Origin of the sequence: Pseudomonas sp. RL_105y_Pfl2_101 (assembly GCF_963970585.1) — a bacterium.
Lineage (GTDB): Bacteria > Pseudomonadota > Gammaproteobacteria > Pseudomonadales > Pseudomonadaceae > Aquipseudomonas.
On the sequence record NZ_CAXAPG010000038.1, the window covers coordinates 1 to 46,354 of the forward strand.

At 56.5% G+C, this 46,354-nt stretch carries 37 protein-coding genes, 1 tRNA gene, 1 rRNA gene and 3 pseudogenes; 20 read left to right on the forward strand and 22 right to left on the reverse strand.

Annotation, left to right across the window (positions count from 1 at the left end; genetic code table 11):
* Window positions 1–576: 576 nt before the first annotated feature.
* The 6 genes and pseudogenes from AACY31_RS25520 to AACY31_RS25540 all read right to left on the reverse strand — a co-directional run bounded on the left by AACY31_RS25520 (window position 577) and on the right by AACY31_RS25540 (window position 6,477).
* Window positions 577–954: a cytochrome c gene (locus tag AACY31_RS25520; RefSeq protein WP_339477730.1), complete on the reverse strand. Its 378-nt coding sequence runs from the start codon at window positions 952–954 to the stop codon at window positions 577–579.
* Window positions 955–1,060: 106 nt separating this feature from the next.
* Window positions 1,061–1,648, reverse strand: a complete 588-nt coding sequence (locus AACY31_RS25525) for a hypothetical protein (protein ID WP_339477727.1) — start codon at window positions 1,646–1,648, stop codon at window positions 1,061–1,063.
* 4 nt (window positions 1,649–1,652) lie between these two features.
* On the reverse strand, window positions 1,653–2,096 hold the full coding sequence (locus tag AACY31_RS25530; RefSeq protein ID WP_339505279.1) for a DUF3592 domain-containing protein: 444 nt from the start codon (window positions 2,094–2,096) through the stop codon (window positions 1,653–1,655).
* 131 nt (window positions 2,097–2,227) lie between these two features.
* A complete protein-coding gene (locus AACY31_RS29070; RefSeq protein ID WP_445261578.1) occupies window positions 2,228–3,133 on the reverse strand; it encodes a methyl-accepting chemotaxis protein in 906 nt (301 codons plus the stop codon).
* A pseudogene (locus tag AACY31_RS29075) lies at window positions 3,128–4,390 on the reverse strand (PDC sensor domain-containing protein); the annotation flags it as partial. The pseudogene AACY31_RS29075 and the gene AACY31_RS29070, both read right to left, overlap by 6 nt.
* A gap of 869 nt (window positions 4,391–5,259) precedes the next feature.
* Window positions 5,260–6,477, reverse strand: a complete 1,218-nt coding sequence (locus AACY31_RS25540) for an MFS transporter (RefSeq protein ID WP_339477721.1) — start codon at window positions 6,475–6,477, stop codon at window positions 5,260–5,262.
* 332 nt (window positions 6,478–6,809) lie between these two features.
* Here AACY31_RS25540 and AACY31_RS25545 point away from each other — a divergent pair, with 332 nt between their 5' ends.
* The 12 genes from AACY31_RS25545 (at window position 6,810) to AACY31_RS25600 (ending at window position 19,777) form a co-directional block, all read left to right on the forward strand.
* Window positions 6,810–8,867 (forward strand): methyl-accepting chemotaxis protein, encoded by a 2,058-nt coding sequence (locus tag AACY31_RS25545; protein ID WP_339505281.1) that lies wholly within the window; start codon window positions 6,810–6,812, stop codon window positions 8,865–8,867.
* A 103-nt stretch (window positions 8,868–8,970) separates the two neighbouring features.
* Window positions 8,971–9,047, forward strand: a tRNA-Met gene (locus tag AACY31_RS25550).
* A gap of 166 nt (window positions 9,048–9,213) precedes the next feature.
* Complete coding sequence (locus tag AACY31_RS25555; protein WP_339505282.1) at window positions 9,214–10,455, forward strand: tyrosine-type recombinase/integrase; 1,242 nt, start codon at window positions 9,214–9,216, stop codon at window positions 10,453–10,455.
* Between the two features lie 246 nt (window positions 10,456–10,701).
* A complete protein-coding gene (locus AACY31_RS25560) occupies window positions 10,702–11,640 on the forward strand; it encodes a hypothetical protein (RefSeq protein ID WP_339505283.1) in 939 nt (312 codons plus the stop codon).
* A gap of 85 nt (window positions 11,641–11,725) precedes the next feature.
* On the forward strand, window positions 11,726–11,980 hold the full coding sequence (locus AACY31_RS25565; RefSeq protein WP_280944724.1) for a helix-turn-helix transcriptional regulator: 255 nt from the start codon (window positions 11,726–11,728) through the stop codon (window positions 11,978–11,980).
* Window positions 11,977–12,282, forward strand: coding sequence for a hypothetical protein (locus AACY31_RS25570; protein ID WP_053191855.1), 306 nt, complete (start codon window positions 11,977–11,979; stop codon window positions 12,280–12,282). The genes AACY31_RS25565 and AACY31_RS25570 overlap by 4 nt, the downstream gene beginning before the upstream one ends.
* 534 nt (window positions 12,283–12,816) lie before the next feature.
* On the forward strand, window positions 12,817–13,107 hold the full coding sequence (locus tag AACY31_RS25575) for a hypothetical protein (protein ID WP_010457912.1): 291 nt from the start codon (window positions 12,817–12,819) through the stop codon (window positions 13,105–13,107).
* Window positions 13,104–13,373: a DUF3077 domain-containing protein gene (locus AACY31_RS25580; protein ID WP_339505285.1), complete on the forward strand. Its 270-nt coding sequence runs from the start codon at window positions 13,104–13,106 to the stop codon at window positions 13,371–13,373. The genes AACY31_RS25575 and AACY31_RS25580 overlap by 4 nt, the downstream gene beginning before the upstream one ends.
* Window positions 13,370–16,264 (forward strand): DUF927 domain-containing protein, encoded by a 2,895-nt coding sequence (locus tag AACY31_RS25585; RefSeq protein ID WP_339505286.1) that lies wholly within the window; start codon window positions 13,370–13,372, stop codon window positions 16,262–16,264. The genes AACY31_RS25580 and AACY31_RS25585 overlap by 4 nt, the downstream gene beginning before the upstream one ends.
* Before the next feature lie 90 nt (window positions 16,265–16,354).
* On the forward strand, window positions 16,355–17,197 hold the full coding sequence (locus AACY31_RS25590) for a chromosome segregation protein SMC (RefSeq protein WP_339505287.1): 843 nt from the start codon (window positions 16,355–16,357) through the stop codon (window positions 17,195–17,197).
* Between the two features lie 66 nt (window positions 17,198–17,263).
* Window positions 17,264–17,452 (forward strand): hypothetical protein, encoded by a 189-nt coding sequence (locus AACY31_RS25595; protein WP_339482733.1) that lies wholly within the window; start codon window positions 17,264–17,266, stop codon window positions 17,450–17,452.
* Window positions 17,453–18,007: 555 nt separating this feature from the next.
* Complete coding sequence (locus tag AACY31_RS25600; protein WP_339505288.1) at window positions 18,008–19,777, forward strand: retron Ec67 family RNA-directed DNA polymerase/endonuclease; 1,770 nt, start codon at window positions 18,008–18,010, stop codon at window positions 19,775–19,777.
* A gap of 155 nt (window positions 19,778–19,932) precedes the next feature.
* Here AACY31_RS25600 and tnpC read toward each other — a convergent pair whose 3' ends face one another.
* The 5 genes from tnpC to AACY31_RS25625 all read right to left on the reverse strand — a co-directional run bounded on the left by tnpC (window position 19,933) and on the right by AACY31_RS25625 (window position 27,955).
* On the reverse strand, window positions 19,933–21,465 hold the full coding sequence (tnpC, locus tag AACY31_RS25605; protein WP_339505290.1) for an IS66 family transposase: 1,533 nt from the start codon (window positions 21,463–21,465) through the stop codon (window positions 19,933–19,935).
* A gap of 18 nt (window positions 21,466–21,483) precedes the next feature.
* Complete coding sequence (gene tnpB / locus AACY31_RS25610) at window positions 21,484–21,843, reverse strand: IS66 family insertion sequence element accessory protein TnpB (RefSeq protein WP_339421382.1); 360 nt, start codon at window positions 21,841–21,843, stop codon at window positions 21,484–21,486.
* A 360-nt stretch (window positions 21,844–22,203) separates the two neighbouring features.
* Window positions 22,204–23,037 (reverse strand): nucleotide-binding protein, encoded by an 834-nt coding sequence (locus AACY31_RS25615; RefSeq protein WP_339505291.1) that lies wholly within the window; start codon window positions 23,035–23,037, stop codon window positions 22,204–22,206.
* Window positions 23,038–23,494: 457 nt separating this feature from the next.
* Entirely contained in the window at window positions 23,495–25,675 is a 2,181-nt protein-coding gene (locus AACY31_RS25620; protein ID WP_339505292.1) for a hypothetical protein, read from the reverse strand.
* A gap of 1,068 nt (window positions 25,676–26,743) precedes the next feature.
* The gene (locus tag AACY31_RS25625; RefSeq protein ID WP_339505293.1) at window positions 26,744–27,955 is read right to left on the reverse strand and encodes a hypothetical protein; all 1,212 of its coding nucleotides are present in this window, start codon (window positions 27,953–27,955) and stop codon (window positions 26,744–26,746) included.
* 376 nt (window positions 27,956–28,331) lie between these two features.
* Between AACY31_RS25625 and ggt the strand changes: the two genes are divergently transcribed.
* On the forward strand, window positions 28,332–30,188 hold the full coding sequence (ggt, locus tag AACY31_RS25630) for a gamma-glutamyltransferase (RefSeq protein WP_339505295.1): 1,857 nt from the start codon (window positions 28,332–28,334) through the stop codon (window positions 30,186–30,188).
* Here ggt and AACY31_RS25635 read toward each other — a convergent pair.
* The 4 genes and pseudogenes from AACY31_RS25635 to AACY31_RS29085 all read right to left on the reverse strand — a co-directional run.
* Window positions 30,170–30,403: a helix-turn-helix domain-containing protein gene (locus tag AACY31_RS25635; RefSeq protein WP_339477714.1), complete on the reverse strand. Its 234-nt coding sequence runs from the start codon at window positions 30,401–30,403 to the stop codon at window positions 30,170–30,172. The two genes, ggt and AACY31_RS25635, sit on opposite strands and share 19 nt — an antisense overlap.
* Before the next feature lie 7 nt (window positions 30,404–30,410).
* Window positions 30,411–30,971: a DUF2975 domain-containing protein gene (locus AACY31_RS25640; protein WP_339477712.1), complete on the reverse strand. Its 561-nt coding sequence runs from the start codon at window positions 30,969–30,971 to the stop codon at window positions 30,411–30,413.
* A 90-nt stretch (window positions 30,972–31,061) separates the two neighbouring features.
* Window positions 31,062–31,493: a methyl-accepting chemotaxis protein gene (locus tag AACY31_RS29080; protein WP_370873836.1), complete on the reverse strand. Its 432-nt coding sequence runs from the start codon at window positions 31,491–31,493 to the stop codon at window positions 31,062–31,064.
* A 108-nt stretch (window positions 31,494–31,601) separates the two neighbouring features.
* Window positions 31,602–32,477: pseudogene (locus AACY31_RS29085) on the reverse strand (PAS domain-containing protein); the annotation flags it as partial.
* 43 nt (window positions 32,478–32,520) lie between these two features.
* Here AACY31_RS29085 and AACY31_RS25650 point away from each other — a divergent pair.
* The 3 genes and pseudogenes from AACY31_RS25650 to AACY31_RS25660 form a co-directional block, all read left to right on the forward strand.
* Window positions 32,521–32,711 (forward strand): annotated as a pseudogene (locus AACY31_RS25650) (short-chain fatty acid transporter); the annotation flags it as partial.
* Window positions 32,712–32,858: 147 nt separating this feature from the next.
* Window positions 32,859–34,022 carry a hypothetical protein gene (locus AACY31_RS25655; protein WP_339477708.1) on the forward strand — a complete coding sequence of 388 codons (1,164 nt, stop codon included), beginning with the start codon at window positions 32,859–32,861 and terminating at the stop codon, window positions 34,020–34,022.
* A 179-nt stretch (window positions 34,023–34,201) separates the two neighbouring features.
* On the forward strand, window positions 34,202–34,729 hold the full coding sequence (locus AACY31_RS25660; protein WP_339477706.1) for a lysine methyltransferase: 528 nt from the start codon (window positions 34,202–34,204) through the stop codon (window positions 34,727–34,729).
* A 10-nt stretch (window positions 34,730–34,739) separates the two neighbouring features.
* On the opposite strand, the gene can is transcribed toward AACY31_RS25660, so the two are convergent.
* Complete coding sequence (can, locus tag AACY31_RS25665) at window positions 34,740–35,384, reverse strand: carbonate dehydratase (protein ID WP_339477704.1); 645 nt, start codon at window positions 35,382–35,384, stop codon at window positions 34,740–34,742.
* Between the two features lie 132 nt (window positions 35,385–35,516).
* On the opposite strand from can, the gene AACY31_RS25670 reads away from it, so the two are divergent.
* Window positions 35,517–35,918 (forward strand): serine kinase/phosphatase, encoded by a 402-nt coding sequence (locus AACY31_RS25670; protein WP_339505296.1) that lies wholly within the window; start codon window positions 35,517–35,519, stop codon window positions 35,916–35,918.
* A 160-nt stretch (window positions 35,919–36,078) separates the two neighbouring features.
* Here the strand turns inward: AACY31_RS25670 and rimI are convergent, their stop codons facing one another.
* Both rimI and AACY31_RS25680 read right to left on the reverse strand, forming a co-directional pair.
* On the reverse strand, window positions 36,079–36,531 hold the full coding sequence (rimI, locus tag AACY31_RS25675) for a ribosomal protein S18-alanine N-acetyltransferase (RefSeq protein WP_047229376.1): 453 nt from the start codon (window positions 36,529–36,531) through the stop codon (window positions 36,079–36,081).
* Complete coding sequence (locus AACY31_RS25680) at window positions 36,524–37,303, reverse strand: energy transducer TonB (protein WP_339477700.1); 780 nt, start codon at window positions 37,301–37,303, stop codon at window positions 36,524–36,526. The genes rimI and AACY31_RS25680 overlap by 8 nt, the downstream gene beginning before the upstream one ends.
* Before the next feature lie 181 nt (window positions 37,304–37,484).
* Here AACY31_RS25680 and mksB point away from each other — a divergent pair, with 181 nt between their 5' ends.
* Genes mksB through mksF form a run of 3 tightly spaced genes read left to right on the forward strand, consistent with a single transcriptional unit; the run spans window position 37,485 to window position 42,293 of the window.
* Window positions 37,485–38,765, forward strand: coding sequence for an Mks condensin complex protein MksB (gene mksB, locus AACY31_RS25685; RefSeq protein WP_339477699.1), 1,281 nt, complete (start codon window positions 37,485–37,487; stop codon window positions 38,763–38,765).
* Window positions 38,755–39,456 (forward strand): Mks condensin complex protein MksE, encoded by a 702-nt coding sequence (gene mksE / locus AACY31_RS25690; RefSeq protein ID WP_339477696.1) that lies wholly within the window; start codon window positions 38,755–38,757, stop codon window positions 39,454–39,456. The genes mksB and mksE overlap by 11 nt, the downstream gene beginning before the upstream one ends.
* Entirely contained in the window at window positions 39,453–42,293 is a 2,841-nt protein-coding gene (mksF, locus tag AACY31_RS25695; RefSeq protein WP_003205592.1) for an Mks condensin complex protein MksF, read from the forward strand. Before mksE ends, mksF begins: the two co-directional genes overlap by 4 nt.
* A 269-nt stretch (window positions 42,294–42,562) precedes the next feature.
* Here mksF and AACY31_RS25700 read toward each other — a convergent pair whose 3' ends face one another.
* The 4 genes from AACY31_RS25700 to rrf form a co-directional block, all read right to left on the reverse strand.
* Window positions 42,563–44,866, reverse strand: coding sequence for a PqiB family protein (locus AACY31_RS25700; RefSeq protein WP_339477690.1), 2,304 nt, complete (start codon window positions 44,864–44,866; stop codon window positions 42,563–42,565).
* Window positions 44,859–45,482 carry a paraquat-inducible protein A gene (locus AACY31_RS25705; RefSeq protein WP_339477687.1) on the reverse strand — a complete coding sequence of 208 codons (624 nt, stop codon included), beginning with the start codon at window positions 45,480–45,482 and terminating at the stop codon, window positions 44,859–44,861. The genes AACY31_RS25700 and AACY31_RS25705 overlap by 8 nt, the downstream gene beginning before the upstream one ends.
* Window positions 45,469–46,128, reverse strand: a complete 660-nt coding sequence (locus AACY31_RS25710; protein WP_339477684.1) for a paraquat-inducible protein A — start codon at window positions 46,126–46,128, stop codon at window positions 45,469–45,471. The genes AACY31_RS25705 and AACY31_RS25710 overlap by 14 nt, the downstream gene beginning before the upstream one ends.
* Before the next feature lie 147 nt (window positions 46,129–46,275).
* Window positions 46,276–46,354: ribosomal RNA gene (gene rrf / locus AACY31_RS29090) — 5S ribosomal RNA — on the reverse strand; the annotation flags it as partial.

Here is a 46,354-nt window from a genome sequence, read left to right on the forward strand (position 1 = left end):
CAACCGAAGCATTAGTGGCACTGGCCCGCAAGCTTGCCCGAGTAGTATTCGCCCTGCTGAAGAACCAGAGCGAATACTTACCGAAGGGCATTTAAGGGGTAGCCCTGCACCATAGAATCTCCCACAGTGGTTTAGTGTTGAACATAAATTTTTTGTTCACTGGAGATTGAATGTGGGAGCGAGCTTGCTCGCGATAGCGGTGGTGCAGCTACATAAATGCTGGATGTGCCGCGCTTTTGCTTTGTTTTGCTTTGGCTTTTGATCTCGGGCGCCCCGTTAACCACGCTGGCCGAACGCAGGCATTGCGCAGTGGGCATCCCGGTATGGATGCCGGGATAGCCGCGCTGGGCCATGGATGGCCCTTCGCGGCGGGCCCACGGAGCAATGCCGGAGTGAGGGCACACCGAGCCTAAGCAAGGTGCCGAGTGGTGGGGCAAAAGCGCTTTGGTTACTTTCGACTGGGCCGGCTTCCGGGCTCTTCGAAAGTGACCCGCCGTCAGGGCGGAACCCTAAGCGATCGTTACCGCAGAAACGGATATACCCCCCTCCCAAACCGCTTCTATCGCACTCAAGAGATCATCGGCTCTTTGAAATCACACCCCCCATATACTGATTCAAATCGCGAAAATCCTTAACACTCCAAGGATACGGCGATAGCTTTACACCATTCTCTCGCAAGGTCCTCGGAATCAAATCCCCATTGGGTCGAAGTATTATCGACGACACAATGACACCTGGATAATCACTCAGTCGTTTCTTGAAAACGGCAGTTGTAAGATCAGGTGTAGGAGGATTGCTTTTATGAGCCAACGGCCCTGTTCCCTTGATACCTGCCCCGTGACACATGGCACATCTCTGTAAATAGAGATTTTTACCATTGGCATTATCCGCAAAGGATGGTGCTGCATGAATGAGCGATAAAAAACCTAGCGAAGCAATGACTAATATTTTCATTATGCTTTCGGCACATGCGAGTTTTTATGGGCGCAACTCCCTGCGGGAACACACTCATTCCCACAGATTTTAGATGCTAAGATTCTTATCCGCTCGCACAAGCTGACTAGAACAGATAACCCATGTAGATCGCCGCACCACCACCGGCCTGCACACCCGCATTCACTCCGGCCATGACCACCGCGCCCTTGGCCGAGCGCGCCAGTTGCCGGTTGACCGTGGTCGAGGCGATGATCGAGGTTGCCGGGTTGGAGCTCAGGGCCACCGACAACGCCAGCAACTTGGGATCGAGCCCGAACAGCAGGGCCGTGGCCGAACCGCCGACCACCAGGCCCACACCCACTTCGGTGTACATGCAAGGGCCGGTGATGTCGTCACTGGTCAGGTCACGGTTGGCCATGGCGTCGCTGACAAACACCTTGCCAGTGCTGGGAAAAGCCTCCGCCGCCCCCACTCCGGCTACGCTCTTACCCTTGATCTGGATATTGATCTTGCCGAAGCGCGGCAACCGTGCGCCAAAGCCGATCCCCACGCCGACGCCGCCATAGCGGTAGCTGACGTCTTCGCCTTGGGGTGAGCGCAGGGTAATCGAGCCGCCGCTGCCTGCCACCATGACGACGGTCAGGCCACCGCCGCTGGCGGTCTGGTACTGCCAGCGACTTTCATTGACCGGGAGTGGGATGTTGTAGCTCATACGTTCAAAGTCCTTTATGTGAATGAGCCGCACCGCGGCCGCGTTGGCGGATGGCTTTTAGCAGGCCGACAAGGGTGAACACCAGGCCAATAAAACCCAGCACCCCGGAGGTCCCCCAGAGTGCCGCTGGGGCATCGACGATGGCACTGCCAGCCGGCTGCTCGGGCAGGTAATGCACCCGCACCGGCTGGTCCTTCTGATAACCGAAGATAAAGCCGCCCTGGGGGTAGGAAATCTTTTCGCCGCTGACGGTGGTGAAGGCGATCTCAGGATGCGAACCACCGGCATTCAAGTGGCTGACGATGCCATCGGTGGTCTGTGCCCGGGCAAGGAAGTCGCGTCGGTCGAGAGTGAGATTGACGGCAATGCCCAACAAGCCAATGCCAATCAGGCCAAAAAGCAGGCCCAGCAGTATCGTCCCGATGCGTGACGGGGTGTCGTTAGCCATGGCTTGTCCCGGTATTCGTCCATGAAAGAAGGCGGCGAGGATAACAAAAAGCCTGCTATGTCGTAATACAGTTCATTTGAAGTTTGTGATCGTCGTGGCGAGGGAACCTGCTCCCTCGCCACGAACATCCATTAGCCTCTTTTGATCTTGAAGCGCCCCAACACCCGCTGCATCAGCGATGCACGCTCCGAAAGGTCCTTGGCCGCCACTGCGCACTCTTGCGAGTTCGATTGGTTTTTCTGCGTCACTTCGTCGATCTGCTCAAGTCCGATGCTGGCCTGTTGCAAGCCTGAAGCCTGCTCGCTGGAGGCCTGGTAGATCAGCGAGACCAGGCTGGACACCGCGCCGGTTCCAGTGACGATGTTCTTCAGCGACTCGGCGGTCCGGCCCGCGATGATCATGCCGCGCTGGGTCTTGCTTGAGGAATCGGCGATCAGTGCAGCGGTCTGCTGGGCGGCCTCGGCGCTGCGGGCCGCCAGGCTGCGCACTTCATCGGCCACCACGGCAAAACCGCGCCCAAGCTCACCGGCCCGGGCGGCTTCGATGGCCGCGTTCAAGGCCAGCAGGTTGGTTTGTGCGGCGATGTTGTCGATGGTGGTGATGATCGCAGTGATGTCCTTGCCCGAGTTATCGATTTCGGCCATGGCGGCAATCAGTTCGCACATCAATTTGTCGCTTTCCCCGGCATCGGCTCGCGAGGCCTGGGATTGCTCGTCGGCTTTCTTGGCGTTGGCGGCATTGTCCCGGGTCTGGGCAGCCATTTGCGTCATCACCGCGCTGATTTCGGTGATGGACGAGGCGGAATTGGAGGCCCCGTCGGAGAGTGACTGACTCAAGTCGGTGACCTGCGCCGAGCTGCCGGTGATCTGGGTGGCGCTGATCTGAACCTCGGAAATCAGCTGGTTCAGGTTGCTGACCATCTTCTCCAATGACTTTCCGAGGGTGTCGTGGGGCGAAGACAACCGGACCTCCAGGTCCAGATCACCTTCGGAAATGCGCTCGGCCACCCGCACCTGCCGCTGCAGGCTTTCGGACATGTCGTTGAGGGCGGCAGATAGCTGCCCGACTTCATCCTCGGATTTCTGCACCAGGCGACGAGAGAAATCTCCCAGGCTGATGGTGGCGGCCAAGGCGGCGGCTTCGCGAATCGGCCCAACGATTTTTGCCGCGGCATACCACAGGGCAGCCAGGGCCAACAACGAAATGACCAACCCTACCGACACCTGCCAGATGCTGTTGTTGAGGCTTCGCGCCTGCAGCTCCTGCTCCAGGGCGATGGCCTGGCTCATGACCACTGCCTTGGGCAGGCGAATCAACACCGCCCAGGGTTTGCCCGTGCGACCGAGCGCAATGGGCATCAGCACTTCGATGGTCTGTGTTTGCACATTGAGCAGGCCATCACCCCGACCGCCCTGGATATCACTGAGCACTTTTTCCCAGGAACCAGGCAACAAGGCCTTGATCGGCTGGCCAATCAGGTCGGTCCGCTGGCTGTCCGCGACCACCAAGCCCTGGTTACTCAAAATCGAAACCGTGCCTTTGCCGCCATAGAGATCGGCAGACATTTGCTCGCTGAGCTTCTGGATAAACGCGATATCGAAGTCAGCCCCGACCACACCGTAGAACTTGCCATTGGACACGATAGGCACCGACAAAGTGGTCAGCCAGACGTTTTTCCCCTGGACCACATAAGGAATGGGGTCCAGCACGCTTTCCTTCAGGGAGTCGCGCGGGCCGCTGTACCAGCCGCCCTTGGGCACACCGTTGGGGTGACGGTCCGGAGAGTCATACTCGACCAATGGCTGCACCGCGACATGGCCATCGGCGCTACGCGTCCAGTAAGGCGTGAAGCGCCCGGTCAGCGGGTTATTGCCATCCTCTGCATTGCGGAACGCCGGATCCTGCCCATCCAACGCATTCGGTTCCCAGCAGGAATAGGTGCCGTTGAAGTCGGGGTTATCCTTGAGAACGCTGAGCAAGACGCTGTTGATCTGTTCACGGCCCAATACCAGAGGGCTTTGCGAGGCCTTGCTGGCGGCAAAGGCATTGGCCATCGTGCGAGCCGCATCCAGCGCATTCTGCAACTTGGCCTGGATGGCGTTGGCCCGGGATTCGGCCAGGTTCTGAATTTCCCGGATCGTTGATTTTTCAACCAGGGCGCTGACCTCGGTCGAGACATATTGCTCGTTGGCCCGGGCGCTGAAGAGCCCGTAGACAATCAGGCTGATGGATGAAACAAACAGGCATACGCCTGCCGTGACACAAATGCGTGCCTGCAATGACTTGAACTTCATATCATTCCCCGCCTGATTCTATTTTATGGCCAACCTCAAAGACGGCAGCCTCTAACGTGCACACGACACGGCAATAACAATCGATCACGGCCGCAACGCCGCCCACAAGGCAAACACCTTGGAACAACTTGGCGATACAGCTCTTTATAAGAACTTCAATATGGCAGGCGGTGCGCACAACCCCTGTCCACCCGCAGCGCAGAAGAGGTCATCAAACCAAGAACCGAGGGCCTTATGTCCAGGACAATAAGGGCGATAGCTGGAAAGAATGTGAAAGCCTGCTTTTTCAGTCACCACAGGGGTCACCTTTGAATAATGCTGCAGATTCCTTTCTAACCATTAACCACAACAGCAAGTTAACACGACCAACCTTTATACAAACACCCACTTAAGACTTATACAAACCAGTACTTTAGTCGCGACTACAATGTACTCATCAAGTAGCGATTCAAGCGTCACAATATTTCAACTTGAAACTTAATCCACGTACGGCACAGACCGAAGGACCTCAATACGCTGGCGGCCATCGCGTACTGTACAAATACGTTTCTTTTTGACGAGAGGCTGTTGCCGTCAGGCAAGGCGCCGCGACGAGTCATAGACCGCGATGGCGAGGAGTGGCAACGCAGCATGACGGCAACAGACGCCGTCAGAAAGGAACAGTATTGGTGATACAGGACACTGGGTACGCCGAGCCATCTGGGCATCCGGGTCTACGCCCCCTCGCGCCGCAACGACTTCAAACAGCCCGTTGCTGCTGGCATGCTGGGACTTCGTTTCGGGGCCTGGATGCCTGAATACCCACAACCCCATGTGGGAGCGAGCCCGCTTGCGAAGGCAGTGACTCAGCTACATGAATGCTTCTCACCTCAAGCCTTTCGAGTCCTCGGCAAGAAAATCGCCAACACCCCGAACAACGGCAGGAACGAGCACAACCAGTACACATACACGATGCCACGGATGTCCGCCAGGTGCCCCAGCAGGGCGGCGCCAATCCCGCCGAAACCGAACATCAGCCCGAAGAACACGCCGGCGATCATCCCGACATTGCCCGGTACCAGTTCCTGGGCATACACCACGATGGCCGAGAACGCCGAGGCCAGGATGAAACCGATGACCACGCTGAGGATGCTGGTCCACAACAGGTCGACATGAGGCAGGATCAGGGTGAACGGTGCCACGCCGAGGATCGAGAACCAGATCACCGCCTTGCGCCCTATCCTGTCGCCAATCGGTCCGCCGAAGAAGGTCCCCGCCGCCACTGCCCCGAGAAACAGGAACAGGTGCAACTGCGAAGAGGCCACCGACAGGTCGAACTTTTCGATCAGGTAGAACGTGAAGTAGCTGGTGAAACTGGCCATGTAGAAGTACTTGGAAAACACCAGCAGCCCCAGCACCACCAGCGCACTCAAGACCCGACCTTTGGATAGGCCATGGGTGGCCGCCTGGCCTTGCTTGAGGTTGAACAGGTTCAGGTGGTTGGCGTACCAACGGCTGATGCGGTACAGCACGAACAACGCAAACAGGGCGAATACCCCGAACCAGGCCACATTGCCTTGCCCATAGGGAATGATGATCGCCGCCGCCAGCAGCGGGCCGAAGGCTGAACCGGCGTTACCGCCCACCTGGAACGTCGATTGCGCCAGCCCGTAGCGGCCGCCCGAGGCCAATCGCGCCACCCGCGACGCTTCCGGGTGAAAGGTCGACGAGCCGATGCCGATCAATGCCGCCGCCAACAGGATCAAGGCAAAACTGCCGACCATGGACATCATCACAATGCCGATCAGCGTGCACACCGTCCCGGCCGGCAGCAGCCAGGGCTTGGGATGACGGTCGGTGTGATAACCGACCCAAGGCTGCAACAAAGAGGCGGTCAACTGGAACGTCAGGGTGATCAGGCCAACCTGGGTGAATGTCAGGCCATAGCTGTCCTTGAGCATTGGATAAATCGAGGGCAGCACGGCCTGGATCAAGTCGTTGATCAGGTGCGCCAGCGCCACGGCGCCAATGATCCGCATGACCAACGGGCTGCTTTGCGCAGTGGCGGCAACGACTGGGATCTCGGCCTGGGTATTGCTGATAGCCATGGGAGTTTCCATAAGACAGAGGGTGCACACAGGCAGGTGCGTCAATGTGCCATTTTTCGGTGCGGCACGGCTATTCCCTTAGCTAGCTATCGACCTCGAAAAATTGTCGAAATCCAAGGTGATAGCGCAACGCCATGGTCTGAATCTTGCCTTGTTAATGGCCTACAACGCGGCTCCTTACGAAGGGGACCGAGAATGGGAAGTTTCGCTACAGAGCAGGCCTACCGAGCCGATTTGGACAAACTTTCGAGGCCTTTTAAAAGGGCACCTGTTTCGGCACTTGTGTAGAAAACGCACAAAAATAGTGCAAGGGTGCTCAGGGGAGTATGGGCATGCAGGCTTTTTTATCACCGGGAATCAGGTTGTTGGGGCGTTTCGGCTTCGCCCGCAAATTCCAATTGCTGTTCCTGCTTTTTATCCTGCCGCTCATGGGCAGCCTGTGGCTCATCGGCCAGGACTATCGCGACAAACTCAGCCTGATTTCCGGGGAACGCGCTGGGGTGCGCCAATTGCTGGCCCTGGATAACCTGGACAATCTGCTCACCGCCCAGCGCAACCGCGCCGCCCGCTGGCGTGCCACCGAAACCAATCGGCAGCCGACACCCGCGACGCTGGCCGCCATGGCAACGTACGACGCAGTGCAACCGGCCCTCACCCAGGCCGCCAGTGACCTAGGCAACACCCTGCAAACCGAAGGGGCCGAAGCCGATACCCTCACCCGCTATCAAGCCCTGCAAACCAGCCTCAACGGTCTGGATTCGAAAAGCCTTGGCAGCGTGGGCTGGTGGCCGGATGGCTACGACCGCTTCACCGCCGCCCTCAGCGCCCTGCAAGCCTTGCGCGAGCAGATGGTCATGGACAACCGCCTGACCCTCGCCTCCTGGCTAGAGACGTATTTGCTGACGCAGATTTCCACCCAGCAGACGCCAGACCTGATCGAACGGGTCGGGCGCCTGGCCAGCGTTGGACAGGCTTCCGTGGTATCAGGCCAATTCACGTTGCAGAGTCGCCTGCAACTGCGAGACCTGCGCAGCCGAATCGGTGACGCCCGGGACCAACTGGTCAAGACCGGAGCGCTGCTGGAAACCCGCCTGCCCAGCGATCTGCAAACCTGGGCCGGACAATACCAGGGCAGCCTCAAGCACTTGGATGCTGGCCTGAAAGTGTTGGATGACGGCGTGTTCGGCGGTTCCATCAACCTCAAGCCCGAAGACTTCGAGAAACACATCGACGCCCTCCTCGCCGACCTGGCGACCCTGCGGCAACAGTCACTGGTGGCACTGGATACGCGGCTGGACCACTACCACGGTTCGGCGATTCGCCAGTTCACCCTGGTAGCGGCGGTACTGGGCTGCCTGCTGCTGGCGGCGCTGTATCTTTTTGTTTGCCTGCAAGCGTCGATCCGGCGCAGCGCCAGCGGTATCACCCTGCTGGCCGAAGCCCTGCGCGACGGCAATCTCAGCCTGCAAGTGCCGGTGCAAGGGCGCGATGAACTGGCGGCCATCAGCACCGCCCTCAACGTCGCCGTGGTGCAGTTGCGCAACAGCTTGCTGGGGGTGGACCACGAGACATTGCAGCTGAGCAATGCCGTGCGCACCCTCAATACCCACTCCAGCGGCGCTCTGGGAGAAGTCGAGGCCCAGCAGATACAGATCAGCCAGATCGCTGCCGCCGCAACGCAACTGGCCGCCACGTCCCAGGGTGTGGCGAAGAGTTGTGAACAGGCCTCCGATAGCGCCCAGCAGACCCGCCGCATCGCCACCGACAGCAGCCGCGATAGCCAACGCACCACGGCAAGCATCCAGCAGCTTAACCAGCGTCTCAACGAAACCGCCGCCGCATTGGGGCGAGTCAGCGAACAGGGGCAACAGATCCAACTGGTGGTCGATACCATTCGTGGCGTGGCCGAGCAGACCAATCTTCTGGCCCTCAATGCCGCCATCGAAGCCGCTCGCGCCGGGGAACAGGGCCGTGGTTTCGCGGTGGTGGCCGACGAGGTGCGCAGCCTGTCGCAACGCACCCAATCCTCTACGCAACAGATTGCCGCCACCGTCGACAGCCTGCGCGCCACGGTCAACGAAGCTGTCAGCCTGATGGAAGCTGCCTGCGGCCAGGCCCAGACCGACGCCCAAGCAGTCACCGGCCTTGGCGAACGGCTGGGTGAAATTGCCAGCGCGGTGCAAAGCGTCACCGACACCCTGGCGCAAATCGCCACCGCCGTGGATGAACAAGCCAGCACCGCCGACGAGGTCAGCGGCAATATCCAGCAGGTCGACCAGGCAGCGATGCGCTTGCTTGAAGGCGCGAGGGCCGTGAACGTGGCGGCGGATACCCTGAGCCAGGGAAGCCAGGCCTTGAGTGCCAATACGGGGAGATTTCAGCTCGGTTGATAGCGATTTACAGCGAGGATTGTTAAGCGGTTGAAAGCGCAGAGAAATATTTCAGATTTACGCTTGACACATCTTCGTTACCGGCGAATAATGCGCGCCACTTGGCTACATAGCTCAGTTGGTTAGAGCATAGCATTCATAATGCTGGGGTCCGGGGTTCAAGTCCCTGTGTAGCCACCAAGTACCGATCCATAGATGTCTACAGCAGTCTATGAATCACCTCAAGAAGCCCGCCTAGTGCGGGCTTTCTTGTTTCTGGCTGTCCACCTCTATCTACCCCTATCCTTCCCCACCGTGTATGCCCACGTGTATGCTTCAGAACTAATTGAACTGGAGGCATACACGGATGAAACGCGCCGATATCAAGCGACGCCCTCTCGCTGATACAACACTTTCCAGCCTGGAGCCTGAGGCCGGGGCATACCGCGAACTAGACAGCCCTGGGCTGTATTTCAGGGTCAAACCAAACGGCCAGAAATCTTGGGAATTACGCTACAAGAAACCGGACGGCAAATGGTCTTGGCTAGGTCTCGGCGGCTATCCAGAAGTAAGCGGCGCCTTCGCTCGGCAGAAAGCGGCAGAGCTGCGAGCTGACGCCTCAGAGGGCAAGAACCCAATCATCTCCAAGAAGGCTCGTCAGGCGGCTGACATTGACGCAGCCAATGACACCTTCGAATCGCTAGCCAGGGAATGGCATACGTCTCGCCTCAGCGGCTGGGATGCTGGGACTGCCAAAAGGATACTCGGCGCACTCGAACGCCACGTGTTCCCCTCGCTCGGTAAACGTCCCTATACCTCGATCATGTCTATGGAGTGGATGGAGCTATTGAGAGGACTTGAGCGCCAGGGGATTTTGGAACAGATGAGTCGCGTGAGGGCTTACTGCAAAGATATCTATGACTTAGCTCGCGTAACTGGCAGAGCCGTTAACAATCCCTTGGAGGGCGTGCATAAGTTTCTGTCATCGGGAAAGGCAGAGAACTACGCTCATGTCTCACCTGACGAGCTTCCTCAGTTACTCAGAGCGATACGTTCCTATCCGCATGCCAAAGATGTTCAGCTTGGCCTGCGGCTGTTGACCCTGATGGCAGTCCGTCCCAGCGAACTTCGCGAAGCTCATTGGTTGGAGTTCGACTTCGACAAAAAACTGTGGACAGTGCCTGTCGAACGTAAGGGACGTAAAAAAGGCCGCGAACATCTGGTGCCGCTATGCACTCAAGCCGTAGATGCTCTATTGGAGCTTCGGCAACTTACCGGTGCATACCCTCTCCTGTTTCCAGGTAGAAGCGACCGCACCAAACCCCGAAGCGACACCGTGTTTCTCATGGCACTCAGGCGTCTTGGTTACGAAGGCCGCCAGACCGGTCATGGCTTCCGCCACATCGCCAGCACCATCCTCAATGAGCATGGTTACCCCGCTGACCATATCGAGGCCCAACTCAGTCACAAGGCACAGGGTGTCCGAGGCATTTACAACAAAGCTCAGTACCTCGAGCAACGCGTGAAAATGATGCAGTGGTATGCAGATCACCTTGATGCCCTAGAGATAGGCAATGTCGTGCAAGGCCAATTTGGAAAGGCTGTATGAGTACGAATACCCAGCCCACCTCTAAAACCGGTGTAACGCGTGTGACACGTGTAACGGACGACACCAACCAATTGAATTTATTGTGTTTTTTTCGAGTTACACCGCGACCACCTCAACGATACACCGAGTGTAACGACACCAAGTCGTGTAACGAAAATCCGCCTCGCTCAGCCCTGCGGGCGGTGCCGTTTTCATATGCGCATCGCTGCAACTGCCTCCCAGCTCCGGGGCGACGGGGTGCCCAACATGCACATTGAATCAAGCACTGGAATAGAGGAGCTGGAAATTGCAGGGATCGATGTAAAGTGCTTAATCCAGGACATGGACGACGTCGAACGTGCCGTTCGCGAATTGGCTCTCTATCGCCAGTTCAGCGAGCACTTCCGACAAGCATTCGACCTTATCGACGACGCTACTTCATTCTGGCTTGAGGATGGCTCCTATGCGCTGTGTGCTGAGCCAGTCACAACAACGATCTTTGAGCTACGTGACGTCATCGATGACCATGCAAGCTTCGCGGGAGCAGCCTCACTGCCAAATGTCATTCGACATCTCCCTGGCTTCAACCATCAAGCTACAGACTCGCAACTGGCAGCGGCCTTTGCTCTCGTGCTTGGCACCGAAGCTGTAGAGGTACTCGGAAACTGGTTGTTTGAACTTGAACTTGCGACCTACGACATCGATGCAGAACTGCTAGAGCAGCTGAGAAATGACTCGCCCCCCCAATATCTAGACCTGGTCGAAAAAGAACGATACCGCCGCAGTGGAACCGAAATCAAAGCGCGAGAGCGATTCGCTGAATTGCTGGGTGAAGCCAAACAGACCCTATCGATGGCAGTACTGTATAGGCAAGCGGAAAACATCGACGTATTCAAGACTGGCTTCAACGCATCCAGCCTGATGCACCGAATGCTCGACGAGGCTTTCTCGGCAAAGGCATCAAAGCGAGGTCATGAGGCCGGTAAGGGAAACCGAGACCCTGACTCAAAAATACAATCGGACACGATGTATAGGCGCGCAAATATCAAGGCAGCAGCCGAAAAAATCATTAATGGCCGCTTGATTGAAAAGCGCAGTCTGAGCGATGCAGAGCTAACCAATCTGCTTTTCGACCAGAACGTTCATGGAACCAAAAAAACCATCAGAGACCATCTGACCATTCTGGGTCTAAGACCCCTCAAGTGAAAAAAAGGGGAGCGGACACTGTCCGTTCCCCCTCCCCTACGTAGCGTATGGCCTGTTGTCTCATTTCACTCAGGTTAAGCTCGCTATGAATACCGCATCAAAAACCATCGCTTCTCATGACCCAGCATCGATTCTCATCAGAATGCCAGAGGTCATTTCAATCGTAGGGCTCGCACGCCCGACCATCTACAAGCTCATGCGCCAACCGGACAGTGGATTCCCAATGCCGGTGAAGCTCAGCAACAGCAACGCCCGAAGCGCTCCGGTTGCATGGGTTTTGGCAGAAGTTCAAGCATGGACACGAGCACGCATCGCTGCCCGTGATCAGGTGGCCGCATGAGCCGCAAGATCGCCAACAAAGCCCTGATGTACCCGTTTTCCATTCTTCGCCAGATCGGCTTTTCGCCTCGCCTCATGCAACGCCTGGAGCGCTACCGCAGCCAGCAGGACAAACAAGGTCGTGTGGTCAGCGTGCTCAGTTGGGCCGACGGCACCTGGTGTGCGCTCTCCCTCCACTGCGAGAAGACCGGGGCGGTGATTGTCGACGAGGGCCAGCAAGCAGAAGCCTATGAGGATGCCCGCTCGATGCTCCAAGGCGGCTTCCTGCCCCTGCTTTCCCTACGCTTCGACTTTCATGCCTGAAACGAAAACGCCTCCGGGGGCGATCCGGAGGCGTTGAGGTAAATCTACATGCCCGAACAATTTATGCCACACCCGAAAAATCCGCAAGACACCCCCATGGTTGCACTTTCGAAAAACGGACGTTACTCTCTGGGCGTCGCTGCAAAATCAGCGACCGGACTTGGCCGTCCGAATTGCAAAAGGCGCACAAGCGCCCTCCATCCGATAGCAGGCGCTTTTTTTGTGCCCGTCGTATCGTGTTATGGCGGCTGTGCGTGGGACACCTTCGGGTGTGCCGGGTCCCTTTTGCCCCGGTCGGCCAACCCGCGTACAGCTGTCACCTTTCCTTGCTTGGCCGCAAGCGGTGGCAGCTCCTCAGCAAAAGGAGCCTTCACAAATGCACCACGCCCTCAATCCGTCCAAAATTCGCGCCGCTGCACACCGTGCAATGGCTCTCGCCGCTCTTCACGCCAACTCCAGCCTCGCTACTCGTCTTGCCCGCTACAACGCCCATATGGTCAAAGCTCGCGCTCTCGAAGCCGCAGGCGGTGCCCAATGAACTCCTCCCTCAGCTTCGCCTTGCCTGAAGACCTGCTCTGCGTCAGCAAAGACATCGAAAAGGGTGTCCCGGTTGATGCAATCACCTGCGCTATCAACCGCGCAGAGTCCGTACTGATGTTGCTTGAGGACCATTTCGAAAGCGAAAGCGACAGACCACGCCTAGCCAATCACGTCCTGGCCGCTGTTATTTGGGATGTCCGGGGCACCCTGGGACTGATCAAAACCCTGACCCTGCACGGTGACACCACGTCTGTTCCGATGGATCAGAAAGGCGGTGCCGTATGAGCGCTCACACCACACTAGGCCGAGCGTCGTTTTTCAATAAAACCTCCGGCAAGGGCTTGTTTCGGGTGAATGCGGGCATTCCTATTGAGGGCGCGCTCGAAACGGTTTCGCTCCTTCAGCACTACGCCAATCAACTCTCCCTTGATGCCGCCATGAGCGATAAAGGCGAACGCTATAGCTGGTGCGCGCTTTACCTCGGCGAAATGGCAAAAGCTCTGATCGATGACGTGAACGATGCCATGTTTATGCCGGGGGCCGATAAATGACCCAGCGCATGAACACCCCAACAAAACGCCCCAGCTTCGCCGACGTGAAAAGCGCCGCACTCAAGGACATTGATCGCGTGCTGTCTCACTGGCTGCCCAACGGCAAACGGGTCGATGGCGGCAAGGAATACACCGCCCCCAATCCGACGCGTACGGACAAACGTGCCGGGTCGCTCAAGGTCAACTTGAACAAAGGCACCTGGGCAGACTTTGCCACCGGTGACAAAGGCGGCGACCTGATCGACCTGGTGCGATACCTCGACGGCGGCACGGACGTGGAAGCCTGCAACAAGCTGGCGGACCTGCTGCACGTATCGGCAGGCGCCGCACGGTCCAAGCCAACAACGAGTAAAAGCAAAGCACCGGAATGGATTGCCATTCAGCCGATCCCGGTCGAGGCCATGAACAAGTGCCCCGCCAAGCACCGGCAACACGGCGCGCCCTCCAAGGTATGGATCTATCGCGATGCCCAAGGCCAGCCCCTCATGGCGCTTTATCGCTTCGACCTTGGGCCGGACGAAGACGGCAAGCCAAGGAAAGTCTTTGCACCGTTGACCTGGTGCCAACGCGCCGACGGCCAAACCACTCAATGGCGTTGGCAAGGTCTGCCCGATCCGCGCCCTCTTCTGCACCTGGACGAATTGTCGCAACGGCTCGATGCGCCGGTCGTACTGTGCGAAGGCGAGAAAGCCGCCGACGCTGCCGCCAAGCTGATGCAGGGCTACGTGGCGACCTGCTGGCCGAACGGTTCCAACTCTTGGCACAAGGCCGACCTGACACCGCTCAAAGGGCGGGCGGTCTTGTTGTGGCCGGACAATGACTCCAGCGGTCAGAGCTGCATGGAGGCCGTCGCGGAAAAGCTGCGTGACATCGGCGCCGCCTCAGTGCAAGCAATCGCCCTGGACGTCTTCAAACGCAAGCCCACGCTCAAGAATGGCAAACCGACCTTTGCCAAAGGTGGTCAATGGGACGATGGCGATGATGCAGCCGACGCACTCGCCAAGGGCTGGACATCGGCCCACCTCGCAGAGCTGGAGCGCACTGGCGAGCTGCTCGGCTCGGCACCTACCCCCGCTCCGGCCGGAGAAGTCGAAACAAAGGCGCAGCCCAAAACCAAGCGGCCCACCAAATCAAAAAATGACCTGCTGCCCGGTGGTTTTCGCCTGACGCCAGAAGGCGTGTTTTATTCTGGCGACGACGGCGAAGCACGGCCTGTGTGCTCGCCTCTGGAAATCCTTGCACGTACCCGTGACGACAAGGGGCATAACTGGGGCTTGCTGGTCGAGTTCGACGACCCGGACGGCCAGAAAAAACGCTGGAACATTCCAGCCCGCACCATGACCGGCGACTTTGGCAAGGATGTACTTGGCCCCCTTGTGGACATGGGTCTACGTCTAGCGGGCAGCCGCTCAGGACGCAACGCACGCAACGACCTGCAAAGCTATTTGCAGGGCTTTGACAGCGCGCAACGGGCTCGTCTGGTCACTCGGCTGGGCTGGCATGGGAATGCCTTCCTGTTGCCCGAACGGCAGATCGGTTCGCATGACGAACACCTGCACTTCTATGAGGCTGGGGCACAACTCCCACCGATCAGCGAGTCCGGCACACTGGACCAATGGCAAGAGCAAATCGGCGCACTGTGCATTGGTAACCATCGTCTAGCGTTCGTCGTCAGCGTGGCCTTTGCGGGACCGCTGTTGAATATGCTCGGTCACGAATCAGGCGGGTTTCACCTCTATGGCGACAGCTCCGGTGGCAAGACCACCCACCTGCAAGTGGCCGCCTCGATCTATGGCGGGCCGCGTGTAGTGCGTTCCTGGCGCTCGACAGATAACGCCCTGGAATCCATCGCCGCCGCGCACTCGGACGGGCTCCTGGTGCTCGATGAAATCGGCATGTGTGACCCGCGCATTATCGGTGAAACGGTGTACATGCTGGGCAACGGCACCGGCAAAGCTCGCGCCAATGATCGAGGACAAGCGGGCCGACAGGTGCAGGAGTGGCGCCTACTATTTCTCTCGACCGGCGAGAAGACTTTGGCGCAGCACATGGCCGAAGCCAACAAGGAGCTGAAAGCCGGTATGGAAGTTCGCATGCTGGCCGTGCCAGCGGATGCCAGTAAAGGCCTCGGCATGTTCGATGTATTGAGTGGCTTCGACGACGCAGCGGCCCTTTCTGACGCGCTGAAGGCTCGGGTAGCCAAATACTACGGCACGCCCCTCACCGCGTTCCTGGCGGCCCTTTGCGAGCCCGGCAAGATGCACGGATGGTCAACCATCCTCCGCCGGACTCTGGAAGCGTTCGTCGCCAAAGCCCTCCCCGCCTCAGCCAGCGGGCAGGCACACCGAGCCGCTGCACGCTTTGGCTTGGCCGCAGCAGCCGGAGAGCTGGCCACCGCGCTCGGCATCACCGGCTGGCCCGACGGGACCGCGACCACAGCGGCACGCGTGTGCCTGAGCGCGTGGCTGAATGAGCGTGGCGGCGCGGGAAACCTTGAAGGCGATGCGATCTTGGCCCGCTTGCGCCAGATCATCGAGCGCTTTGGCGAAAGCCGCTTCACCCGCTGGGAAACCGCCGCCGCGAAGATCGATGAGCATGGGCCCCGCACCATCGACCGTCTGGGCTTTCGCAAGACGCTAGAGCACGGCATGGGCGACACCATGCACACCACCCACACCTACTACGTACTACCCGAGGCATGGCGATCCGAGATATTTCGGGGCATGAACATCAACGCCGTGAACAAGGAGTTGCTGCACCGGGGTGTGCTGGAACCTGGTAGCGACGGCAAGGCATCGAGTTTGGTCCGGTTGCCCGGTCTAGGCCCGCAACGCTGCTACATCGTGAAGACGATACCGGGAACGGATGAGAGCGAGGCTCGGGCTGCCTGACGGCATCCCTCTAATCGAGGTAGCGCCGGCTGATTCCCGGCCTCGCCAGCCGCTCAACCCAACCCAATCGAATTACACAGAGACGAAACAATGAACGACATCCAAAAACTGAAAGACCGCCGTGAACAACTGACTTCCGAAATGGAACGCCTGCGAGCCGAACTCTTGCACTATGAGACCGCTCTAGCCACCCCCGAGTCTATCCAGCGAGGCCGGGAGCGGGACGTGCAGGATCAGTACGCCGACCGGAAAAGAAAATGTGATTCACTGGACTTTGAAATTGATCGGTTGAGTCAAAAAATTGTTCGACGCGAAAACATCGCCAATCACGAAACCCTGATGGCGGGCTACCGCGACGCCATGGCGACGTGGAAAGCCGACGAGCACGAGCTCAACGAAAAGCGGCAGAGTGTCAGCACCCGCCTGAATGAAATCCGTCAGCAAGCCACAGACGAAATGGCGAAGGCACGTCAGGCCGAGACAGAAGCGGCGACTGCCTACGCTCAGGCTGTCGCGTGGGGCGACACCGATGGCGAGAAGACCGCTAACGCTGATGCTCAAAAAGCCGCCAAAAACCTCGCGACGGTAGCCGAACAAAACCGCCGTCAGCAACTGATGATCAGCGCTCTGGAACAAGAGCTGACCACCATCGATCAGCACATCTCTGAAGCGCAGCAAGAACATCAAAAAATTGAGAACAAGGCGCTGCACCTCGCGAACGCGGTGCTCGAAGAGAAGTGGAATGAGGCCGCTCAGGCATTGCTCGATGTAGGCGGGCAACTCTGTGCGGCGCGTCGAATGATCGACCGAGATCCTGTTGCGCTGCTCAAGCTCAACGTTCCAGAGCAAGGCGAGAACTTCAGCAGTTGGGCCTGGAGTGACCTGTCGGAGCGCTCAGTGCGGTACAAGGTGCAAGACGTGCTGGCTTTGTAACGACCTGCCCCACCTGAAACAGCCTACGCGTGTGGGCTGTTTAAACACTGCCCAAGGATCAGCACTATGAACACTGCCACGCAGAACAGCCCCAGTCGTACCGAAACGCTGAAGGCAAGGAAAGCCCATCTGAGCGCCCTGCTAAAGATCATGGGCTCTCGCTGGGGGAAAAGCACAGCAATGCAAAGCCTCACCGCCAATGCGATCAAAGCGGAACTGAGCCTCATCGATCAGCAATTGAAGCGCCGGAGTTAATGTACGTGGAAGCCTATCCGGCTTCCGCTGCCTGCTCTATAGGTAATTGGTTGAGCCGACAGGTCTAACTGTTCAGTCCCACCCGCACATTGATTTAAACGGCAGCTTTCGGCCGAGGTTGTGTAAAACTTTTTTGGCGCGACAGGTGCTCAAAACCGTACTGGAAATCGCCCTCCAATACGAGATCCACACCTGCCGACGGGCCAATAAATTTCAGATTTGACGTAGATACGCACACTTCAATTTTGGCGAAGCGTTTTTTACACACTATGGGCCAGAAGCGGACGTACAGCCATCTCCCTAGAGTCCGCTTACGTGGGCAGTGAAAATCTTGATCTTCAGACTACATCGGACCTTTTTCAAAGATTGATTTCGGATTCTACAGTTTGTTAATCTCGCTCTCGGCTTACGGGCAGATTTTGGATCGCGCATCGCGATCAGTGAAAAAATTGTCCGAAAGGATTGCCCTTGTGGTGACTTGTCGCTTCTTGACGGTCCTGGCACAGTGCGTAGGAGTGCCCGTAAGCCCCTTTCCTTTATCAAAAAAGCCAATCCATGAAAAAGATCAGTGCCTTGCGCCTAGCAAAGACTAAGCCAGACCTTGCATTGCTGATGGGTATTGATGCTTCGTTTCTGACAAATATTCTTTACAGGCTAAAACCAACAACTCAATACAAGAGTTTCACCATCCCGAAAAAAAGTGGTGGGGTACGTACTATCTATGCTCCGTCCGATGAGCTGAAGTCGATCCAGAGCGCTCTCTCCACTTTACTGCAAGACTGCATTCAGGAAATAAATGCTTCAAAGGGAACAAAATTTAAGTCGACTCTTTCCCATGGCTTTGTGCGTGACCGATCAATCTTAACAAATGCAATAAGGCATCTTAACCAAAGAAACGTCTTAAACATTGACTTGAAGGATTTTTTTGACCAGTTTAATTTTGGTAGGGTTCGAGGTTATTTCATATCAAACAAGATCTTTCAGCTTGATCCAGCCGTAGCGACAGTAATTGCTCAAATTGCTTGCTACGACAACAAGCTGCCTCAAGGAAGCCCGTGCTCTCCAGTTATAACAAATTTGATAACCCATTCGCTTGACATTAGGCTAGCATCGTTGGCACGGGATAACTCATGCACTTATACTAGGTATGCTGACGACATCACCCTATCAACGCGAAAAAAAGAGTTCCCAAATAATTTAACGTCGGATCGAGCATCTGGGTACATTATTGGAAGTAGGCTCGCAGCGGAAATCAAGCGCGCCGGTTTTAGTGTTAACCCTGCAAAAACTAGAATTCAATACAAAGATTCTCGCCAAGATGTCACAGGATTAGTTGTCAACAAAAAACCCGGAGTCAAATCTGAATATTGGCGAACCGTTAAGTCTCAGTGCCACACGCTATTCCAAACTGGTAAATTTTTAGAGAATAGTTCAAACCCACCACAAGCTGGTAATATTTTTGTATTGGAGGGGAAGTTAAGCTTTATAGACCAGATCGATTTCTTTAATCGAAAGCGAAGCAAGCCGCTCTTGAATCCGGAGTATGAGTTCTCGAAGCACGGATCGAAAACTAGAAAACTTCTAAATGGGAGAGAACGTACGTTCAGTAGGTTCCTTTTCTATAAGCATTTTTATGGCAATACTAAGCCCACTATTGTATGCGAGGGGAAGACAGACAACGTCTACCTGAAAGCTGCTATTAATAAGCGTGCAGCTGCGTTCCCAAGCTTGGCCAAGGCTAAGTCCGGGAACGCCCCATACGAGCTCCTTGTTCACTTTATCAATTATACTAACCGAACCAGATTCCTCCTTGAACTTTACGGTGGAACGCCATATTTAAAAGAGTTTATATTAGATTATGATGAGCACTTTAAATTTTACAAAGCGCCCATACCGACTCACCCTGTTATTATCATTCTAGATAATGACGATGGTTTTGGAAAAATTGAAGGTGCTTTAAAAGGCAAAAGGTACAATCCGACAGTTTTCCCTATCACCTCACCAATTACCGACTTTCGGAATGCAGAATTCATACATGTTGTACACAATCTTTATATTGTGCTTACACCACTGAAAGGCAAGACTAGTCAGAGCTCAATTGAAGACTTATTCACAAAAAAAATCAGAGCCACAAAACTTGGAGGAAAAATATTTAATAAACAAAATAAGACTGACAGTGACACTGAGTATGGCAAAGAGTATTTTGCGAGCAAGGTTGTGGCGCCTAACAAGCATAAGATAAATTTTTCCGGCTTCAACCCTCTTTTAGGGCGTATCAATCAATGCATTCAACATTTCGCTTCAGTGAAGCTGGTGAAGCCGTGAGGATTTTATAGTCGCAGAGCGTTATTACAGACACTTAGCTCAACTTATTCACGCTAACACCTAGGCGCTAGGCCGCCCGCAGTAGATGTCCCGAGCTTGCACAAAAGATCGAGTGCGATCCACAAACCCCACCTACCACAAGATGTAACCTCGGTTTACCGTGGCATCTGTGGCGAGCAGTTCCACGGCAGCAGCGCTTCGTAATCTTCTACTGACGAGGCGTGCGGCAATCGCTCCAGTACGTGGCGCAGCCACGTATAGGGCTCTTGGCCGTTGACCTTGGCTGTCTCGACCAAACTGTAGATCTGCGCACTGGCCGTGGCGCCTTTAGGCGTGTCACTGAACAGCCACGCCTTGCGCCCAATAACAAACGGCTTTATCGCACGCTCCGCCAAGTTGTTATCGATCGGCAAATGGCCGGCCTCCACATAGCGCTCCAACCGGCTCCAGTTGTTCGCCAGGTAATTCACCGCCTTGCCCAGCACACTTTGCGGCGTGACTTGGGACTGTGTTTTCTCCAGCCAACTTTTCAACTCGGCGAGTACCGGCAAGCTTCTCTCCTGCCGACCGATAAACCGCTGTTCATCGCAGGCATCCTTGAGCTCGCGTTCGATGCCATACAACTTGCTCATCATCGCCAGCACGATATCGGCGCGACCGGTCTTGCCCTTGGGCTGTACCTTCTGCGCTTCGACGAACTTGCGTCGCGCATGGACCATACACGCCAAACGCTCAACTCCGGGTTGCAACGCCAATGCGTTGTAACCCGCATAATCATCGGTCATCACGTAGCCGCGATAGTCGCCGAGCAGGCGCAACGGCACCTCCTGCGCTCGGCTGGTGGTGTAGTCAAAAAGGATCACTGGCCGCTCTGGCGGGCCGCTGGCTTGCACCCACATCCAGGATTGGCTGGTCGGGTCTCGATCCGGTTCCTTGAGTACCTGGACGCGGGTTTCGTCGCAGTGGATCACCGGACTTTCCAGTAATCGATCACGCATCAGGTTCAGCAGTGGCTGAAAGTGTTCACTGCACTGGATCACCCAACGCGCCAGGGTTTGCCGTGGAATATCGACGCCGTGTCGACTCAGTACACTTTCAAAACGATGCAGCGGCAGACCATCGACATACTTGGTGGTCAACAACATCGCCAGCACACTGGGGCTGGCCATGCTCTTTTCGATTATCTGAGCGGGTTTGTCAGCGGTGACCGGCGCGGTTTCACAACTGCGGCAACCGTACACTTTGCGGATGTGTTTGAGTACGCGGATCTGCATCGGCACGATCTCCAGCTGTTCGCTGGTTTCTTCGCCAATGACGTGTTTGCGACAGCCGCAGGCGCAGGTCAGTTCGTGCTCTGGAAGTTCGTGGATAACTTCGATGCGCGGCAAGTCAGTCGACAACGGCTTGCGCTTGCCACGGCGCTTGGTAGGAACAACGGCTTCTTCGTCAGACTCGTCGCAGACCGGAACAGCGAGACTTTCAGGTTCATTAAAGAGCGCGAGCTGTGGCGTCTGCGGATCGACGGTTTGTTCTGATTTACGCCCGAAAAAACGTTCACGCCATAGCCGGATCTGTTCTTTCAGATCAACAATCTGGTCTTTGTCCACCTGACGCTCACTGAGCATCTGCACAAGCATTTGCTTGAGCAGAACCGGATCATCGGGGAGGTCGTCGGGCATGGAAATCATGGCCCGGATTATATCCAACTACGCGACAAATCGCGGCGTCAAAACCTGATGTGGGCGGTTGCGCCACAAATCAAAACCGTCGAGCAGCCAGTTCAGTTCCTGAACCGTCAGCACAATGGCTTCATCCGTGTCGTCAGGGGATGTTTTAAATCGTTCGGATTCGAGGCGTTTGAGCCAAAGACAAAAGCCGTTGCGCTCCCAATAAAGGATTTTCACCCGATTACGGGAGCGATTCAGAAAAACAAAAAGCACGGGATCGAACACTGCCACTTTGATATCCAATTCAACCAGGGCGGCGAGGCCGTCGATGGACTTTCGGAAATCGACAGGTTTGGGGTAGAGATAGACTTTTTCGACCTTGGCGTCGGGACGCATCATGGTTGCGGGCTCCTGAGAGAAATCGGGAGCACAGCATCAGCTGTCAGCTATTCGTTTGGAATGTGGGGTTCGTGGAGCGGATACAAAAGATCTGGTCGGAACCGGTATTGATCACAAGGTTGGCATGGTGGATGGCGATAATCACCTGACGTTTCGCTTTTGCGGCTACGAAGAAATGGCCAACAAGCTACCGCATTGAGCTTCTTGCTTGCATAACGATTAAGCTAAGGGACGGGCTTCAGCCCGTCCAAGTTAGCGTGCGAACGGTTGGAAAAAGTTGCTTACATGCACTCCACTACAACACGATCGCTTTACGTTACCGTAGAAGCAGCCCCTAATAGCGAATTTTAGCGTTCAAATCTAAAACGGAATATCTGCATCGAAATTAACTGCATCTACCTTTTTATTTGCCTTGTGAAGATACTCCTCATTTTCCAACAAATAATCTATCCCGTCGGCAGTTATTGAAAATGCATAATATTCAGAGCCATTATACTCGTCATCTATAGCGATACTCTTATCTAGAAACCCGACCCTTTCCAATTTAATCGCCGCTAAACTCAGTATTCCTTGCTCAACCCCTTTCAGATCGTTGAATGTACTCCATACGGATACACCATCCGGTGAGCGAGCGTAGCTTTCAAGAACTTTCGCCAATAGACGATGCTCAACGTCGCCAAGTTTGTAATTGTATCCAGCCTTCCTGCGCGGCTTTGTCTGAATATTTAAATCCTGTGAAAGCAAGCCTAAATTTGCCACTTCCTTCTTGATTAGTACACATGGGTGATTTACAGCAGCCTCTAAATTTCCATCAGACCTTCCACCATTGTAATCTGCGGGTGTAAGACCCAAAAGATCAGTCGGAAAATGCAGCTCGGTGTCTCGAGGTTTAACTATGAAGCATCGCTCTTTACCTAGAGTACCGACAAACAGGCCAAGCTCAAAAAGCACATTATCTCGGACAATGTGCTTTTGTTGGTCTCTGATTTCCGCAATATCATCTGGTGTAAAAATGAAAATTGCGAAGTCCACTGATTCCGCCATTTTCACCAGAGAGTCAATCGTGTTCTGAGAGAGGTTAAACCCATGCTTCCAAACCGTTACCTCAGTCTGATGATCTAGGTTTACGTTGAATGCATCAGCCACATCCAAGCTTTCTACGGCTGACGCTATAAATATTCTAGGTTTTCTCATATGACCTCCTCAAATTTCGACTCAGGCTGACCGCTAACGTGAAGCTAACGGGCGGACAAAAGCGCAGCTTTTGGACGTCCAGCGAGCGAAGTGAGCGATAGTCAAGTGCATTGTTATACGTTGAACTGGCCAAGAATAAAAGTAAGCGCTCCATGAAGTACACCTACCGCTAGGTGCGGCTCTCGGTTGCGCATGGACCCTCCAACCCTTAGGGCTCCGAGCGACCTGGATAGTCAGGATGGCACAGCCCCTAGCTTACTTTAGCTCGGTTTACTGACCGCTTTAGGTGGATTTTTGAATGTCAGCGCCCTCAGCTTTGAGTCGATTACACCCATCGTGACAGGCAGAAATCGGCCGGAAGCTGTCGTTCACAAATCCAATCGATCAGCCTTGCTCTCCGAGGCGGAGCTCGCGCGAACGCATATCCCCTTGTTAGAATAAATTACATTGTCGCGAGCTAGGTGGCCTCATAGTTTAAGGCACGGACTTCTTTATAAAGTGAGATTAGATGTTCAATAGTCAAATCCAATATTGGCTCGTACATGAATGAATTTAGGTGAATGTTTGAGCTGACAGTAATGCTGACTTTTTCCAGTGTGCGTAGAGCTGAACCTACCGCGCCTAAATCTGAATATTCGTTAATGAGTGCACCAAACTGACTACTACATTCGCTCCAATAGCTCGCATCATTTTTGATTTTTCGAATCTCGGTAATTAAAAATATTTCCGCTTGAATTCGTATAGCAATGGATAACAGAACTTTATTTTCTAGATTCAATCCGTCATGCTCAACAAAATTACAAATCTCATTAGCATTCGTAAAAAGCAAATCTATTACAAACGAAGCATTGGTAACATCATGGCTGGTGCCAAAAAGCCTATTGTAAATTTCTAAATAATTACCAATCGTAATTCCGGCTGTGTCGCGCTTCCAGTGAAGCAGGCTAGTGAGTATTAAGTAGTCGCCGTCTGTATCTTCTTTCGTATACTCAATCAGGTTTCTAGTGAATGGGATGGTGGCACAAAGAATGAATTTGTCACTTGCCACTTTCGCCTTCCACTTCCCAATAAAGTAATTGTTTATTCCTTCGGCTTTAGTGAGACAAATTGAAGATTTGTTGCGATTGGCCATAAGACATCTTTCGCGGTGGACGAAATTGGTCGCAAGGGTTCGGAAAAAGTCGAAGTTATGGGTCAAAATTATCTGATGAAATCTGTGAGTCTTGCTTAGGTCTTCTAAGTACTGAATGATTGCATGTTTGTTTTTGTAGTCGAAAGAATCTGCAACATCATCGATAACAAATAACGTGTCTTTTTCGGAAGCTTTCCGAGCTTCAACATCAAAGATAAAATTAAGCAGATACAGTGCGCGTCTTTCACCCTGACTCAGAGTTTTTACTTCTTGGCGCGACCACTCTACAGTGTCCGCCCCCTCTTTGAAGGTGAACTTTAGCCGGGCTTTCTCTTTTCCTAAAGCAGCCTTTGCTTGGTTCGCTACCGAAAGCGTGAAAGGCATATCCACAAAACGGTCATTGAAAAGATCCACAGCAAGCGTCCATTTAGGGGCATCCTGCGCCGCAACAGTTTCAATGCAATCAATTTCTGTTTTGTTCGCTGCATACGACTCATAGTAAGCAGTCGCATCTGTGTTGTTCTGGATATAATTGATCCAAAGATCCTTTCGCAATTGCTCTTGGTTTTCTGGCCGTAGTTTATTGAGAAGTAGTTCCGTCTGCGACGCTGATTGGTTTTCAATAAGTTCAATTAATGCCTGTGTTTGTGCGTTTTTTGCAAGACTATTTTGAAGTGTCTTAAGTGTTTCGTCTCCATCAATGCGTGCATGAATCGCTTGAATTTTTTGGTCTAATTCGGCTTTATCTATGGAAGCTTCATCTCCTCTCAAGTGAACACGATGACCACCAGCAAAAAAACCTTGCTTGCTCAAAGTACCAAAGGATAACTCTGCTTTAACGGGGTTGAAAACGCCCTTTTGATATATTGTTCCAGATTGATCGAATAGATCCTGATAGCGCTTACTAAACTCATTGGCTTTAGAGATAAAACCTTCGCTTTTTAAAACATCAATCACTTTCGAGTCGAAAATAGTAGCGTATTCATAGGAGGCCAAGTCGCCCTCAATCGAAGATTCGTTTATTTGTTTTATGCAGGCCGACAAGTCCTTTTCATTAAAGTCTTTCAGTAGTGTTTGTTCAATGTCCGCCTGCTTTATCTTTGATCTTTTTTGGAGGGTTTTAGTCAGATTGACTTTTAGCTTGTCAAGACTTACTAGAAGCTCATCATATCTGGACTTGCTCTCTGGATTAATAAGGATGTCTGTTATGGCGGGGCTATCCTCTCTGATATCTATCTCAGACTTCAGGACATAGATAGAATCTTGTTGAATCGCTTCGCCATCAGACTCAATTACATGCAATGAAGGGCGCCCATACCTCTCTTCTATTGGTTTCTTGCCTTCCGCGACATCTTCAAAAGTCTTTGAAAAAGAAGTCTTCATAGAGCCGTTTGGGGCATAAATTGCGTATGCCTTAGATTTGATTTTAGCTGTGTCAAAATCGAAATTATAGTCTAGCGATGAAATACCATAACAATTGCTCAGGCTTATCTTAAGTTTTTTCATGATACGTCCTTGAAATCATTTTATGGAATGGTGATTGATCGACGTGATCGTTAACTTAGATGCTTACCTACAGCCTTTTCCCCAGCTTATTGGCCAGCCTAGCCTAAGAAGGTCAACCTTGAGCCATTTTCTTTCTGGTTCCACTACTCATATTAGGTCGTGCGGAGTCGCCGTCATGGTGTGGCTAGCCAAATTGGGAGACCTATTGGACTTTCCAGGGACCGCTTTTCGCCGGTAGCGGCCTGTCACACCACCGGGCTAATCGCTGATAGCTTGCTGACGCCTAGCAAAGTCTCATACCTAACTGCCAATCGTTGCTGATGGGCAGGCGAGAGTTCGACGAGAGCTTCTTTCCTGTTTATCGGTCTACTTCAGACCTCTGAAGCGTTACACCAGTTGGCTCGGTAACACTCCTAAAAAACTCATGCTCAAACACAGTGTTACGCCGATAATACCCAATAAATACAGGTAGTTATCGAAAACCGTTACACCAGTAACGTTCGTAACACTGCTTTTCAGAAGAATGCGTATTCCCCCGCTCCCCGGAAGCATCAATGCCACCAGCGAACTTCAGGAGCGGTTCCAAATTTTGCCGGGGACCCTGAGGTTTCTTTAAGACACGGGGTCAGAAACCCGCGTGATCGTGTTAGCGACAAAGTGCACAGCTTAGTGAACAGGTGAACCTGGTGAACTGGTGTTCACCTATGCATTTGCCCTCTCGCTTGGTGGCTCGCCGGGGACCCTGGACATTTCGAATGGGTACGGGGCAAAGAACCCGCAGCATCTTGTTAGCGACTGAGTTTTCTACGTCGGTTGACAGGTTGACGTGGTTGACAGCATCCCCAAGGTTGACCGGGTTCAACCGTTCACTATCAACAACGCAATGGCTCACCTTTACCGTTGCGGTAACGATCCCCTTTATTCGTCAGGATCCTTTCAATTTCAACGTCGAAATTTCAGTAAGCTGCAATCTCTGTCGCTACCAAGATCCCGCGGGTTTCCGACCCCGTGTTCTAAAGAATCTGCCAGGGTCCCCGGCGACGCCACAGGCTGTTAGCTAGCAAAGCTCTACTCCGTGCCGAGATCGAACGCCAGCAATGAGATGATGACATTCCTTTCGTTATCTTGTGGCAACGAGAAAATGTAACGATCACTAGTCTCATCAAGGCTCACAGGACCGCTCACATAACGCGGATGGTCTTTAATCAAAATTCGCATTTTTTCAACGACAGCGGTAAAGCCGGCATTACGATTGAACATCACAATGGCAGCCTTCGTGTCTCGCCACGTCAGATAGCTCAGCAATTGATCTATGGTTGCTAAAAATAGCTTGTCTCCACCCCAAATCTTGAATTCTGCAACGAATAAGTTCCCGCCGTCATGACGTATCAGCACGTCTGTTTTGCCCTGGTAGTTGAACGCTTCCCCAGAAGCGGTCCCAAAATGAGCATTGAGGGGAACCAAAAAAAGATCCCGCAGAGTTTCTTCGTCAAGCTTTCTGGTACGCGATGAGCTCTGCTCGATGCTATGGCCTGCACCTCTAACAAGACCAAGGATCGTCTCGTACTGTTTAAGATCGAGAGTCGGATCCGGGGGGCGAGCGGGCGTCATTGGAGGTAATTGGGGTATGACCTTCTGCTTGACCGTCGGAGGAATATAGCTGCGAGCATCACCTGGCTTCTCTTTGAGGCGAATCCCCATACCTGACAGCTTTGACGCGGTGTCCTTTTGCTCCAGCAGCTTGGTTCGTCGCGATGCTATCTCAGCCACAACAGCGTTAGATAACTGCTGTCTAAATCCAGCCCATTGCCGTCGGTGAGCGTCTAAATATTTCTCGATTGAAGCGAGGCGAGAGTCCAGCTCGGACTTGACGGTCTCTGGGGAAAGAGAGCGGTCAGAAATGGTAAAGGTCAGTAGCTGCGAACGCACCACAGCCTGAGGTGGCGACAGGTCATATGGGTTCGGACGCAGCTTGAATACGCCGGCCTCCCCTTCAAAGGGCACTTCAAAATCGTAAGCCTCTCCGGGAACAGTCCTCATCTCTCGATCCCAGCTAAAGTAAACCTGAACCTCTCTTTCGTGATGAGTGGCGACGATCCCTTCACGGACCAGGACTGGAATCTCAACGTCATATTTATCTATGAAGAAGCTCGCGAGTGCATCAGGGTCCGTTTCTAAAATTCGCTTTTCAGGAAGCTTGCTGATCTCAACGCAAACGGAGTTGATTTGAGCCGTCATCGCATCTGAGGCGCTGCCTCCGCTGAACAAATAATCATCCACGTCCCTGTAACCCATAACGCCCCCCGTCTCTGCGATCAAATTGGCATCAAAGCTAATCGCGATGGGATCAACAAGCAACGGCCGAGTAGCACAGGAATGCTACAGGATTCTAAAGCGTGTATGCCCACGTGTATGCCTAACAGAACAAGAACAAAAATAACCTAATAGATACTGGGCTTTATAGACCCGGTTCAAATGACTGTGTACCACCAAGTACTAAAAACGGCCTATCGAAAGATAGGCCGTTTTTTTATGCCTCGAGAAAAGTGCCTGCCCACTCAGGATTTGGTTGCACGCCCCTGAGGCGAGAGAGCTTGTTGATTTGCGCCATACGCCGCGCATCGCTACAGTCGATCCCCATACCCCAGGCCCACGGATGGAGCGACACGTGCTTACAGATCTGAAACCGAACCTTCATCGTCTGTCAGCCGTTTCGTTGCTGGCTGTCGCCCTGACACTCATCGCCTGTAAGGCCCCACCTTCCTCCACCGTCACACCGGCATTGCCCGCCCCGCCGGAAATCACCTCCGGCTACCGCACCGATCTGCAAACCCGTTACGCCGACAAGCACATGGCGGCCGCAGCCAACCCACTGGCGGCCGAAGCCGGACGGGAAATGTTGCGACGCGGCGGCTCGGCCATCGACGCGGCAATTGCAATGCAAGCGGTGCTGACGCTGGTGGAGCCGCAATCTTCAGGCATCGGCGGCGGTGCGTTCATTGTGCTGTGGGATGGCAAGGCCGTGCGCACCTATGACGGTCGCGAAACAGCACCGGCCGGCGCCACTGAAAAACTTTTCCTTCAAGCCGACGGCAAACCCATGCCGTTTACCGCCGCTCAGATCGGCGGCCGCTCCGTTGGCACCCCGGGGGTGTTGCGCGCGCTGGAACTGGCCCATCGCAAACACGGGCGTCTGGAATGGGCGAGGCTGTTCGAACCGGCTATCGCGCTGGCGGAACAAGGTTTCGCGATCTCGCCCAGATTGCATTCGTTGATCGCGACCGATCCGTCCCTGCCAGGCTCGCCGGACATGGCCGCCTACTTCCTGAACGCCGATGGCAGCCCGAAAGCCGTCGGCACGACGCTGAAGAATCCGGCATTGGCCGGGGTGCTCAAGCGCATCGCCAACGAAGGCCCGGACGCGTTGTACAAAGGGCCGTTGGCCGAGGAGATGGTCGCCAAGGTGCGCGGCCACGCCAATCCCGGCAGCCTTTCGCTCAATGACCTCCAGGGCTACGCTGCCCGAGAGCGTGCGCCGTTGTGCTCCGACTACAAGCGCTGGCAAGTCTGCGGCATGGCGCCCCCTTCTTCTGGCGGGATTGCCTTGGCGCAGATCCTCGGGACCTTGCAGGCCCTCGAACAGCGCGACAGCCGCAACGCGCTCGCGCCTTTGAAGCCCCTCAAGACCGATAAGCCCGCCGGCCTCGAGCCCGCGCCCGAGGCGGCGCACTTGATCGCTGAAGCGGAACGCCTGGCCTACGCCGACCGCGCCCAGTACGTCGCCGACTCGGATTTTGTCCCGGTGCCGGTCAAAGGCCTGGTCGATCCGAGTTACCTGGCCAGCCGCGCCAACCTGATCGGCCCACGCAGCATGGGTGTCGCCAAGCCTGGGACACCGCCGGGCATCCAGGTGGCCTACGCGCCGGACCGTTCGCCACTGCGCATTTCCACCTCGCAAGTGGTGGCGGTGGATGATCAGGGCGGTGCCGTATCCATGACCACCACGGTGGAGTCGGCGTTCGGCTCACACTTGATGGTCCAGGGTTTCATGCTCAACAACCAGATGACTGACTTCTCGTTCATCCCTGAAGAAAACGGGCAAAAAGTCGCCAACCGCGTCGAACCCGGCAAACGCCCGCGCTCGTCCATGGCGCCGACGCTGATCTTCGATCGTCAAAGTGGTGAGCTGCTGGCCGCTGTTGGTTCACCGGGGGGCTCGCAAATTATCGAATACGTCGCCAAGTCAGTGATTGGCCTGCTCGACTGGAACCTGGACCCGCAAACCGCCATCAACTTCCCCAACTTCGGTAGCCGCAATGGCCCCACCGAACTGGAAAAGGGCCAGATCAGCGCGACGCTGGTCAAGGCGCTGAAAGACAAAGGCCATGCTGTGAGCGAGATCGACATGAACAGCGGCACCCAGGCCATTGTCCGGGTGCGCGATGCGCAAGGGAAAACCTCACTGGCCGGCGGTGCGGATCCACGGCGAGAGGGTCAAGCACTGGGCGACTGATCGAGCTCGCTCTGAGGTTGATAGACCAGCAGATCCGCGGGCTGACATTGCAGATAGCTGCAAATGGCTTCGAGGGTCGCCAGGCGTATGCCCTTGACCTTTCCTTGTTTCAACAAGGAAAGGTTGGCTTCGGTAATGCCGATTGCAGCAGCAAGGTCCTTGGATTTGACCTTGCGCATGGCCAGCATCACATCGAGTTGGATAACGATGGGCATGAGAATCTCAAACGAATGTTCTGTTTTCTGAATCGACTTCACTGGCCTGGGACAATATCCGGGCAATGATCGCAATACAGGCGGCAAGAAATAGAGCAACGAAAGACGGCGCGGTAATACTGAAGGTAAGCAGTCGCTGGCCGACCGGCGCATTGATCGTCACCAGCAGGCTGAGAAACGGCTCGCAGATGAAGTCCAGCAGCACCCACAACGCCACCGCGCGCCCCGTATTCCCCAGATAAACCGCTGCTGCGTTGGAAAAGTATTGCCCTTGGGCATAGTGTTTGAAAAGCCTGCGCAAGTTGGTGAGCCCGACCGCCAGGGCCAGCAAGGGAATGCTCGTCAACAGTATCCCACCCAGGCGCTGCCACCCCGTCAACCGCAGCGCCTCTTCAGACAAGCTCGACAGCTGCCGTTCGGTGAGGGAAAACCCCAGGCCGTATCGCGAGGCTGAGGCTGCTTCAGGAAACAACCAGGCCGCCGCGTTGACGACCATCATCGATACCATGAAAACAAAGGTGATGGCTGCCATCCGTTGGCTGTACAGGGCAAGACGATTCGAGTGCATGTGAGACTCCAATAGAATATGGGAGCCCAAAACATAGCCAGAAAATTATCTAAAAACAATAATTAATATGTAAAAAACAATAATTATATCTTAAGTGGACAACTGATTGGCAAACTGGCTCACGGCATCGACCACCTTCTTGGCCCCGTCCTGGATCTCGACGATTACCGTCCCCGCCTCGGCGGCCAGGGCCAGGCCGTGCTCGGCCTGATGCTGGCCGTCGGTCATCAACGCCACGGCGTTGCGGGCCATGTCCTGGTTCTGGCGAACCACACCAACGATTTCATCGGTCGCCTGGCTGGTGCGCGATGCCAGTTGTCGCACTTCATCGGCTACCACCGCAAAACCGCGCCCTTGCTCGCCGGCCCGGGCCGCTTCGATCGCGGCGTTGAGCGCCAGCAGGTTGGTTTGTTCGGCGATGCCGCTGATGGTCTTGACGATGGTACCAATCACCAGGGATTGTTCATTCAGAGCCTCGATGCCTTCACCAGCGGTTTGCATGTGCCGGGCCAGGTCGCGCATCACGTCCACGGCCTGGGTCACCACCGTCGTGCCACGCTGGGCGGTGCTGTCCGTTTGCAGCGAGGTGCTGTAGGCGATGCTGGCTGCATCGGCGACGGCTTTTTCCTGATTGACCTGGTCGGTGATGTTGGTGGCGAACTTGACCACTTTATACAGTCGCTCGTTGGCATCGACCACCGGGTTGTAGGAGGCTTCCAGCCAGACCTCACGACCATTGCTGTCGATACGCTTGAAGCGGCCGGCCACGAACTCACCGCTGTTCAGGCGCTTCCAGAACTGCTCGTAGGCCGCGCTGTTGTATTCCTCAGACTCACAAAACATACGGTGGTGCTTGCCCTTGATCTGCGCAAGGCTGTAACCCATGGCGTTGAGGAAGCGATCATTGGCCGTCAGCACGTGACCGCCCAAATCGAATTCGATCACCGCCGTTGAACGCACCAACGCGCCGATGAGGTTTTCATGCTCACGAGAGGCCTCAATGGTGCGGGTCAGGTCATTGGAATACATCGAAAAATAGCGGATCCGCCCGTCAGCACCCCGTACGGGCTGGAGGATCGAACGCAGCCAGGCTTCCTGGCCATTGCCCCGCACCAGGCGCACGGCACCGGAAAAGTGCTCGCCACGGGTCAACGCCGACTTGAAGCGAACCTGGAACTCATTGGATTTCAAATATGCAGGAACCAGTTCATCCACAGGCCGGCCAATTAAGTCCTGGCTCTTGTAGCGCATCTCGTCGAGGAAGTTCTGATTGACCGATTGAATCCGTCCATCGGCATCCAGGGTGAGGCCAAGCATCTCGCGATCCAGGCTTTCCTTGACTTGCGCAAGGCTGGACAGTTCTTGGCGAAGAGCCAACAGCTCCTGCTTCAGGCGGTTGTTGAACATGGGCAGCTCCGACAGCAGGAGAATGAAATGCTGTCCCTTGCCATCGGCCCGGCGATTTTTTTCTAAAGAGCGCCGCGAGTCCCTATTGAAAATATTCATGGGTGCCCCTCGAACCCGATAAGCCTCCCATGGTCACTGGATTGTTCTATTGTTGCCGCTGATCGTGATTTCCCTGATTGTCACCTACGTCCCCGGGCCGAACAGCGCCCGTGACGCGGCCGCTTGATCGACCCGAGTTTTAGCATGCCGGCGTTGCTGCCCCGTACCCGCCCCGGGGAATGGCTGGAGCACCGTCCACTGCTGATCATCGCCCTGGTGCTGCTGGCCGTCGGACAACATTGAGCTATTTGCTAGCAGCGATGCCATAACGCCATAAAAAACGGTCGATATTTCCCTCGGCCCACTTTTTCTTCGGCCCGGTCTGTTTCAGTATGGGGGCGCCCTGTTTCGAGGGGCCCACACGCTGAAAAGGATCTGAGCATGTTCAAACTCGCAGTACTTCCTCTTGCTGCCCTGGCCGCCCTGAGCGCCACGGCTCACGCCGACGACATTGACGTACAACTTGGCAGCACCGAACGCGTCACTCGCCTCTTCGCCTACCCCAACAACTGCAACGTCATCTGCTTTCGCGACTGGACTCTGGAGCAGACCGTCGAGCATTACCTGACCCAAAGCGTACAGCGCGATGGCTACAGCACGGCCAAGGTCAGTGTCAAAAGCGACAACGATAAAGTTTATGCCCACATCAGCGGCGTCCCGAAGAGCTACGGCCAACCGCTCAAGGCCCTGCTCGACGCCGGGGACCTGGCGTACAACGGCGCCTCCAAACTCAACAGCGACAAGAAATGGTCCTATAACTGGTACCTGTTCCTGCCGCTGGGCATGGCCCTGGAAAACCGCAAGAGTGTCGAGTTACTGCACTTCCCGCCGGATTACTCCCTGACTCAGGCCCAGGACTACCTGGAGTCGGCCACCACCGACCGCTGGGCCACGCTACTGACCGTCAACGGCATTGCGGTTGAACAGACGCCGGCCTACCAGACCATCATCGACATCGCGCCCATCGCGGCGCCGTCCAATGCGGGCCAGACGCTGGAGGGGCTGTACGACTATTTCAACGATTACCAGACCACCATGGTCAAGCAAGTCACCCAGAGCGCCAGCGGGGGCACACTGCCGATGGTGGCCTTCGGCGCCCCTGTGCGTAACTGGATCAAGACCCAGTATGGCCAGACCGTGGGCGTGCTCGGCCTGGCAACCATCACGCCGACTGCGGGGGTCAAGGTGCCGGTCCTGGGCTCCAACCACCCAAGCTATATCTGGTACGCCGCCGACAAGGACAACTACGACGGTGACGAAGCCAAGGCGGATGCCGCCGGCTTGAAAGTCATGGGTCAGGACCTGAGCGCTGCATGCTGGCAGGCCGGCATGGGCAGTAAGCCGGGCACCGACCCGAACACCCTGCTGAACCAATGCACGCAGACCTGGCAGGTCATGCAGAAGGAGAAAACCTGCGAATTGTTCTACACCTCGGTTCGCAAACTGAGCGAGGAAGACGCGGCGAAAAAATGCGAAACACCGGCGATCAAGTCGCAACTTCCGCAACTGAAGGTGCCTATGCCGCTGCCTGCCGAGGCGGTCTAAACCTTGAGGCGCCTTCCCGCGTCGGCTTGCGCTGACGCGGGAAAGCGCCTTTGGCACCTGTCAGAGTCGACAGTAGATGAAACCCCCGACTTGGGCGAAGCTATCCTGGTTTTTTCAACGACCGCCGGCAGGATCGCCAGCGCCAGAAAGTCGAGTGTTTATCACCGACAAGGACTGTCATGAGCATGTTCATCACAGATAGCGACTGTTCACAGCACCGGGATTGCATCTACCCGGAAAAGCAACTCAGTACCCGCCTGGGCTACCCTTGCGTGCGTGATTTCGAAGTGCGTAGCACGACCGATGGCCGTGGCAACGGCATCATCGCCCGCAAACCATTCGCCCCCATGGAGAGGATGTGCAGGGTATCGGGGCTGCTGGTCAGCCGACGGCGCCTGCACACGCTGCAGATCCTGCCGGACGTCCACATGTATGACCCACGCTTCACCGGACTGCTGCTGCATTCCTGCAACCCGAATGTCTTCCTCGACATGAGCGAACTGTGGCTGTGGTCACTGGCCCGTATCGATGAAGGTGACTGCCTGACGATGGACTACGCCAGTACCGAACAGAAACTGTATCGACAGTTCGCCTGCCGGTGCGGTTCGTCCAACTGTCATGGCTGGATTACCGGCTATGACGAACCGCCCAATGAGCAGGGAATGAAGTTTCTACGGCACTGGCGCCGTCAATGTCACCGCGACTGACGAACCAGACTCAGGGCGCCCCGACCGGACGCAGCCGATACTGCGACGGCAACTGTTCGAAACCGCTGATCGTAGTGTCCAGGCTCTTCCAGCGTCCGTCCTTGATGCCGTAGATGCAGCCATGAATCGACAGTTTCTGCCCGCGGTGCCAGGCGTTCTGCACGATGCTGGTATGGCCGACGTTCGCCACCTGCTGGATCACGTTCAGCTCGCACAGGCGGTCGACACGTTCCTCCTCGGTCGGCAATTGGCCCAACGCCTCGCGATGCTCGTAGTACAGGTCGCGAATCGAGCGCAGCCAGCCGTCGATAAGACCCAGTTGCCGGTCCTGCATCGAGGCACGCACACCGCCACAACCATAATGGCCGGTGACCAGGATGTGTTTGACCTTGAGCACGTCCACCGCGTACTGGATCACCGACAGGCAGTTGAGGTCCGTGTGCAGCACAACGTTGGCCACGTTGCGGTGTACGAACAGATCGCCCGGCAGCATGCCGACGATCTCGTTGGCTGGCACCCGCGCATCGGAACAGCCGATCCACAGGTATTCCGGGGTTTGCTGACGAGCCAGCTTGGAGAAGAAGTCAGGATCTTCCTGCTTGATCGCATCGGCCCAACGCGCGTTGTTATCAATCAGATCTTGTAATTCGTTCATGCTGTCTAGCCTCGATTGAGAGTGCGCAACTGTGACAAACGACCGCCGGTCGAGGTCACGTCGGCGATGCATTGGAATTCCTGGATGCACTGCCGGTCGACACCAGTAAGGCCCACAGTATGAGGAATTGCCATGAATGATTCACGACGCCCCTTTGATGCGATGCAACCGGAACCCATCGACGACAACGAAGATCGCATGGGCTCGATGCATGAGTTGGAATTCGACGACGAACAACCCAGCGCGAAAATCGGCGACGAACTGCCGAAAAACCAACGCGAGCACTTGTTGCCTCGTGAACGCGTGCGTGAAGCAGGTATGACGGGTGCCTCGACGGATGATCACCAGCCGACCGATGACGACATGAGCCCGGAAACCCTCATCCACGAAGACGGCGCCCGGGATGCCTTTGAGGGCGACGACGAGCGGGCGGACTGGGACCTGAGTGTGGTGAGTGAAAACGATATTGGTGGGGGCGATGGACTGGACGAAGCGGAAATGGCCGATATCGATCCGCTGGATGGCAAGCGTTGACCCGACCCAGTGGGAGCGAGCCTGCTCGCCAAAGCGGTGGGTCAGCTTGTATCAAATGTCGGATGTGCCGAAGCCATCGCGTGCAGGCTCGCTCCCACAGTGGTTTTGTGTATGACCTCAGGTTTGATGTACCCCACCAATACTCTGTGGGAGCGGCGCTTCAGTCCACCAAAGTACACGCCATGACCACCGCATCCTCACGCCCACCCACCGCCGGGTAGTAATCCCGGCGCCGGCCCACTTCATTGAAGCCATAGCGCTCATACAGCCGGAACGCCGTGCGGTTGCTGTCGCGCACTTCCAGAAAGCACTCCCGGGCCTCGGCCTTGTAGGCAATCGACATGAGGTGCTCCAACAGTCGCAAGCCCAGGCCACGGCCCTGGTTTTCCGGTTTGACGGTAATGTTGAGCAGGTGCGCCTCATCCAGGATGATCTGCACCACGCCATGACCCACTTGCTGCTGACCTTCGAACATCAGCCAGATCTGGTATTTGCCCAACCCGTCGAGAAAGATCCCGCGGGTCCAAGGGTGGCTGTAGGCGGCGTATTCGATTTTCAGTACAGCGTCGAGGTCTGCCTCGGTCATCGGGCGGAACGATACAGCGTCACTCATTCGATTCTTTCCAGCGCGCCATCAGCCGGCGCATGGCTTGCCAGACATCAGCCTTGCGCTGTGGCGTTTCCATTAACAGTTCCAACCCGGGCAACGCCCAGGCCGAGCCCAGGCCTTCGACCTGCAGTTCACGATTGAACGCTTCGGCATCCGCCTCGCCGGCAAACTTCACCGCCGGCAGGCCGATCAGCCACAGGCACACGCAGGTCTCGTCTTCGAGGCGCGCCGAAACGAACCCCTGGACGAAATCCCGCGCCGCTTCGGGCCCTTGGTCCATGGTGCCGCGGGACAACAGCGGCCAGCGCACCGGTTCGCCAATGATCTGCGGGCTGTCCGGCAGACCGGCGGCGCGCAGCATGTCCTTGAGCAGCAAATAGGCGGGATCGCGGCTTTGAAACGGCTCGCCCGTGGGCAACTCCACCAACAGCAGGCAACGCCCGGCCCGCAGCAGTTGCAGGGCGAAACGCGGCGGGGCGACGTAGGGAGCCTTGGGTGGGGCCTCGACAACCTCTTCCACCGGCTTGGCGTTGGTACGGGTCGAGGCCAGGCTCGGACGCGGCACTTCGATTTTCGGCCGATCGACCACGGGAGCCACCGGCTCGACAACCGTCTTGGCCACAGGTGCGGTCACGACCGGCGCGATGTACTTGGGCTCGGGCGCTTCCAGCAGCTCGGGCCGCGACGGGGCGGCGAACGGCAATTCGGTACGCGGCAGCCAGTTGACCACCTGCATGGCGGTCAGATAGGCGCGGCGACGGGACTCGATAAGCAAGGGTCGGCCACTTGTGGATAACTGAAAGTGGGAGGGATTCTACCGCCCTTCGAGGCGGATCGCTCCCCTGTTGAGCCAATAGTTGATCGATCGCCAACGACAGTCTGTCCAAGGGGTGAATCGCAACCGGCCCGATGCAGTACAATCGCTGCTTTTAATTGCCAACCCGACGGCCATTGCGATGATCGAACCCAAGCGCGTCTTGCGCGCCCTCGCTGAACACTGGGCATTGCTGGAACCTTTGTGCGAGCACTTCGACCAGGGCACCCTGAGCCTCAACGAATTGCGTTCACAACTGGCCGCCCAACAACTGGACAGCACGCCCCAGGACATCACCAGCCTGTTGGACGTGTGGATCCGCCTGGACATCCTCGTACCGGTGGCGAAAAGCCCGAACCGCTTCGAGCTCAACGCCCAGATCCATGATTTTCTCGCCTACCTGCGCCGCGAACACCGCCTGGGCCTGTGCCTGGAGATCGAGGCCTACCTGCGCCACCTCGAGCGCCTGGCCGGTTATATCCAGGATGCCTTCGATGTGCGCGACGGCAACGACCTGGCCCGCCAGTTGCGCCTGCTGGACATGCGCGTGCGCGACGTGCTCAAGAAACTCGCCAACGACGAACAGGCCCTGGTGGCCGTGGCCGAACGGGCCAAGACCAGCGACCGGCAGATCCCGCTGCGCCAGCGTTATGCCGAAGTGCTGGCGACCTGGGACGAATACGTCGAGCCGATGATCCAACTGGTGAACGCCGATGGCGCCTTCGAGCAAGGCGTGCGCAAGGTCGAGAACGTACTGTTGCGCATGCTCACCGAACAGCAGCGCCTCGGTCACCTGGTGGACGACGACATGCTGCTGCGCACCCATGCGCGCATCCTGGAGATGCAGACCAGCGCCCAGTTGACCCTGCGTCATGCCCGTGAATTGCTCCTGCCTCTGCGCGAGGAGGCCCGCCGTCACAACGCCGTGACCCGTGGCGCCGCCTTGGCCCTGGCGGCCATTCGCCGCAAAGGCATCGATGCCGTACCGCAGGCCGCCATGCCGCTGTTCACTCGGCCGCAAAGCACGTTCCTGGGCAGCGCCAGCCAGGTCGAAGCCTATGTCTATGCGCTGGCCCGTTTCGAACCGAAACCGGCGCGCTTCCCCAAGTCCCACAAGACCCACAAGGGCGGCGAAGCACCGCGTGCGCCACGCACCGTGCGCGAGATGGTCGAGCGTTGCGAAGACGCCCTGCCGATGCCGGACCTGATGACCTGGCTGCTGGAGCAGGAACCGGACGGCGCCACCGACGAATTGCTGTACTGGTTCTCGCGCCTGTCGCGGGAAAAACGTTTCAAGCGTGAGCGTCTGGAACGCCGCGACTATCACACTCACGAGCATCAGGTCAGCCTGCGCTCCTTCGCCCTGCTCTTGGCCGGCGACACCGCCGCCGAGGATTCTGCGAGCATCCCCCATGCATCTTGATCTATCCGAACTGTCCCAGCTGGCGCCGATCTTCCGCGAGTTGTTCAAGGGCTACCACGTCAGCCGCCGTGACCCGGAGCTGTACGCGCAACTGTCGAACTTCCAGGACCAGTACCGCACGTTGTTCAAGGCCTTGGGCTTCGAACTGGTGTGCGACACCCGTGGCTTCTATTACTTCGTGCCGGACCTGGCCGCCGCGGCAGTCAACAAGACCGCCCAGCGCCTGGCCCTGTTCACCTTCATTCTGGTCGAGCACCTGGCCGACCAGGGCCGCGACCCGATTGCCGTGCTCGACGGCGGCAGCCTGGGCCGCGATGAGCTGCCTTCGCTGCTGGAAAAGTACCGCGACCTGTTCATCCAGGCCGAAGTACAGACCCAGGAAGAACTGGAAGAGAAAATCATGCGGCGCATGACCCAACTGGGTTTTTCCAGCGAAGAAAACGGCGTGTACCGTTTCCTGCCACCGATGCATCGATTCCTCGACGTCTGTCTGTCGGTCCAGCAGGACCGCGACCTGGCCGCCAGCCTGCACAGCGTGCTGCCGTTGCCGGTGCCGGTATTGATCGACGAAGACAGCGACGAAAAATTGCTGCAGACCGATGATCCGCTGGACCTCAGCGAGTTTGAAGGTGAGAGCGAAGAAGACGCACTGGCCCGCGCCATTGCCGAAGAACAGGAGACCGACGCATGAGCAAGGAACGCTACGGCATCCGCCGCTTTGCCCTTTTAAACACCGCCGGCTACAGCCTCGGCTTGTTCCCGCTGGAAGAACCGCTGTCGGTCTATGGCGCGAACAACCTCGGTAAATCCGCCTCGATCAACGCTTTGCAGTTCCCGATCCTGGCGCGCATGTCGGACATGAGCTTCGGCAAGTACAGCCTGGAGCAATCCCGGCGTTTCTACTTTGCCTCGGACACCAGCTACATCCTGGTGGAAGTCGCCCTGCCCCACGGCCCACACGTGATTGGCGTGGTCGGTCGCGGCCCCGGCGGCGGTTTCGGTCACCAGTTCTTTGCCTACGCCGGCAAACTGGACCTGGCCCACTATCAGAAAAATGACACCTGCCTGCGTCAGAAAGAGCTGTTCACCAACCTGGAGCGCGAAGGCTTGAAGGCCTACGAACTCAAGCCGGATGAACTGCGACGCCTGTTGGTGGGTGGTCACACCTCGATCCCACTGGACCTGACACTGATCCCGCTGCGCTCCACCAGCGAGCAAAGCCTCAAGACCTTCCGCGCGCTGTTCATCAACCTACTGCACATGCGCGAAATCACCGCAGCCAAACTCAAGCAACTGTTCCTCGACGCGTTCGAGCACAGCCTGCGCTCCGGTAGCGTGGACTACATCGCCGCGTGCGAAGAAGCCTTCCGCGACGTACGCCGCATGGAGCAGGACTACAACTCTCTGGTGGCGGCCGGTCCGCTGGTGGAAGCCCTGGCCAATGGCGTGAAGCAGCGCGACATCCTGCGCGGCAAATTGCATCGCCTCTCGCCATTGCTCGATTCGCTGCTGGGCACCTGGTCGGACTACGCCAGTGCGCGCAAGGAAGAGCTGACCATCCAGGCCGAGCACTACCGCAACGAACAGGATTCGCTGCAGAACGACCAGCGCGGCGGCACTCAGGAGCTGATGCGCCTGGAACGGGAAATCAGCGGCATCCAGCGCTGGCTCGGCGAGCTGTCGGTGCTCAAGCACCGCTTTGCCCTGGTGGATGATGTCAAGGTCCTGGAGCAACAACTGCTCGCAGCCAAGGACGCCCACGACGAACTGGCCGGCGCCCTGGCCCAGTCCCGGCAGTTCAGCGCCGAGGACTTGGAAGAGCGCCTGCGGGACCTGGAAAAACGCCTGAAGTCGGTCAAGCAGCAACTCGATCACGCCGACAACAACAGCTACGCCCGCCTGCGGGAAGAGTTCTCGCAGCAGGACGTCGAACGCCTGATGCGCCTGTTCAACAGCGCCCTGTTCAGCCTGCCGCTGGGCGAACACGGCATCGCGCTGGACGAGAATGGCGAGTGGGTCAAATCCATGGAGCTGATCCTCGACGGCTTCAAAGGCGAGCGTTTCGAAGTGCCGGGCCTGTCCATCGACCTGTCCCACATCGAACCGCCTGCTCTGCAAGCCCTGGCCGACCGCGCTGCGCTGCGCGACCAGAAAGAACGCCTGGAAAAAGAGCTCAAGCAGCTCAAGACCCAGCAAGCCGTGGCCGCCGACCGCGCCGCGAGCAAGACCCAGACCGAGGCGCTGTACCAGCAGGTCCTGGACGCACAGAAAGCCCTGGAAGACTTCCGCCGCAGCCAGACCCTGAGCGCCGAGGAAGGCGAGAAGCTCGAGCAACTGGCGCAGATGGAAGCCGCCCAGGATGAACTCAAACGCTCCAGCGATGCCTTCACCGAGCGCGTCCAGCAATTGTCCGCCAAGTTGCAGTTGGTGGGCCGACAGATCGCCGACATGGAAGCCAAGCAACGTACCCTCGACGACGCCCTGCGCCGTCGTCAATTGCTGCCGGCGGACCTGCCGTTTGGCACGCCGTTCATGGACCCGGTCGACGATTCCATGGACAACCTGCTGCCGCTGCTCAATGACTATCAGGACAGCTGGCAAGGGCTGCTGCGGGTCGACGGCCAGATCGAAGCGCTGTATGCCCAGGTGCGCCTCAAGGGCGTGGCCAAGTTCGACAGCGAAGACGACATGGAGCGGCGCCTGCAACTGCTGATCAACGCCTATGCCCACCGCACCGACGAAGCCCTGACCCTGGGCAAGGCGCGCCGTGCGGCGGTAACCGACATCGCCCGGACCCTGCGTAACATCCGCAGCGACTACGACAGCCTTGAGCACCAACTGGCGCTGTTCAACCGCGAGATCAACAAGCGCCAGGTGTCCAACCTGCAGAGCTTCCGGATCGTCCTGGCGCCGAACAAGGAGGCGCTCAAGCACATCGACCAGATCATCCACAGTGCCGGCCAGTACGAGGAAGGCGAGACGTTGTCAGTGTTCGACCTCAGCCAGAGCGCCGAGCAGGACAACAAGAACGAAGAAGCCAAGGAGTACCTGGCGCGTCTGGTGGCGGCGAACCACAACCAGCTCGGCCTCAAGGACCTGTTCGAACTGGCGTTCGAGATCACCAAGGTCAACGGCCAGCCAGTGATCCACACCGACATCGACGGCGCGGCGTCCAACGGCACCACCATGACCATCAAGGCGCTGACCAACATGTACTTGTTGCTGCACCTGATGGACCGCGAACAGGCCGGCCGCGTGCGTCTGCCGTACTACCTGGACGAAGCAGCGGACATCGACGAGAAAAACCAGGCCGCCCTGCTGGAAACCAGCCTGCAACTGGGCTTCGTGCCGATCCTGGCCAGTGTGAAGCCGCAAGTCTGCGCCAGTGTCGCCATCGACCTGGAAGGTGGCAGCGGCCCGAACGGCATCTACATCGACGAAGCGGACTGGAAGTACATCCGTCGTCATGATGCGGTGAAGGCCACGGTGAATGTCCAGGCCGACGAGCCGGAGCTGGATCCAGTGTGAGGTGAATGACTGGGCATGAAAAAGGCCGCGACCCATTGGATCGCGGCCTTTTTCATGGTTTGCACAACCAGTGGCGGGGAGCTTGCTCCCGTAGGAGCTGCGTAGGAGCTGTCGAGTGCAACGAGGCTGCGATCTTTCCACTGCCCATTGAGTCCAGAGCGAAAGATCAGATCAAGATCAAGATCAAGATCAAAAGATCGCAGGCTTCGCCAGCTCCTACAGAGCACAGCGCAAGCAAGCCCTCGCCACAAGTGCTAAACCCAACAACCTTACTTGCCGAGACTGATCTTCGGCGCCCAGGTCAGCCATTCATCTTCAAACTTATCGAACAGCGGGAAAGTCTGCTCCGGTCGGGCCGGGTTGCCCATTCGTTCGCCATCCGGCGTTGCGAACGCAATGCCGCCCTGGATAAGCGTTTCAAGCGACTCGGTTCGCACCGTCGCGCCCCTGAACAGACCAAAGTCCAGACCGAAACCACTGCTGTTCCAGAAACGTGTGCCGCCGCGCACCAGCGGCGCGTACTTGGGCTCGATCAGGATATGGATCAGCACCCGGTCCGCAGTCTGGCCCAGCTCATAACCGGTGACCTTGCCCACCGTAATCTCCCGATAGGTCACCGGTACGCCGACCTTCAACGAACCACGGCGAGCCGCGCTCAGCACCAGGCTCAGTCCCGCTTCGGGCACAGCGCTCTCTGGGGGGTTGGCCAGGGCCACGAAGCTTTTCTGCGGCCCAAGGTTTTTCGTCGAAGGCTGCACTTCAATGTATTGGCCGGTTACCAGCGTTTCCAGATTGGAGGTCTTCATCAATCCCAACTCAGGCTTGACCACCCAGAACTGGGACCCGGCCCGGGCGATGCGCTCCGGCACTTCGGTGATACGCGCCGTGAGCAGCACCGACTGCATATCGGCGCTGAGATCAACATCCTCGATCTTGCCCACATCCAACCCTTTGAACCGGATCGGCGTACCACTGCGCAAACCATCAGCGCGGTCGACCTTGATCGTGATCACGGTGCCTCGCTGTTGTGCAGCTTCGTGATCGGCGAACAGACGGAAACGTGGTATACGCCTCTTCAGCGGCACATTCGGTTCCGGAGTTTCGAAGGCAATCCCGCCGGCCATCAGGCTTTGCAGGGACTCGCTCTTGACTTGGATCCCGCCCGTCAAACCTCCCGTAAGAGTGATACCACTGGCGTTCCAGAACCGTGTCGAGCCGTTGACCAGCCCTTCGTACGCCTTCTCGATGTGCACCCCAATGATCAGCTGCTTCTTCTTGCGGGAGAACTGATAACTCTGCACCGACCCGACCTTGACCTGCTTGTAGAGGATCGGACTGCCGACCTCCAGTGATCCGAGGTTTTCGGTCAGCAGCACCAAGTGCAGCCCCGGGGAACGCAAATCCAACGGCGGTGCTTTCGCCCGAGCTTCGAACTCGCGTTGCGGCGCGCCACCCTTGTCACCCGGTCGCACGGCAATGTAGTTGCCCTTGACCAACGCTTCAAGGCCGGTGATACCCGCCAGGGAGATTGATGGTTTGACGACCCAGAACTGCGTGCCGGTTACCAGGTAATCTTCAGCTAAGGGGTCCAGGGTCAATTCAGCCGTGGCGCTGGCCAGGTCCGGATCAACCTTGAGGTTCTTCAGGCTGCCGACCTGGATGCCTTTGTACATGACCGGGGTACGATCGGCCTGCAACCCTTCGAAATCACTGAGCTTGACCTTCACCCGGATGCCCGCCGCAGCGGCGTCAAAGTCTTCGTAAAGACGGAACGGCAGGCTTGGGTCCGTCGGCGGGCTGTCCTTGCGGCTTTCCGGCGTGGCGAAGGCAATCCCTCCGGCCACGATGCTGGCCAGGGATTCGCTGCGCACTTTGACACCCGAGAGGTTGGCATCGATGCTGATGCCACTGGCGTTCCAGAAACGTGTGTGTTTGCGCACGAGGTTGGCATAGGTCGGCTCGATGAAGATTTTGATCTCGACCTTGCCCTGATCCTCGGACAACAGGTAGCTCTTCACCTGACCGACCTGAATCTGTTTGTAGAACACCGGGCTGCCACGGTTCAGCGAACCCAACCGATCAGCCTTGAGGGTCAGGTGCAAACCCGGCTTGGCGTCCGACAGCGGCGGCTCTTCGGCCAGGGCCTTGAATTTACGGGCCGACTCTCCTTCACCTGGGCTGATAGCCACGTAGTTACCCGATACCAGGGTTTCCAGGCCAGTGATCCCGGCCAGGCTCACGCTCGGCTTGACCAGCCAGAAACGTGTTTCGGTCTTGAGGTATTGTTCGACGTCCTTGTTCATCTCGATGGTCGCGACCACTCCCTTGGAGCTGCCTTCGTCATCGAGTGTAAGGGCCGTCACTTTGCCGACCGTCATCCCTTTGTAGACGACTTCGGTTTTGTTGACCTGGATGCCTTCGCCGCTCTCAAAGCGCACATTGATCTCGATTCCGGTCTCGTTATAAGCCCGCCAACCGAGCCAACCACCGATGATCAAGGCAATCAACGGCAGGACCCAGATGGCCGACCAGTTCGAAGCCGGTCGAGTTTTAGCGGTAGGCAAATCAGTCATGGTCGTCATCCGACTCCGTGTTATCCCAAATCAGTCGGGGATCGAAGGTTACTGCGGCAATCATTGTCAAAATCACTACGCTGGCGAAAGCGATCGCGCCGAGACCGGCTTCGACACTGGCGAGCCGTCCGAAATTCACAACAGCCACCAAAATGGCGATCACGAAAATATCCAACATCGACCAGCGGCCAATGAACTCGATAAAACGGTACATAAGGATGCGTTGCTGCGCCGACATAGGCTGATGCCGCTGCACGGAAAACAACAACAAGGCGATGCCCACCAGTTTGAAAGTGGGTACAACGATGCTGGCGATGAACACCACGGCGGCAATAGGAATCATGCCGTGTTGAACCAGCTCGATGACGCCGGCCATGATGGTGCTCGGGGCGCCCTGGCCCAGCGAGTTGATAGTCATGATCGGCAACATGTTGGCCGGAATATAAAGAATCGCGGCCGTGATCAACAACGCCCAGGTCCGCATCAAGCTGTTCGGGCGACGGGAATGAACCAACGCGCCGCAGCGAGTACAGGTTTGGTTGTCGGCCTCAGCATCCTGCCGATTCAACTCGTGGCACTCCGTACAGATCAGAATCCCTGCATCAATCGCCCGCATGGGCATCTTCTCCTGATAACGCCTGCCAGATCTGATGGGGTGACATCACCACCTCCAGCCAGACCTGGACCAGCAACAAACTGATGAAACACACCAGGCCAAGGCCTACGGTGATGGCTGCCATGTCTGTCAATTTGACGATAGCCACCAGCACGCCCATGAGATAGACCTCAAGCATCCCCCAGTCTCGTAGGTGGTGATAAATGCGATACAGCAACAAACTGTAACTACGGCCGAAGTCCAAACGAATGGACAACAGCACCACTAACTGACAAAGCAACTTGAGTAGTGGAATGCCCATGCTGCACAGGAAGACCACTGCCGCGATGCCTTCCATGCCGGTATCAAACAGGCCGACCACGCCACTCCAAACGGTGTCCTGGGAGGACTGTCCGAGCAGATTGAGTTCCATGATGGGTAAGAAGTTGGCCGGCACATATAACAGCAGGGCTGCGATAACCAAGGCAAGGCTGCGTTCAACTACATTGTGCCGGTGAGCATAGAGTTCATAGCCACAACGAGGGCACTCGGCTTTTTCACCATGGGCCAGCTGGGGCTTGCGCATCAACAGGTCGCACTCATGACACGCCACCAGACCGCTCAGGGGCAGATCTGACAACCTATCAATGTCTGACGGATCGGGCATAAACAGCTCTGGCTCAGCTAAAGTGGGGCTATTCTAGTGCTCCAGCTCGGAAATAACTGTGCAAATTATCACGAGCTTTCGCAGACTTTCCTGCGGGCAAAAACAAAACCCCTACCTGCGTCAGCAGATAGGGGTTTCGGAATTTAATCTTGACGATGACCTACTCTCACATGGGGAAACCCCACACTACCATCGGCGATGCATCGTTTCACTGCTGAGTTCGGGA

Coding starts and splice junctions, on each gene's coding strand:
- AACY31_RS25520 (WP_339477730.1), bottom strand. CDS start 954: ATGAAAATATTAGTCATTGCTTCGCTAGGTTTTTTATCGCTCATTCAT.
- AACY31_RS25525 (WP_339477727.1), bottom strand. CDS start 1,648: ATGAGCTACAACATCCCACTCCCGGTCAATGAAAGTCGCTGGCAGTAC.
- AACY31_RS25530 (WP_339505279.1), bottom strand. CDS start 2,096: ATGGCTAACGACACCCCGTCACGCATCGGGACGATACTGCTGGGCCTG.
- AACY31_RS29070 (WP_445261578.1), bottom strand. CDS start 3,133: ATGTCCGAAAGCCTGCAGCGGCAGGTGCGGGTGGCCGAGCGCATTTCC.
- AACY31_RS25540 (WP_339477721.1), bottom strand. CDS start 6,477: ATGGCTATCAGCAATACCCAGGCCGAGATCCCAGTCGTTGCCGCCACT.
- AACY31_RS25545 (WP_339505281.1), top strand. CDS start 6,810: ATGCAGGCTTTTTTATCACCGGGAATCAGGTTGTTGGGGCGTTTCGGC.
- AACY31_RS25555 (WP_339505282.1), top strand. CDS start 9,214: ATGAAACGCGCCGATATCAAGCGACGCCCTCTCGCTGATACAACACTT.
- AACY31_RS25560 (WP_339505283.1), top strand. CDS start 10,702: ATGCACATTGAATCAAGCACTGGAATAGAGGAGCTGGAAATTGCAGGG.
- AACY31_RS25565 (WP_280944724.1), top strand. CDS start 11,726: ATGAATACCGCATCAAAAACCATCGCTTCTCATGACCCAGCATCGATT.
- AACY31_RS25570 (WP_053191855.1), top strand. CDS start 11,977: ATGAGCCGCAAGATCGCCAACAAAGCCCTGATGTACCCGTTTTCCATT.
- AACY31_RS25575 (WP_010457912.1), top strand. CDS start 12,817: ATGAACTCCTCCCTCAGCTTCGCCTTGCCTGAAGACCTGCTCTGCGTC.
- AACY31_RS25580 (WP_339505285.1), top strand. CDS start 13,104: ATGAGCGCTCACACCACACTAGGCCGAGCGTCGTTTTTCAATAAAACC.
- AACY31_RS25585 (WP_339505286.1), top strand. CDS start 13,370: ATGACCCAGCGCATGAACACCCCAACAAAACGCCCCAGCTTCGCCGAC.
- AACY31_RS25590 (WP_339505287.1), top strand. CDS start 16,355: ATGAACGACATCCAAAAACTGAAAGACCGCCGTGAACAACTGACTTCC.
- AACY31_RS25595 (WP_339482733.1), top strand. CDS start 17,264: ATGAACACTGCCACGCAGAACAGCCCCAGTCGTACCGAAACGCTGAAG.
- AACY31_RS25600 (WP_339505288.1), top strand. CDS start 18,008: ATGAAAAAGATCAGTGCCTTGCGCCTAGCAAAGACTAAGCCAGACCTT.
- tnpC (WP_339505290.1), bottom strand. CDS start 21,465: ATGATTTCCATGCCCGACGACCTCCCCGATGATCCGGTTCTGCTCAAG.
- tnpB (WP_339421382.1), bottom strand. CDS start 21,843: ATGATGCGTCCCGACGCCAAGGTCGAAAAAGTCTATCTCTACCCCAAA.
- AACY31_RS25615 (WP_339505291.1), bottom strand. CDS start 23,037: ATGAGAAAACCTAGAATATTTATAGCGTCAGCCGTAGAAAGCTTGGAT.
- AACY31_RS25620 (WP_339505292.1), bottom strand. CDS start 25,675: ATGAAAAAACTTAAGATAAGCCTGAGCAATTGTTATGGTATTTCATCG.
- ggt (WP_339505295.1), top strand. CDS start 28,332: ATGGAGCGACACGTGCTTACAGATCTGAAACCGAACCTTCATCGTCTG.
- AACY31_RS25635 (WP_339477714.1), bottom strand. CDS start 30,403: ATGCCCATCGTTATCCAACTCGATGTGATGCTGGCCATGCGCAAGGTC.
- AACY31_RS25640 (WP_339477712.1), bottom strand. CDS start 30,971: ATGCACTCGAATCGTCTTGCCCTGTACAGCCAACGGATGGCAGCCATC.
- AACY31_RS29080 (WP_370873836.1), bottom strand. CDS start 31,493: ATGCGCGACCTGGCCCGGCACATGCAAACCGCTGGTGAAGGCATCGAG.
- AACY31_RS25655 (WP_339477708.1), top strand. CDS start 32,859: ATGTTCAAACTCGCAGTACTTCCTCTTGCTGCCCTGGCCGCCCTGAGC.
- AACY31_RS25660 (WP_339477706.1), top strand. CDS start 34,202: ATGAGCATGTTCATCACAGATAGCGACTGTTCACAGCACCGGGATTGC.
- can (WP_339477704.1), bottom strand. CDS start 35,384: ATGAACGAATTACAAGATCTGATTGATAACAACGCGCGTTGGGCCGAT.
- AACY31_RS25670 (WP_339505296.1), top strand. CDS start 35,517: ATGAATGATTCACGACGCCCCTTTGATGCGATGCAACCGGAACCCATC.
- rimI (WP_047229376.1), bottom strand. CDS start 36,531: ATGAGTGACGCTGTATCGTTCCGCCCGATGACCGAGGCAGACCTCGAC.
- mksB (WP_339477699.1), top strand. CDS start 37,485: ATGATCGAACCCAAGCGCGTCTTGCGCGCCCTCGCTGAACACTGGGCA.
- mksE (WP_339477696.1), top strand. CDS start 38,755: ATGCATCTTGATCTATCCGAACTGTCCCAGCTGGCGCCGATCTTCCGC.
- mksF (WP_003205592.1), top strand. CDS start 39,453: ATGAGCAAGGAACGCTACGGCATCCGCCGCTTTGCCCTTTTAAACACC.
- AACY31_RS25700 (WP_339477690.1), bottom strand. CDS start 44,866: ATGACTGATTTGCCTACCGCTAAAACTCGACCGGCTTCGAACTGGTCG.
- AACY31_RS25705 (WP_339477687.1), bottom strand. CDS start 45,482: ATGCGGGCGATTGATGCAGGGATTCTGATCTGTACGGAGTGCCACGAG.
- AACY31_RS25710 (WP_339477684.1), bottom strand. CDS start 46,128: ATGCCCGATCCGTCAGACATTGATAGGTTGTCAGATCTGCCCCTGAGC.